The following is a 57,671-nucleotide window of genomic DNA, read 5'->3' as shown; positions in this document are numbered from 1 at the left end:
GAAGATTCTGCTACAGAGTTTTCTATTATGAATGCTGATGAATATCCAAAATTAGATTATTCTTATGATGGTGCTGAAAAATGGTTTACTATACAAGGTACAGAACTTTTAGAAACTTTTGAAAAAGTAAAATTCTCTGCTGCTACTGGTAGTGAAAATCTTGCTATAAATTGTATAAGACTAGAAGTAAGTGATAAAATTGCTAGATTTGTTACAACTGATACTTATCGTATGACTTATTTAGAAAAACCAATAGAAAATCAATGTGAATTAGAAATAAGTATTCCTCTTAATTCTGTTGAAGCTATAACAAAACTTTTAAGAGTAGAAAGTTTAGAGGATATAAAAGTTATGTATAAGAAAAATTATGTTTATTTCATAAGTGGAGAAACAGAAATTATTTCTAGAATAATAGAACTTTCTTATCCTAATTATAAAGGAATATTACAAGGAGCCATATACAATAAAAAATTTGTAATAAAAAATAGTGATTTTTGCAAAATTTTAAAAAGAGTGCAAATATTTGTAAAAAATAATACAGATACAAAAAATGGTGCTTTATTAGAATTTAAAAATGGAAGATTACTTATAAATGGTACAAGTAGTATTGCAAAAGTAGTAGAAGATTTCCCTATTAATTATGAGGGAGACAATTTAAAAATATCTCTAAATGTTAAATTCTTATTAGAATTTATGCAAAATTTAGATAATGAAAAAGATATAATCATAGAATTAAAAGAGGCTAATAGTTCTGTTAAAATAGTAGAAGAAGGAAAAGAAGATTATATCTATGTGGTTATGCCTCTTGCTCTAAAAAGTTAATGATTTATAATTTAAGCTACAATTTTATTGTAGCTTTTTTTCTTACATTTTAATATAAAATTAAAAAAAATCAAAGCAAAAATAGAAAATTTAACGTCTTATAGTTAGGGTTTATAAAAATTTCTTGAGTTTTAATAAAAATTTTAGGAGGTTTGAAAAATGTATAATTTCGTTTACAACATACCAACAAAAATTTATTTTGGAGGAAATCAAATTTCTAATCTTGGAAAAGAATTAAAAAAATTTGGAAACAGAGTACTTCTTTGTTATGGTGGAGGAAGTATTAAGAAAATAGGACTTTATGATGAAGTAGTAGAAGAGATAAAAAAAGCTGGATTAGAATTATTTGAATTAAATGGAATAGAACCAAACCCTCGTGTTACATCTGTAAAAGCTGGAGCTGAAATTTGTAAAAGAGAAAAAATAGATGTGCTTTTAGCCGTTGGTGGTGGAAGTGTTATTGACTGTACAAAAGCCATTGGAGCAGCAACTTTCTATGATGGTGACCCTTGGGATTTAGTAATAGGAAAAGCAAAAATTGAAAAAGCCTTACCTCTTGTATCTATTCTTACTCTTTCAGCAACAGGTTCTGAAATGGATATTTTCGGAGTAATTAGTAATATGGATAGTAATGACAAAGTTGGTTTTGCTTCAAAAGAAGTTTTACCAAAAGTTTCTTTCCTAGACCCAAAAAATACTTTTACAGTTTCACCTTATCAAACAGCTTGTGGTTCTGTTGATATCCTTTCTCATATAATTGAAACATATTTTAATCAAGAAGAAAGTATGTACATGTTAGATACTTTTATGGAAGGAATGATGAAAACAGTTATAAAATATGCACCTATTGCTATGAAAGACCCAAAAAATGAAGAAGCTAGAGCAAACTTAATGTGGACATCTTCTTGGGCAATCAATGGATTTGTAAGTGCTTGTCAAACTTGTACTTGGACTTGTCACCCAATAGAACATCAACTTTCAGCATATTATGACATAACTCATGGACTTGGTTTAGGAATTCTTACCCCTCGTTGGATGAAATATATTTTAGATGAAACTAATGTAGAACGTTTCTATAATTTCGGAGTAAATGTATTTGGAATTGATAAAAACTTAGAGTCTATGGAAGTTGCAAATAAAAGTATTGAAATGTTAGAAAAATTCCTATTTGAAGAGTTAGGACTTAAAAAACATCTTAGTGATTTAGGAATTGATGAAACTCATTTTGAAATAATGGCTAAAAAAGCTTGTAATGATGGAATATTAAAAGGATTTAAACCACTTAACCAAAAAGATATAGAAAATATCTATAAAATGTGTTTATAAAAAAATAATAATAAGTGACCAATAATTTTGAAAAAAGTTATTGGTCATTTTTTATTCTAACAAAATAAAAAATATTTTTATTCTTTAAATATATTAAAAATATAAAAAAACATTTATAAAGTTTGAAATAGATAAAAAAGTATGCTATAATTTATTGTATAAAAAAAATTCTGTACGGGGTAAATTTATGACCAAATTTTTAAAAAAAATTATAGATAAATTTGTTTATAATTATTACTTTATATGTTATTTTTTTGAAGAAAAGATGTTAAAAGACCAAAAAGCTTTTAATAAGTTCGCTAAGAAACTTTTAACTTATAACAACAAAAGAGTATTAAAAAATATAAAAGATACTATACCAAAAAAAATATCTATTTTACTGCCTCATTGTATTCAAGATTATAATTGTTGTTTTAAAATAACTTCTAATATAGAAAATTGTAAAAGATGTGGAAAATGTAAAATAGCAGATTTATTAAATCTTAAATCAAGATACAATATTGATATTAAAGTGGCTACTGGTGGAACTTTAGCAAGACTTTATTTAAAAAAAGAAAGACCAGACTTTATAATAGCTGTAGCTTGTAAAAGAGATTTAGTTACTGGAATATTTGATATGTATCCTATGAATGTTTATGGAATTTTTAATATAATAAAAACTTCTCCTTGTATAAATACTGATGTTGATATATCGGAGATAGAAAAAATACTAGACTTTGTTATAAATAGGGAGGAATGATACTTTTGAAAAAAGTAATTGAAAAAATGATGGTTTTTTCTGTAGTAATGAGTACTCTTGCCTATGGTGGAATGAAAGAAGATGTTGTATTTTTAAATGAATTATACAACCAAGGTAATTACCAAATGGCTGTACAAGAATCTAAAAAATTCTTAATTACTTATCCTGAATCAAAATATAATAAAAACCTTTGTAAAAGAATAGCTCTTGTAAGTTATTTAACCAATAATTTTCAAGATGCAAAATTATATTTTCAAAAATATTTAACAGAATATAAAGTAAAAAAAGATGAAAAAGCTGAAGCTTATTCTTATCTTTATAGAATGGCAATTCTTGAAAAAAATCAAGAAAAAGCTAATGAATATAGAAATTTAGTTAGTGAAAATAAAAAAATTTATGAAGAGATGAATTATGATAGTGGAATTATTTTGTTAAATGCAGGAAGAAATGAAGAAGCTATTGAACATTTTAATAGAGCTATGGCTCTTAAGGGAAATAACTCTTCTAAAGCTTTACTTTATAAATCTTTAGCACTTTTAAATTTAGGAGAATATCAAAATTCACTAAATACTATAAATGTTTATAATAATCTAGATGAAAAAGATAAAGATATGGCTTTAGTAACTTATCTTTATGGAATATTAAATTATAAATTAAATGATATAAATAAAGCTATTGCTTATTTAGAATCAGGATTAAAAAATTTTCCAAATGATTCTTATACTCAAAAAGGAAAGTTAGTTCTTATAGAAATTTATTTAAATAGAAGTGAAACCAATAAAGCTTTAAAACTTTATTCAGAATTAAAAGATAATGATGAAATCATAAAAGCTTCTAAAATTTTTGGTAACCATTTTGTAACTAGAGAAGAATATAGAAGAGCTATAGATTTTTTTGAAAAAATTCCAAATAGAGATGTAAATGCCCAATATGCTTATGCTTATTCATTTTTCAAGGAAAATAATTTCCAAAGAGCCTTAAAAGAATTTGAAAAAATAAAAATACCAAAATATATGGTTGATGTAAGATATTACGAAGCATTATCTTATTATAATCTAGGAAACTATAAAAAAGTTATAGAATTTCAAAAAGATTTAGATAACTATTTAACTGATAGTAAAAAATATAATGATATTAGAATAATTTTAGCTAATTCTATGTATGAACTTGAAGATTATAAAACTTCTTATGATTATTATATGGAAATATATAAAGATTATCCTACTTTAGAAAATCTTTATAGAGCTATGGTAATTGCTAGAAAAATAGAAGATGAAAAGATAACTGATAATCTATTAAAAGAGTACAGAGAAAAATTCTCAGAAGATACTAAATATAAAAAAGATATATATATAGTAACTGGAGATTTATATTACAAAAAAGGAAAATATCTAAAGGCTGAAAATCTATATAAAGATTATTTAAAAACTACTCAAGATACAGAGATTGCCAATAAATTAGTAGATTTATTGGTAAATGAAAAAAAATATTCTGATGTTATAAAAACTTTAAATACTATGGAAGTTACTGATGAAAATCAATATCTAAAAGGTATAGCTTATATGGGAATAGGTAATTATTCTAAAGCAGCTGGATTCTTTGGTGGACTTGAAAAAAGTGAAAATTTAGATAAAGAATTATTAAATAAAGTAAAATATTCTACTATAAAAAATCAATTTTTATGGGAAAAATATGATGAGGTTATTACTTTAGGAAAAACATATATAGAAAACTCAGCTGGTTACAAAGTAGATGATATAATAGATATTTTAGGAATCACTTATTATAGAAAAGAAGATTTCAAAACTGCTAGAAAATATTTTACAGATTTATTAAAATATAAAGAACGTTTCTCTTATGCAAAATATCAAATAGCTGATACTTATTATGCTGAAAAAGATTACAATAAAGCTTTAGAATTATTTAAAGAGATATCTAACAACAAACTTTATAAATTAGAGTATAGAGAAAGTTCTAACTATTGGGCACTTAGATGTTATATTAATTTAGATGACAAGAAAACTTTCCTAGATGAAAGTCAAAAATTTATGGATATTTATAAAAATTCTACTTATAATAAAAACCTTATGATAATAAGAGGAAAAATCCTAGTAGAAGAAGGAAATTTAAAAACAGCTCTAGAAGAATATCAAAGATTATATCTTAAACTTTCTTCTGAAAATGATAAAACTGAAAGAGATTTAACAGTAGAAAAAATTGTTGATATTTTATTCTTAGATAATAATAAAGTAGAAGCAAAAACTTGGATTGATAAATTAACTGATAAATATAAAAAAGCTTATTATAGTTCTATTTATTATAGAGATATGGATATGATAGAAGAAGCTAGAAAAGTTGAACCAATCTTATTAGAATCAAGTACTTATAAAGATTATGGATTAAAAGTTTTAGCTGATGATGAATTTTCAAATAATCAATATACAGAATCTTTAAAACATTATGAAGAAATTTATAATTTAGAAGTCAGTTCATATAAAGATTATGCTCTTTATATGATGGGAAATATTTATGCAATAGAGAAAAAAATAGAGGAAGCCACAGTTACTCTTACTAAAGTATTTGTAGTTTATCCACAAAGTAAATATGTAATACCTGCTCAAATAAAACTTGCTGAAGTTTATGAAATTTCTGGAGACATGGAGAAAGCTATAAAAGCTTATGAAGAACTTAGTGGAAATTCAAATGCTCAAGAATATTCAGAATTTATTTTAGAAAAACTATTATATCTAAATTTACAAAAAGAAAATATTGATGGAATATTAAAATATTATGAAGAATTAAAATCTGTAAATAAAGATAGTGCTTCTAAATATCAAGATATAGTTGAAAAAATAAAAGAAGCTATAAAAAATGAAAAATCTACAAATACTACTGAAACTGTTGTAGATGAGATTGTAGAAAATAAAATAACAGAAGATATACAAGAAGAAATAGTTACTAATGAAGTAATAAACCCAGAAGAAAATGAAAAATAATAAAAAATTGGAGGATAAAAAATGAAAAAATTAGCAATATTATTAATGTTATCAATGAGTTTAGGAGTATATTCAGCAGAGCAAAAAGCTCCTGTTAATAATGTATCTATTGATAAAGAAGTTACAGGTATAAATAAAGATACTTTAGAATTAAGAGATATAAAAGAAGAAAAATTGGAATTAGAGCAAGAAAAAGTTGATGCTACAAGATTAAATGTATCTAACAAAGAATTAAAAGAAGAAAGTGAAGATACATTACTTAGAGAAAATGAAAAATTAAAACAAGAAGTTAGTCAAGATGTTGAAAAAGAATCATCACCTTTAAAATATATACTAGGTGTTTTAGCAGTAATAGGAATAGCAATAGCTTTATAATTTAGGAGGAGAAGAATGTACTGGATTGAAAAAGGTGGAATTTTGATGTACTTTATAGCAGGTATGTCAATTCTTGGAACTACAGTTATAATTGAAAGATTTTTTTATTTTGTTTCATCAGAAAGAAGAAGATTTGATGATATAAGAGATGAATTTCAAAAATATTTAGAAAAAAATGATGTAAAAGGTGCTATAGAATTTTTAGGAAAATCAAAATCAGCATCTGGTAGAGTTGTCAAAGATATCTTAAGCCTTTGGTCTAAAACAAAAACAACTAATTTAACTACTCTTGAAGAAAAAGCAAGAGAAACAGCTTTAACTGAAATAGCCACATTAGAAAAAAATATGTGGATATTATCAATGGTAGCTCATGTTACACCACTTTTAGGACTTTTAGGAACTGTTACAGGAATGATTAAAGCTTTCCAAGCTGTAGCTATTCATGGAACAGGGGATGCTGCTGTACTAGCTGAAGGAATATCAGAAGCTTTATTCACTACTGCTGGAGGATTATTTGTAGCTATACCAGCTATGATAATTTATAACTACTATAATAAAAAAATAGATAATATTATAAGTGATATAGAAAAAGGAAGTACAGAGGTAATAAATTATTTTAGGAGATAGGTTATGAAGATAGAAAGATACAGAAGAAGAAATAATAAAAATATTATTCTTGAAATGACTCCTCTTATAGATGTTGTTTTCCTTTTACTAATATTTTTCTTAGTAGCTACAACTTTTGAAGATGTTGATACAGGAATAAAAATTGATTTACCTCAATCTACAATAAGAGAGATTAAAACTGTAAAAGAAGTACAACTTAGTCTTACAAATACAAAAGAAATATTTATAAAATATCAAGAGGGAAATGAATCTAAAAAAATTCTTGTTAATAAAGCAAACTTACAAAGAAAACTAGCTCAAATATTGAGTAATTCAGATAACAAAGCTGTAGTAATAAGTGGTGATAAAACCCTTGATTATGGATATATTGTAGAGATAATGACTCTTTCTAAAGAAGCAGGAGCAGAACAATTAGATATAGATACTATATTTGAAAAATAGGAGTTGAGATTATGGGAATTAAAAAAAATGATTTCTTTTCTTTTATAATAGCCTCAGCTCTTAATATAGGACTTATCTATTTAATTCCTACTTTTACAACAGAAGATGTTGGAGATAAAAAAATAAAAGTAGGATTAGTGGCATTAGAAAAAGAAAAAACTTTTTCTAAAGAAAATAATAAAGATTTGCCTAATAAAAAGAAATCTGAAAAAAAACAAACTCAAAATACAACTGTAGAAAATATTGTAGAAAATACTGAAGAAGTAAAAAAAGAAAAGAGTTTAAATTTAGTAGAACTATCTAAAGGGATTCAAGCTCCATCTTTTGAAATTATTTCTTCTAAAAAAGATAAAAGTATAAAAAGAAATAGTCAATTAGAAAATGTAGCTATGGCTTATAAAAAAGAAATGAAATATGAAAGAGAAGAAAGTGTGGGATTAGAAAAAGAAAAGTCTATTTTTAGTGATGCAAAAATTATTGATAAAATAATTTCTGATGTACAAGATGAAAATTTAACAATAAATTCTAATAAAGATATGACTTTTGAAAATATAAAAGTTGACAAAGGAAAAGTCGAGGGACTCCCTAGCGGATATAAATTAGGATTAGAAGATGGAGATGTTATTGCTAGATGGGATTCTTCTAATAGAGAACCTGAATATCCTGAAAAAGCTGAACTTCGTGGTTTACAAGGAACTGTAAAAGTTAGACTTGATGTAAATGAAAGAGGAGAAGTTTTAAATCTTACTATAATAAAAGGAAGTGGAGTTCCAGAAATTAATAAAGCTATTGAAAATATAGGTCGTACTTGGAAGATTTATTTAAGTAAGCACGGTTTAAGAATAAAAGGAAGAGTAATACTAGATTATACATTTAAATTAAAAGGTGTTTAAAATTCTATAATTATTAAGGAGATGTATATGAACATATTAGGATTTAGAATTGATATTGAGCTTAAGGAGAAATTAGAAAATAATATTGACAACGAAGTAAAAACAGTTGAAAATGTGGCAGAATTTATAGAAGCATTAAAAGAAAGAAGATATGAATGTGTTTTAGTAGAAGAAGCACAACTTCCAGCTGATACTCTTATAAATATCATTAAAAAAATAGAAGAATTTCAAAAGAAAGCTGTTATAATTGTGCTTGGACAAAGTTCTAACTTAAAAGTTGTGGCTGGAAGTATAAAAGCTGGTGCTTATGATTATATTTTAAAACCATTGGAAACAGATGAAATTATAAAAATTATTGAGAAATCTGTAAAAGACCACAAATTAATGGCAGAAAGAGTTGATAAAAATAAAAATACTGGTGAAAGATTAATAGGACAAACTAAAGAAATTGTTGAAGTTTATAAGAAAATAGGAAAAGTTGCTATAAGTAGAGTTCCTGTTCTAATTGTTGGAGAAAAAGGAACAGGAAAGAAAAGTGTTGCAACTTCTATTCATCAATTTAGTGATGCTGCTAAAAAACCATTTATTAGTATTAACTGTACTTCATTCCAAAATTCTCTACTAGAAAGAAGATTATTTGGATATGAAAAAGGAGCTTTTGAAGGAGCAATATTTTCTCAAGCTGGAGATTTAGAAAAAGCTAATGGTGGAACTCTTCATCTTGGAAATATAGAATTTTTAAACCTTGATATTCAATCAAAATTACTTTATTTACTACAAGAAAAAGAATTTTTTAGAATGGGTGGAGCAGACCCTATAAAAACTGATATTAGAGTTATTGCCACTACAAGTGCAAATTTAGAAGAAGCTATCCTAAATGGAACTTTTATTGAAGAACTTTATCACAAATTAAAAGTTTTAGAAATAAATATTCCTCCTTTAAGAGAAAGAAAAGATGATATACCTTTTATTATCGATAAATATTTGGTAGAATGTAATGCTGAATTAAATAAAGCTGTAAAAGGTGTTAGTAAACCAGCTATCAAAAAAATAATGAGATATGATTGGCCAGGAAATGTAACAGAATTAAAAAATGCTATAAAATCTGCCATAGCTTTATGTAGAGGAAATTCTATATTAGTAGAAGATTTACCAAGTAATGTTTTAGGAAACAGACCTGTTAAAAGAAAAGGAGATATTCAAGATTGGATATTAGCTGATTGGATAGAAGGAGAAATTTCAGCTTTTCAAGCTACTGGAAAAGGAGCATATTATTCAAATATAATTTCTAAAGTAGAAAAAGAATTAATAAGACAAGTATTAGAAATTACTAGTGGAAAAAGAGTTGAAACTGCTGAAATTTTAGGAATAACAAGAAATACTTTAAGAACAAAAATGAGTAATTATGAATTAGAATAGATTAGCATTAGGAGAAAATCATGCATGTAACACTATATAGAAAATATAGACCAAAAACTTTTGAAGAGGTTGCTGGTGAGTCTGATATAATAAAAACTCTTAAAAATTCTTTAGATAATAATAAATTGTCTCATGCCTATCTATTTAGTGGACCAAGGGGAGTAGGAAAAACTACTTCAGCCAGACTTATAGCAAAAGGAGTTAATTGTTTAAATAATGGAATAAGTAGTACTCCTTGTAATCATTGTGAAAACTGTCAAGAGATAGACAAAGGAAGTTTTATAGATTTAATTGAAATTGATGCTGCTTCTAATAGAGGTATTGATGAAATCAGAGAATTAAAAGATAAAATAAATTATAGACCTTCAAAAGGTAGAAAAAAAATATATATAATTGACGAAGTTCATATGCTTACAAAAGAAGCATTTAATGCTTTGTTAAAAACTTTAGAAGAACCACCTGAACATGTTATTTTTATACTTGCTACAACAGAACCAGATAAAATATTACCAACTATTATTTCAAGATGTCAAAGATATGATTTTAAAACTCTTAGTTATAAAGAAGTTAGTGAAAAATTATCTGATATTTGTGAAAAAGAAAATATAAAAATTGATAATGGTAGCTTGGAATTAATTTATGAAGCTTCTGGTGGAAGTATGAGAGATAGTATCTCTATTTTGGAAAGAGTTATAATTGCAAACTTAAATCAAGATATTATAGAAAGTAAAACAAGTGAAATATTAGGTGTAACTTCTAAAGAGACATTAAGAGAATTTTATGATATAATAAAGAGTAAGTCTTTAAAAAATGGTGTAGAATTTTTAGAAAAATTATGGATAGATTCTATAGATATTGAAAAATATTTTAAGGATTTTGCAAAATATATTAAAGATGAAGTTATAAGTCAAAGGATTTCTGTAGAAGAGGGATTAAAAATTATAGGTGGAGTTTATGATAGTCTTAATAAGTTTAAGTATGAAGAAGATAAAAGACTTTTAGGGCATGTTGTACTTAACAATATAATAAAGCTTTCTGAAAAATCTAAAGAAACTGAAATAGTTTATAAAGAAGTTGTAGTTTCACCTAAAGAAAATATTGATGAAAATTCTAAAACTGAAAAAGAAATTTTAATCTCTATTGATGAGGTAAAAAATAAGTGGAATGATATATTAAAAGCTGCTAAAGATGAAAAACCAACTTATAAGGCTTTTTTATCTGATGCTTTTCCTCTTAAAATAGAAGATAATACTCTTTATATAGCTTTTAGAGAAAATGAATTCTCTAAAGAATCAATGGAAAGTGATTATTATAATTTACCATTCCAAGAAATTGTACAACAGATTACAAAATCAAAATTAAAAACTGCTTATATATTTAAAAAAGAAATAAAAGAAAAATCAAAAGATAATATGACTAAAAATCTTGTATCATATTTAGAGGGGTTAAATTAATGGAATTAAAAAATAACAGACTAAACTTAAATTTTATGAGTATATTAAAAACAACAATAGTATCTTTTTTAGTATACAATATCGCTTCTATTTTTCCCTTAATAAGTTTTATATTTCCAGTCTATAAAATAAAATCAAATAAAACTATGAATTCTAAAGAAATATTTATTACTAACATTGCTACACTATTTTTTATAAGTATTTTAAGTAAATTTAGTATGATGTTATATGTGTCTGTTTTTTTAGTCATAGAGGCTTTTTATTATGGATTTGAAATTTCTAAAATAAAAATTAAAATATATGATAGAATAATTTTAACATCATTAGTTTCAACAGGACTTATATTATTCTTTTTAGGATATGCTGGAGAAGCTATTGAAGTTTTAAAGAAAACAGCAAGTGATATATATGTAAATCAATATGGATTTAGTCAAAGAGATTTAAGTATAATTTTAAAATATTTAAGTGAATACAGAATTTTCTTAATTTTTATGTATTCAGGTTTAGTAACATATTTGACGTATCTATCTGTTATGAAAGATACATATAACCAATGGAAAATTTCTTATGAATGGCTTATTCTTTATATAGTAGCATTTTTTATAGAAAGATATTCATCTTATGGAAAAATATTAGCTATGAATGTGTTAGAAATTGTAAAAATTTCTTATACACTTTATGGAATAAAACTCATATATACTTTAGTAAATAGTAAAACAAAAATGAATCTTATTAGTCAAGGAATATCCTTTATAGTAGGTTTTTATTTTTCAGGAATTACTTTTGTATTAGGAGCATTAGAATGCTTTGATTTTTTGAAAATACAGGTTATAAAAATTAACAACGGAGGGAAAAAATAATGGCAAAAATACAAGTTATTTTAACACAAGATGTAGCAGGACAAGGAAGAAAAGGAGATTTAATATCTGTTTCTGATGGGTATGCAAAAAACTTTATATTAAAAAATAATAAAGGAATCATAGCTACCCCAGAAGAATTAAAAAGAATAGAAAATCAAAAGAAAAAAGATGAAAAAAGAAATGAAGAAGAAAAGAAAAAATCAATAGCTTTAAAAGAAAGATTAGAAAAAGAAAAATTAGTTATTAAAGTAAAAGTTGGAGAAAACGGAAAATTATTTGGAGCTATTACTAATAAAGAAGTTGCTTCTGAATTAGAAAAAGTTTTTGGAATAAAAATCGATAGAAAAAAAATTGAATGTAGTATAAAAGCTTTAGGAGAACACAAAGTTACAATTAAATTACATCCAGAGGTAAAAGCTGAAATCACAGTAGTAACAAAAGGATAATTATGGAAGAAAAATTAGAAAAATTTAAGACAGTACCAAGTAGTATGGAAGCTGAAAAAGCTGTACTTGGTGGAATATTTTTAAAACCAGAATCTTTTGGAGAAGTTATTGGAATAATAGGTAGAGATGATTTTTATAAAGTAGCTCATAAATATATATTTGAAGCAATGTCATCTTGTTATAGCAATCAAGAAAATATTGACCCTGTCTTAGTATCTGAAAAATTAAAAAAAATGAGTAAATTTGAAGAAGCTGGTGGAGAAGAAACTCTTATGGATATCATAAGAGATGTTCCTACAGCAGCTAATCTTTTATCCTATGCTAAAATTGTAAAAGAAAAGGCTTTACTTAGAAGTCTTGGAGCAGCAGGAACAAAAATTGTAGAAATGGCTTATGATGGTTATGAAGATGCTGATGTAATACTTGATAAAGCAGAGGGACTTATATTTAAAATTGCGGAGAATAAAGATTCAAAAGAGATTGTAAATATAAGAGAAGCTATAACAGAAGAATTAAAGAGATTAGAAGTTATAGTTAAAAATAAAGGAGCTACTACAGGAATTTCTTCAGGATTTTCTATGTTTGATGACAAAACAAGTGGGTTTCATCCTTCAGATTTAGTTGTACTAGCAGCTAGACCAGCCATGGGAAAGACAGCCTTTGCCTTAAATATTGCACTTAATATGGCTACTCGTTCAGAAAAAGGAGTTTTATTATTCAGTCTTGAGATGTCTAGTGCTCAACTTTTACAAAGACTTTTATCTATCCAATCAGGAATTGGATTACAAAAAATTAGAAATGGTTTTCTAACAGATGATGAATGGGGAAAAATCGGTATTGCTTGTGGACAACTTTCAGAAGCAAAAATTCATATTGCTGATACTCCAAGTGTAAATGTTTTGGAAATAAGGTCAATAGCTAGAAAATTAAAAGCTATGGGAAGACTTGATGCTATAATAATCGACTATCTACAACTTATAAAAGGTTCTGGAAAAGGAGATAATAGACAACAAGAAATTTCTGATATTTCAAGGTCTCTTAAAGGTATTGCTAGAGAATTAGATGTACCAATTATAGCTTTATCACAACTTTCCAGAGCTCCTGAACAAAGAGCTGATAGAAGACCTATGCTTTCTGACTTAAGAGAATCAGGAGCAATAGAACAAGATGCCGACATGGTTATTTTCCTTTATAGAGATGATTATTATAATGAAAATACTGATGAAAAGGGAATAACTGAAGTAATCATTGGTAAACAGAGAAATGGACCTGTAGGAACTGTTAAACTTAGATTCTTCCACGAAATCACTAAGTTTGGAGATTATACTACAAAAATAGATTAATTTAAAAATTAATTGATATATAAAGAAAGAGGAGATGTAATGAAAAAAGTTGAATTATTAGCTCCAGCAGGAAATATTGAAAAAATGGAAATGGCTTTCCATTATGGAGCTGACGCAGTATTTTTAGGAGGAAAGGCTTTTAACTTAAGAGCTGGAAGTAATAACTTTTCTGATGAAGAGCTTACAAAAACTGTTGAGTATGCTCATTCTTTAGGAAAAAAAGTTTATGTTACTTTAAATGTAATTCCACATAATGAAGAATTAGAAGATTTACCAGAATATGTAAAATTCTTAGAAAGTATTCATGTTGATGGAGTTATAGTTGCTGACTTAGGAGTTTTCCAAATAGTAAAAGAAAATTCAAACTTATCAATTAGTGTAAGTACACAAGCAAGTAATACAAACTGGGTGTCTGTAAAAGCTTGGAGAGATATGGGAGCTAGAAGAGTTGTTCTTGCTAGAGAAATATCTTTAGAAAATATAAAAGAAATCAGAGCTAAAGTTCCTGATATTGAAATTGAAGTATTTATTCATGGAGCTATGTGTATGTCTATTTCTGGAAGATGTTTATTAAGTAACTATATGACAGGAAGAGATGCTAACCGTGGAGATTGTGCTCAATCTTGTAGATGGAGATATTCTGTAGTTGAAGAAAAAAGACCTGGAGAATATATGCCAGTATTTGAAGATGACCATGGAACATTCATCTTTAGTTCAAAAGATTTATGTACAATAAGAATGATTGATGACATATTAGAAGCTGGTGTAGATTCTTTAAAAATTGAGGGAAGAATGAAAGGGATTTATTATGTAGCTAATGTTGTTAAAACATATAGAGAAGCTATTGATAAATACTATGCTGGAAATTATTCTTTTGAAGAAAAATGGATAAAAGAATTAGAATCAACTTCTCATAGATTATATACAGAAGGATTCTATCATGGAAGACCTGGAGCAGAAGCTCAAAACTATAATGATAGAAATTCTTATAGTCAAACTCACCAACTAGTTGCAAAAGTAATTGATAAAATTGGAGATAATCAATATGTACTTGCTATAAGAAATAGATTAGAAACTGGGGAAGAATTAGAAGTTGTTACTCCTAAATACGACCCTAGAAAAATTAAACTTCCTGTAATGACTTTAATCGGTAAAAATGGACATGAAGAGGAAACTACAGTGGCTAATCCAAATTCTACTGTAAGAATTACTCTTGATGAAAATATGGAAGTTTTAGATATGATTAGAAGATATAAAGAGGAAAGTTAAAAGTTTTTATCTTAAATATATATCCATATTAATAAAAATAAATAATTACATTAAAAGAGGATTTTATATCCTCTTTTTTTATATCATATTTTTATAATATTACATTTTTTGCTAAAATAAATTCTCAAAAAATAAAAATATTTACTTTTAATATAAAAAATGATATAATACTTAAGTTAAATAGAAATTTATAAATAAGGAGAAAATTATGGATACTTATCCCCAATGTAAAATAACAATTAAAAATTTAATATGAATTACAGAGGGATAATGTTTTTTCCTCTGTAAAAGGAGGAAAAATGTTTGAAAAAATAGTAAGAGAACTTCTTGAAAAAAAAGACTTAAAAAGATTACAAGGAGTTTTAAACTCTGAAACTCCTGTAAAAATTATTGAATTTTTTGAAAACAACGAAGAAAATGAAAAAGATTTAATAATTTTATTTAGACTTCTTAATAAAGAAAGGGCAGCTGAAGTATTTGCTGAATTAGACCCTGATATGCAAATGAAATTAATAAGCTCTATCAATGACGAAAAGTTACAAGGACTTTTAGAAGAACTTTACTTTGATGATATGATAGATTTTATTGAAGAGATGCCTTCAAATGTTGTAAAAAGAGTTTTAGAAAACTATAAAAATGAAAATCGTTCTTTGATAAATCAATTTTTATCTTATGAGGAAGATTCTGCTGGAAGTTTAATGACAATAGAATATCTTTCTCTAAAAAGTAACTGGACTGTAAAAGATAGTCTTTTATTTATAAGAAAAAAAGTTGAAGAATTAGAGACTATAGATGTTGCTTATGTAACAGAAAACAAAAAACTTATTGGTGAAATTTCTTTAAAAAATTTATTAATTTCAAATGATAATGATTTAATAGAAAATGTCATGAATAAAAATATTTTATATGTTACAACTTCTACAAATCAAGAAGAAGCAATAGATTTATTTAAAAAATATGATTTAACAGTATTACCTGTTATTGACAAAGAAAATATATTAGTTGGAATTATCACAATAGATGATGTTGTGGATGCCATTGAAGAAGAAAATACAGAAGACTTCCAAAAAATGGCTGCTATGGCTCCAAGTAAAGAGGAATATTTAGATTCATCTGTATTTCAACTAGCTAAAAATCGTCTAACTTGGCTTTTGGTTTTAATGGTTTCAGCTACTTTTACAGGAACAATTATTAGTAAATATGAAAATATTATTGAACAAATGGTAGTCCTTGCTGCAGCTATCCCAATGCTTATGGATACAGGGGGAAATGCTGGTTCTCAATCTTCTACACTTGTTATTAGAGGAATGGCTTTAGGAGAAATAAAAGATAGTGATTGCTTAAAAGTTTTATGGAAAGAATTAAGAGTTAGTATGATTGTTGGTATAGGTTTAGGACTTGTTAATTTTTTACGTATGAAACTTATTTTAAAAAATGATTTAAAAATCTCCCTTTTAGTTTCTTTAACATTGGGAGTTGTAGTTGTAATAGCAAAACTTGTTGGTGGATTACTTCCAATTGGAGCTAAAAAATTAAAACTTGACCCAGCTATAATGGCTGGACCATTAGTTACAACAATAGTAGATGCTTTAGCTCTAGTAATATATTTCTATATGGCTATGCTGCTTTATAAAGACGTTTTAAACATATAACATTGAATAATTATACTAGATATGCTATAATTCCTTTAAGATTTATAAAATATTTTAGGTGATGATAATGAAAGCTTTGTTATTAATAGACTTACAAAATGATTTTTGTAAAAATGGTGCTTTAGAAGTTAAAGATGGAGATAAAGTTATCTCTGTTGGAAATCTTCTTATGGAAAAATTTAAAAATTCTAATAATATGATACTAGCAACTAAAGATTGGCATCCAATAACTCATAAAAGTTTTGCTAGTAATTCTGATGGAAAAATCGGAGAGCTTGGAATATTAAACGGTTTACCTCAAGTTTGGTGGCCAAACCATTGTGTTGAAAATACAAAGGGAAGTGAATTTCATCCTAATTTAAATTCTAAATATATAGATAAAATTATTTTTAAAGGAACAAATAAAGAAATTGATTCTTATAGTGGATTTTTCGATAATGGAAAATTAAATAAAACTGAATTAGACTCTATTTTAAAGAAAAATAATATAGACACTCTATATATTATGGGATTAGCTACAGATTTCTGTGTAAAATTTACAGTATTAGATGCCCTTCAGTTAGGTTATAAAGTATATCTAGTTGAAGATGGTTGTAGAGGAGTAAATTTAACTCCTAATTCTTCATTAGATGCTATCAATGAAATGAAAGAAAAAGGTGCTATTATTATTAATAGCTCTGAGATTTTATAAAAAATATAAATTTTTATAGGAACTATTACAAATAATTTGTAATAGTTCTTTTTTTATGTCAATTCTATTAAAAATTTAATACAATATTATTAAATTTTAAAGACAATTTATTATTTTTTCTTTTATTTTATAAATAATAATTTACTAATTATAAATTTTATTGTATAATATACATTGTGTGTATTAAAAATATAAATAGGAGGAGGAAACAAAAATGATAAAATTAATAGGTGTTTTATTAATTTTAGTAGGATTTACATTAAAATTAGATACTATTGCAGTAGTTCTAATAGCTGGTCTTACTACTGGACTTGTATCTTCTATGAATCTTACAGAAATTTTAGGCGTACTGGGAAGTGCCTTTGTTGCTACTAGATATATGACATTATTGTTATTAACTCTAGCTACCGTAGGGATATTAGAAAGAAATGGTTTAAGAGAAAGAGCAGCTAAATGCATATCTTCTCTTCAAGGAGCTACTTGTGGAAAAGTATTAACTCTTTATGTAATCATTAGGACAATAGCAAGTGCAATGTCTTTAAGATTAGGAGGACATGTACAATTTATTAGACCACTTGTATATCCTATGGCTAAGGGAGCAGCTGAGAAAGAGAAAAAAATAACAAAAGAATTAGATGAAGAATTAAAAGGACTAGCTAATAGTATGGAAAACTATGGAAATTTTTATGGACAAAATGTTTTCGTAGCTTCTTCTGGAGTTTTATTAATTCTTGGAACTTTACAAGAGGCAGGAATACAAGGAGTAGAAGCTTATGATATAGCCAAAGCAAGTATTCCTATGGCTATTATAGCCATTATTTTGGCCGGAATAAAAAATTATATGTTTGATAAAAAAATAAAAAGAGGTGATATTTAATGATTAACACACTTCTTGAGATAATGTATATAATCTGTGGAATAATTTTAATAGTTTGTGGAGTATATGCTTTATTTGATAAGGAAAATTCTAAAAAATTAGGAACAGCTTGTTTCTGGATAATATTTGGATTTATTTTTATGGCTGGTCCATATATAAATCCTGTGATTGTTGGAGTTTTACTTTTAATAATGGGAATTTTAACAGCTACTAAAAATGTAAAACTTGGAAGTTTAAAAAATAGTGATGACAAATATAGAGAAGCACAAGAGGAAAAAATAGGAAATAAAATATTTATTCCAGCACTTTCTATTGGAGTTGTTGCCTTTTCAATAGCCCAATTTACAAAATTAGGTGGACTTATTGGGTTGGGAATAGGAGCTTTAGTTTCTTTACTTTTAACTATGTTGGTAACAAAAGAAAATATAAAAAATATTCCTTATGATTCTTCAAGAATGTTACAACAAATGGGTCCAAGTGTAATTTTACCACAACTTTTAGGAGCCTTAGGAGCTTTATTTGCTAAAGCTGGAGTTGGAGAAGTTGTAGCTGGAATAATGGGAGGAATTATTCCAGATGGAAGCAAAATTTTTGGAGTAATAGGATATTGTGTAGCTATGGCAGTATTTACAATGATAATGGGAAATGCTTTCGCTGCCTTTGCTGTAATTACAGCTGGAATCGGAGTTCCATTTGTAATAAATATTGGAGGAAATCCAGCAATAGTAGGAGCTTTAGGTCTAACAGCTGGATATTGTGGTACACTTCTTACTCCAATGGCGGCAAACTTCAATATAGTTCCAGCTTCTATTTTGGAAATGGAAAATAAAAATGGTATAATATTATCACAAGCTCCTATAGCAATAGCTTTACTTATTATCCATATAATTTTAATGTATTTATTAGCTTTTTAACACAATATAAGGAGGAATTAAAATGAAATTATTAATAACAGGGTTTGACCCTTTTGGAGGAGAAAAAATAAATCCAGCTTGGGAAGCTGTAAAAGGATTACCAGATAATATTGATGGAGTAGAAATAGTAAAATTACAAATTCCTACAGTATTTAAAAAGTCAGCTAAAAAATTATTTGAAAATATCGATTCTGTAAAACCAGATGTAGTTATTTGTGTAGGACAAGCTGGTGGAAGATATGAACTTAGTGTTGAGAGAGTTGCTATCAATTTAGATGATGGAAGAATTCCTGACAATGAAGGGTATCAACCTGTTGATGTAAAAGTTTTTGAAGATGGAGAAAATGCTTATTTCTCAAGTTTACCAATTAAAGCTATGGTTGAAGAGATAAAAAAATATGGAGTCCCTGCTGCTGTATCAAATACTGCTGGAACTTATGTATGTAATCATATTATGTATTCTTTACTTTACTATATTAATAAAAATAATCTTAATATAAGAGGTGGATTTATCCATGTACCTTATATTACAGAACAAGTTTTAGATAAGAAAAATACTCCATATATGGATTTAAAAACTATTACAAAAGGTTTAGAGGCTTCTATAAAAGCAATAAAAAATAATGAAACAGATATAAAAGTTTCTGGTGGAAAAGAATTCTAATTAAAATAAAAGAGCTATTATATTTTATAAAATTGTTACTATAAAAAATTTATAATAGCTCTTTTTTTATTTTTTGAAAAAATATGATATAATGCTAAAAAAGGAGGGGAAGTTACATGGAAATTAAATATGGAAAATTAGAAGATATTAATAATTGGATGGATTTGGTAAAAAAAGTAAAAAATAACTTTCCTGGACTAGAAACTGAAGCAGATTTAGAAGAACATAAAAAAATAGTTGAAAAATTTATAAAAAATAAAGGAGCTATCTGTGTAAAAGAAAATAATACTATAGTTGGAGTTTTATTATTTTCTAAGAAGGAAAAAATATTGTGCTTTTTAGCTGTTGATAAAAATTATCGTAGACAACATCTAGGTGAAGTAATGTTAAATAAGATGTTAGAAAATTTTAATTTAGATGATGAGATAAAGGTTTCAACTTATAGAGAGGGAGTTTCTGAGGGAATCGCTGCAAGATTATTTTATAAAAAATTAGGATTTATTGAGGGAGAATTAACAGAAGAATTTAACTATCCTGTACAAATTTTTACCTTAAAAAATAAAATAAATTACAAAATAAGAAATATAAGAGAGAATGAATATTTTTTACTTGATGATTTTTTATATAAAGCTATTTACATTCCTAAAAATATAACTCCTCCTCCAAAAGAAATAACTAAATTACCTGAACTACAAATATATATTAAAGATTTTGGAAAGTTTAAAGATGATATAGCTTTAGTAGCTGAATTAAATAATAAAATAGTTGGTATTATTTGGACAAGAATAATGAATGATTATGGACATATAGATGATAAAACTCCATCTCTTGCTATGTCTGTTGACAAAGAATATCAAAAAAGAGGAATTGGTACATCTCTTCTAAAAAATATGATAGAATTTTTGAAAGAAAATAATTATAAAAAAGTTTCTCTTTCTGTTCAAAAAGAAAATTATGCAGTAAGATTATACAAAAAAGTAGGATTTAAAGTTATAACTGAAACTGATGAAGAATATATAATGATATTAGAATTTTAAGTTATTTTTATTCTTTTATACAAAAATCCAAATCAAATATAAATCTATAAAAAGGAGCATAAGTTTTATGCTCCTTAATTTTTTAGAAAATGGCGCTCCTAGAAGGGTTCGAACCCTCAACCCTCTGATCCGAAGTCAGATGCTCTATCCAATTGAGCTATAGAAGCTAACCTTATAAATTTTAACATATTTTAAATATTAATACAATAGTTAAAAATAACTCTTAACCATTTTTTCTTAAAACGTTAATAATTTTATTATAATCTAGTTTTTCATTTTTAAATAAAGATTTGCTAATATATCTATTTATCTCTAAAATTTCTTCGTTAGCTCCATTCTTTAAAAGTATATCTTCAAAATGAGCTTTAGGACTAAAATTATATTTTTCTTTCATATAAGCACAATAATTTTCATAAAATTCTTTATCATCTTTAGAATTTTTCATATTTTTAAAGAAACTTTTATAGTTTTTATCTTTTCTTTTTTTATCATATAAAAGTTTTATAATTATTCCACTTTCAATAATAACTATAACTCCTAAAACTCCAATGATAACTAATAGATTATTATTAGCTTTTGTATCATTTGTAGGAACTGTTGTAATTTCTATTATATTTTTTTCTACTGGTGTAGGTGTAAAATTAGTATTATCAACTACTGGAGTTTTTGGAGAGGAAACAGTAGAAACAGGTTCTCCTAAAACTTCTATATTTTTTCCCTCTATAACTAAATCTTTATATTTTTTTTCATTTACGTCAAAATATGAGATTTTTATATCTGGTATTTTAAGTTTTCCATTTTTTCTAGGAATAAATGCTATTTCAAAATCTTTACTAGCTTCATACTTTCCATTTATAATTTTTTCACTATAATTTGTAATAGATTGATAAATATTAAAATCTTGATTATCAAATGAAATAGTATTTAAAGATTCTAAGTTTACATCTCCATAAAGTCTTAATCTTAATACAAATGATTGTCCCACATCAATAGAAGTTTTATTATCCCAATTAGCTTCACCTTTTAAACTGCTTCCAACAATATTTTGAAAATTATTAGGTTTTCCCTCTTCTGGTAAAGAGTTTATCTTTATAGATATATCTTTTCCTCCAACATATTTTGGTTCAGATGTAGAAATATTAAAGAAATCACTCTCTTTTGCTTCTGTATAAGAGATAAGTCCTGAAACAATATTTTTTTCTCCTGAAAAGTTTGCTTCTAAAACTCCCTCTTTAATAAGGACTTCTAAAGCTTCCCCAGAAGGAGTATTTATTCTCTTTACTATTGGACTTCCTTGATTGTTTCGAGGTGTTAAATCTTTAAAATTAAAATCTGTAAATACAGGTTGTCCTGTATACCCATAATTATTTAATGAAGTTCTAACAATTAATTTTTCAAAATAAGGAATTTTTTCTCCCATATAATATTCTCTTTTATATTGAGAATTATCTGTAGTAACATAACTATTTTCTGTATTTATTTTATTATTTTTAGAAACATTGACAGTTACTTTATCAGATACTTTTTTTCCATTAATATTAAGAGCTAAATCAAAAACTCCCTCATTTAAAGGTAATACAGTATAAATTTCTGAATAAGATTTACTAGATTTTCCATTTATCCAACTAGATTGACTACGACTGCTTTTTCCCATACTTTGGAAGTTTTCAATTCCCTCTATTTTATAATCATCTCTTTTTTCATCTGTAAATTCTACTGTTATTTTTATAGGAACTCCAACTCTAGCATTTGGATTGTCCACTGTAAGTGTAGCTCCAAAAGTTATAATATTTATAATTGTCAATAAGAAAAAAAATGAAAACATTTTAAAAAATTTACCATCTATTTTTAGTATCATTTTTACCAACTCCTATTAGTCTTTCATTATTTTTAAAAGATTGTTTTTCATTTCCCTCTAATTTCTTTAATACCATTTCTAATTCTTTTTTATCTCTTGCTTTTTCTATATCTGTAAAAGATTGTGTCTGTGAATTAGTTGTATTTTGCTGTTGTTTATTATTTTGATTATCATTTTGTTTATCTTGATTTTGAGAATTTTGACTATCTTGATTATTTTGTTGATTATCATTATTTTGATTTTTATCTTGTTGCTGATTATTCTCTTGATTTTGTTGATTATTATTTTGATCTTGCTCTTGTTTATCTTGGTTATTATTCTGATTTTGTTTGTCATTATTATTAGATTGATTTTGCTGACTATTATTTTGATTGTTTTTATCCTGATTATTTTGTTGTTGATTATCTTTTTTATTCTTATCATCTTGTTTATTATTTTGTTTATCTTGTTTATCCTGATTTTTATCTTGGTTATTTTGATTTTGTTGATTATTTTCTAATTTTTTTAAAACTATTTCATAATTCTTTTTAATATTCATATCACTATTTTCAATCATAGCTGACTTATAATATTCTAAAGATTTTTCTAAATTATTTTCTTTTGAAGTTTCATTAGAATTATTTTTTTCTTTATTTTCAGAAAGCTTTACTATTGAATTTCCTTTTAGAAATCCAGCGTTTACAGGATTTTTCAAAACTTTTTCATACTCTTTAGCTTCATAATCATTGATTATAAGGTTTATTCTTATCCCATAATCATCTTTTATATTAAGAGCTTTTTCGTAATACTCTCTAGCCTTATCATAATTTTTAGAATAGTAATTTTTATTTCCCATTTTTACATAATAATAAATCATCATATCTTTATATGAAAATATTATAAAAAGAAGAGAGGTTATAAAAATTGCTATAAATAAATATTTTTTATTTTTCATAACTTACCCTCCCCTTTAAAAAATAACCTAACAAAATAAAAATCAATCCAAATCCCAAGAAAATTTGATAATATTTTTTATAAATTGCTAATTTTTCATTTTTTATATTATTCTTTTCTAAAGAATTTATCTCTGTTAAAAACTCTAAAGTATTATTTTGAAGATTGTTTACCTCATAATATTTTCCTTTAGAACTATTAGACATCTCTTTTAAAAAATCAGAATTTAATTGACTTACAACCACATTTCCTTTTTCATCTTTTATAAAACCAGTAGTTTGATTATCAGGAATAACAGCTCCTTTAGAAGTTCCAATCCCAACAGTATAGACTACAATTTTATTATCTTTTATAAAATCTAAAACTTTTTTATCATAATCTCCACCATCAGAAATTACAAGAACAATTTTATTATCGCTTTCTATCTCATTAAAAGAATTATTAGCTATAACAAGTCCCTCATAAATATTTGTTCCACCACCTGTAATAAGATTTGTATCAATAACATTTATATAATTTTCTGCTATTGTATAGTCATCAGTTAGAGGCATTTGAATATAAGCACTATCAGAAAAAGGAATAATTCCTATCTTATCTCCTTTAAGATTTTTTATAATCTCCTTAGTAACTCTTTTAGCTCCCTCAATTCTATTTGGATAAACATCTTTTGTAAGCATAGAACGCGAAGTATCAATAAGTACATAGATACTATTTCCCTTTCTCTCTACATTTTGCTCTTCTAAAAATTTTTCAGGAGAAAGTAGAGAGATACAAACAAGAACAGTCCCAATACTTATAAAAAATATTTTTAAATAAGAAATTTTTTTATTATTTGAGAGATTTAAAAGTTTTAAACCTCTATTTTTCTTTTTCAATCCCATTATTAAGATAACCATCATAAAAATGGGAAAAATAAAATAAATTAAGTTTTCTAAATTTCCAAATTTCATTGTATCCTTCCCCTATGGTAATCTTATAAATAATAGAAATTCAAAGAAAATTCCAATAATTAAAAATAGTAAGCTTGCTTTTACAAATCCCATATATAATTCTTCTTTTTGGAAAAACTCATCTTTTTCAAGCTCTGTTTTTTCCAAAGAATTTATTTTTTCAAAAATCTCATTAAAAGATTTTTCATCACTGGCTCTAAAATATTCTCCACCAGTTTCTTTAGCTATAGTTTTCAAAAGATTTTCATCAAGCTCTCTATTTCTAACTTTTGTCATTCCACCAAACCAAGGAACTTCCCTTTCGTAAGCTCCTATACCAATAGTATATATTTTGATTCCAAGTTTTTTTGCAAGTTTTGTAGCCTCAATAGGAGATAATTCTCCAGAGTTATTTTCTCCATCAGTCATAAGAATTACAACTTTTGATTTTGAAGTAGAATCTTTAAGTCTATTTAAAGATACACCAATTCCCATTCCAATGGCTGTTTGACTATTACTTGTAATATCACTAACTTTTATTTTTTCAACAGTTTCTCTTACCATTGAATTATCAAAAGTAAGAGGAATTTTTGTGTAAGCATCTCCACCAAAAATAATAAGTCCTATCCTATCATTTGTTCTTTTTCCAATAAATTTTGATAAAAGTTCCTTTGACTTTTCAAGTCTGTTAGGAGAAAAATCCTCTTGTAACATTGACCTAGATAAATCAAGAGCAACTACAATATCTATTCCATCTTTTTTTATTTTATGGTCAGTTACTCTTTGAGGTCTTGCAAGTCCTATTGTCATAAGGATAGCTGAAATTAAAATAAAATATTTTCCTATAAAGTATCTTTTATTTTTTAATGAATATTTTTTTATTTTTGAAATACTAGGAACAGTTATAGATTTTTTTCTCTCTTTTTTAAAAAATAAAAATAATATTATAGGAATAAGGAGAAAGAAATAAGGGTCTTGAAACTTAAACATTATTTTCCCCTCCTTTTAACTTATTAAAAATTTTAAAAGCTTTTATTTTATAATTATTTTTATCATTTATTTTATTTTGAGAAAATTTATAATAGTCAAGATTTTTTAAAAAATCAATATCATCTTTTGTAATTATAGAATTTTCTTTATAAACTCCTGCTAAAAAATTACTTTTACATACATAATCTATATATTCTCTCAAGGCCATACTGATTTCAAAATGAAAATTTTCATCAGAAAGATTTTCTAAAATATTTTTACATTTTTCATCAATAGGAATAATCTTTTCAATTTTTTTCTTTTTACTAAAATTTATAATAAAATAACTTATACTTGTAAGAAACATTATAACTCCCAAAAGAGTTATAAAAGGAAATTCTCCAGAATTTACAATTTTATTACTTTCATCTGTTAAATTCATATAGATATTTTTATCTTCTTTTGTAATTGATGAAGCAACTTTCAAATTTATTTGATTATTTCCAATATCAATTACATTATCTCCAACTTTAAAACTTCTGAAAGTTATCGTATTATTTTTATCAATTCCATCAATATGATAATCTTTAAATGAGGAAAGAATATTTTCTTTAGAAGTACCTTGTATATTTAGGTTAACTTTATCACCTATATAAATATCACTCATAAACTCCTCCTTCTAAAAAATTTCATAAGAGATTTTACATAATCTTCATCAGTATAAATATCTAATACATTTGAAATTTTTTCCTCTTGAAAATTTATATCCTCTTTTAAATTTCCTACAACAACAGTTTCTCCACTTTCAGAATCTAGTAAATTAAATAAAAATCCCTTTGGAAGAGATTGGAATTTTCTATCAATTATCCTTATAGGAATAACTGTATGTTTTTGTTGTATAAGCTTTAAAGTTTCTTCATAACCACTATCTAAAAAGTCTGATATTAAAAATACAACAGAATGTCTTTTCTGGATTTTATTAAAAAAGTTTAAAACATTTTTTATATCTGTTCCCCTTCCTAAAGGTTTTGTATCTAGCAGAGCTTCTATAATTTTAAGAGAGTGATTTTTTCCCTTTTGTGGAGAAATAAATTTTTCTATTTTATCAGTAAATAATATTAAACTTACATTATCACTATTTTTAGTGGCACTATAACTTATACTTCCAGCAATCTGTGTTATTAAATCCTCTTTCATTTTAAAATTATTTGAAAGAGATACATCTACCAAAAGAAATATGGAAAGTTCTCTCTCTTCCTCATATTCTTTTATATATGTTTTTCTCTGTCTAGCACTTGTTTTCCAGTCAATTCTTTTGACGTCATCACCGATTTCATATTTTCTTATATCAGAAAATTCCATTCCATTTCCTTTAAATATAGAACGATAATTTCCTACAAAAAATTCATCAGCCTTTGAAGATATATTCAAATCTATTTTTTTAATTTTTTTTAATAACTCTTCTTTTGTCATAATTACCTCTTTCTATGGTAATTCTACAGATTCTATAATTTCCATAATTATTTCATCAACATTTTTTTCAGAAGCAAGAGCTTCATAAGATAAAATTATTCTATGACGTAGCACATCATATATAACTTTTTTAATATCTTCTGGCATTACAAAATCTCTTCCCTCTAAGAAAGCATTAGCTTTTGAAGCTTTTACTAAAGCTATACTTGCTCTTGGAGAAGCTCCACAAGATATAAATTGAGATTTTTCTCTTGTTTTAAATACAATGTTTAAAATATACTCTTTTAATTTATCATCAATATAAACTTTTTTAACTTGATTTTTTAAAGAAGTTAAACCATCTTTATCAAGAATTTTTTTAATTTCAATCTCATCAAAATCATTTTCACCAGTGATAAGATTTAAAAATTCCATTTCTTCAGCTTTTGTAGGATATTCAACTTTTACTTTCATTAAAAATCTGTCTTGTTGAGCCTCTGGCAATGGATAAGTTCCATTTTGTTCTATCGGGTTTTGAGTAGCTAGAACTATAAAAGGTTTTTCAAGTAAAAAAGTTTCATTGGCTATAGTTACTTGTTTTTCTTGCATAGCCTCTAAAAGGGCAGCTTGTACTTTAGCTGGAGCTCTATTTATTTCATCAGCTAACACAATATTTGCAAAAAGTGGACCTTTTTTAGTATAAAATTCTCCAGTTTTCTCATTATAAATTTCAGTACCAATTATATCACTTGGTAATAAATCTGGTGTAAATTGTATTCTAGAAAATTTTAATCCTAAAGTTTCTGCAATAGTATTTACTGTTAAAGATTTTGCAAGTCCAGGAAATCCCTCTAATAAAATATGACTTTCTGTTAAAATTCCAATAAGAATTTTATCTATCATATTTTCTTGACCAATAACTTTTTTTCTAATTTCTGATTTTAAAATTGAAATAATAGCATTAGTTTCCAAGTTAATTCACCTCTCATTTTTAAAAAAATTCTATACCTCTCATATGGCATTATAAAGTCACTGATTTTTTATAATTATCTAGTGCTTCTACAAATTCTTTTGGCATTCTTCCAGGTTTTTGTTTATTATAATCAAAAGCCATATTTTTAGTAGAACCTTTTAAAACAATTTCATTTTTTTCATTTACAACTTCATAAAAAGTATCAAAAGAAGCTCTGGTACATTCTATATCTTTTATAAAACATTTTAAATTTTCTCCAAGTTTTACCTCTTTTAAATAATATACATGAGATTCTAATTGAATAATTCCTTTATCTTCTCCAATATTTACTTCATCATATCCTAGAGAATTTAAAAATTCCATTCTAGCCTGTTGGAAAATAATTAAAGCTCTTTCATTTCCCATATGACCTCCGTAATTTATATCTGATACAATAACTTTGTAATCTATTGAAAACATAATATACCTCCATAAAATTTTAATTCGATTTTTTAGACTGATAAAAAAGTAAAAATTGTTAAATAAAATTATAAAAAATTTAGAAATATGAAAATAATTAATCCAATTGTGATATAATATCTTTGTAAAGTATGAAAGGAGATATAAAAATGAGTTATCAAAATTCTAAAAATATATATGATGAAGCAATAAAATTTATTCCTGGAGGAGTTAACAGTCCTGTTAGAGCTTTTAAATCTGTAAATAGAGAGGCTCCTATCTTTGTAAAAAAAGCTAAAGGTTCAAAACTTTGGGATGAAGATGGAAATAAATATATAGACTATATTTGTTCTTGGGGTCCAATGATACTTGGACATAATTTTGAAAGAGTTATTGCTGGTGTGAGAGATGAGATTGAAAATGGAAGTTCTTATGGATTACCTACAAAATTAGAAGTAGAACTTGCAAAATTAATAACAAAATCTTGTCCATCAATAGAAAAAGTTAGACTTACAACTTCTGGAACAGAGGCTACAATGTCAGCTGTTAGACTTGCTAGAGCCTATACAATGAGAAACAAAATTTTAAAATTTGAAGGTTGTTATCATGGACATTCTGATGCTCTTTTAGTAAAATCTGGGTCTGGACTTTTAACAGATGGTTATCAGGATAGTAATGGAATTACTGCTGGAGTTTTACAAGATACTTTAACAGTTCCTTTTGGTAATAGAGAAAAAATTCAAGAGATATTAGAAAAAGAAGATGTAGCTTGTTTAATAATGGAACCTGTTCCAGCTAATATGGGCGTAATAACTCCTGATGTAGAATTTTTAAAATTTGTAAGAGAGATTTGTACAAAGACTAAAACAGTTTTAATTTTTGATGAAGTTATTTCTGGTTTTAGATTATCTCTTGGAGGAGCCCAAGAATATTTTGGAATAACTCCTGATATGACAACTCTTGGAAAAATAATTGGTGGTGGATATCCTGTGGGAGCTTTTGGTGGAAAAAAAAAGATAATGGATTTAGTTGCTCCTATTGGTAGAGTTTATCATGCTGGAACTTTATCAGGAAATCCTATATCTGTAAGGGCTGGACTTGAAACAATAGGATATTTATATGAAAATAGAGAAACTATTTATAAAACTTTAGAAGAAAAAACAAAATATATTACAACTGAATTAGAAAAAATTGCTATGGAATATAATGTGCCTGTTTGTATTAATAGATTAGGTTCTCTTTATACAATATTCTTCACAGATAGGAAAGAAGTTAATAATTTAGAAGATGCTCTTTCATCAAATACAGAAAATTTTGCTATATACTTTAATGAGATGTTAGACAATGGAATTGTTATTCCTCCATCTCAATTTGAAGCACATTTTATTTCTTTAGCTTTAACTGAGGAAGATATAGAAAAAACTTTAAAAGTTGCAAGAAAGGCTTTTGAAAAAATCAGTAAAAAATAATTAATTTTAGAGGAAAAATTATGGAGAATTTAAGAGAATGTTTTATAAAAATTTCTAATGAATATCTTAATGAAAAAGAAAAAAATTTTGCTAAAAATTCTTTAGGATATTTTATAAGAAAAGATATTCCTGAATTAATAAAAAATAAAATTAATTTAGATATAAAAAAATATAAAGTAGATGGTTCTTGTGGTCAAGGTGGTTGGGCAGCAGTTCCTTGGATAGCCATTTTTGATAAAGATATAACTCAATCAGCTCAAGAAGGATATTATTTAGTTTATCTTTTTGATGAAAAAATAAATAAGGTCTATCTTTCTCTTAATCAAGGTTGGACTTTTTATAAAAAAGAATTTGGTAAGAAAAAAGGTAGTGAAAATATAAAAAAAGTTTCAGATAAATTAAAAAGAAAATTATTAATATTAAAAGATAGAAGTTATAAAGATTTAGAAGAAATATCTTTAGGAGAAGGAAATCTAGCTAAAGGATATGAACTTGGACATATTTGTGGTGTAGAATATGATTTAAAAACTCTACCCAATGAAAATGTTTTAATAAATGATTTAATAAATATGCTAAATATCTATTTAGAATTAAAACATTTGCTATATATAAATGATTTTTCAAAGATAATAGAAAGTTATATTTTAGATGATAAACTTTTTATAACCAATGAAGATGAGTTAAATTTTCAAGTACAAGAATCAAGTTCAGAAGAAATGGAAATATCCCCAAAGAAAAAATTAACTCCTAGAATTTCCGAAAATGAAAAAATTTGGCCTAGAGACCCAAGCATTTCTAAAGGAGCAATAGAAAAGGCTAATTTTCTTTGTGAATTTGATAATAATCATCAATCTTTTATTTCAGATACTACTAAAAAACAATATATGGAAGCTCACCATTTAATTCCTTTAAATTATCAAGATGAATTTGAAAATAGTTTAGATGTAATAGGAAATATTGTAAGTCTTTGTCCTACTTGTCATAAAAAAATTCATTATGGTATTTTTAGAGAAAAAGAAAAGATGTTAGAAAAATTATATTTCGAAAGAAAAAAATTATTAGAAAAATTTGGAATAGAAATTACTTTAGAAGAATTAAAAGAAAAATATAAAAAATAATACTAAAAGTAGGGTACAGGAAGGAAGAAAAATGATAGAAAAAAAATATGATATAAGTTTTTTAAATGAGGAAAATATTAATAAAATTTTAGAAAATGCTAAATTAAAATCTAACAATGAAGAAGAAATAAATAGAATTTTAGAAAAAGCTAGATTATGTGAAGGGATTACTCCAGAAGAAGCAGCTATTCTACTATCTGTAAATGATGAAGAAATTTTAAATAAAATGTTTAAAATAGCCAAAGAGGTTAAAGAAAGAATTTATGGAAAAAGAATAGTTATGTTTGCTCCTCTTTATGTAAGTAACTACTGTGTAAATAATTGTAAATATTGTGGATACCAACATTGTAATGAAGATTTAACAAGAAAAAAACTTACTAGAGAAGAATTAGTTGAAGAGGTAAAAGCTTTAGAAAAATTAGGACACAAAAGAATAGTTTTAGAAGCTGGAGAAGACCCAATTAATTGTTCTATAGATTATATTTTAGATTGTATAAAAGATATTTATTCTATAAAATTTGAAAATGGAAATATAAGAAGAATAAATATAAATATTGCAGCAACAACTATAGAAAATTATAAAAAATTAAAAGAAGCTGAAATTGGAACTTATACTCTTTTCCAAGAATCTTTCCATGAAAAAACTTATGATAGAATGCATTTAAGTGGACCAAAGAAAAATTATTATTACCACACTACAGCTATGTTTAGAGCTAGAAAAGCTGGAATAGATGATGTAGGAATTGGAGTTCTTTATGGACTTTATGACCATAAATATGAAACTGTAGCTATGATTATGTATGCTAATGAATTAGAAAAAGTTACAGGAGTTGGTCCTCATACAATTTCAGTTCCAAGACTTAGAGAAGCAAGTAATGTAACTTTAGAAGAATATCCATATCTTGTAAATGACTATGAATTTAAAAAGATTGTGGCTGTTTTAAGATTAGCCGTTCCTTACACAGGAATGATATTATCTACAAGAGAAGAAAGTAAATTTAGAGATAGTGTTATAGAATTAGGAATTTCACAAGTAAGTGCTGGTTCTTGTACAGGAGTTGGAGGATATTTAGAAAATAATGAAAACACAGCACAATTTGAAGTTGGTGACCATAGGTCTCCAATGGAAATGTTAGAAAGTTTAATGAAAAGTGGATATATCCCAAGTTATTGTACAGCTTGTTATCGTTCTGGAAGAACAGGGGATAGATTTATGGAAATTGCAAAAAGTGGAAAAATTAATGTTATGTGTGAAGCCAATGCAATGATGACTTTAAAAGAATTTTTATTAGATTATGCTGATGAAAATTTAAGAAAGATAGGAGATGAAACTATTTTAAAAGAACTTGAAAAAGTTAAAGATGAAAAATTTAAAGAAAAAATAAAAGGTTACTTAAAAGATATAGAAAATGGTGCTAGAGATATATCAGTTTAATTAAAGAGGTATGTATGAAAACTATAGATATAAATTTAGGAATAAAATCATATAAAATAGAAATAGATAAAAATCTTTTAGAAAAAATTGGAGAAAAAATAAAAGAGAATTTTTCATATAACAAGATTTTTATAATAACAGATGAAAATGTAGCCTCTTTTTATCTTGAAAGATTAGTAAAAGTTTTGGAAAAAGAAAATTTTTTAGTTAGTTATTTTATTATTCCTCCAGGAGAAAAAAGTAAAAATCTCAATATGGCTAGTGAGATTTATAAAAAACTTGTAGAAGAAAAAATCACTAGAGGAGATTTAATAATAACTTTAGGTGGTGGAGTTGTAGGAGATTTAGGAGGTTTTGTAGCTGCTACATTTTTAAGAGGAATTGATTTTATACAAGTTCCAACCTCTCTGCTTGCTCAAATAGATAGTAGTATTGGTGGAAAAGTAGCTGTAGACTTAGAAGAGGGAAAAAATCTAGTTGGAAGTTTTTATCAACCTAAAGCTGTATTTATAGATACAGAACTTTTAAAAACATTACCACTTAGATATTTTCGTGATGGATTAGGAGAAGCCATAAAATGTAGCTGTATAAGAGATAAAAATTTATTCTCACTTTTTAAAAATATGAAAGATGAAAAAGAGGCTTTAGAAAAATCTCAAAATATAATTGAAGCTTGTTGTATGGTTAAGAAAAAAGTCGTGGAAAATGATGAATTTGACAAAGGAGAAAGAATGATTCTTAACTTTGGACATACAATAGGTCATGCAATAGAAAAAAACTATAATTTTGAAACTTTTACTCATGGAGAAGCTGTGTCTATTGGTATGTGTAAAATTACTGAAATTATGGAAAATTTAGGGATTAGTGAAAAAGGAACTTTTGAAAAAATAAAAAGAGTTTTAGAAAAATTTTCATTACCTACAGATTGTGAAATTAATAGAGAAAAAACTTTAAATACAATTGGTAGAGATAAAAAGAATTTTGGAAAATCTATAAATCTTATAGTCCTTTCTGAAATAGGAAATGGAAAAATAATGAAAATAGATTTTAATGATATAGAAAAATATATTTAATGGAGAGTTTATGAAAGATATAATTATAACTCCTAACTCTTTAAGTGGAGAGGTTATTATCCCTTCTTCTAAAAGTATAGGACATAGAGAAATTATTTGTGCTTCTTTAGGAGATGGAGAAAGTATAGTTGATAATATAAGTATGTCAAAAGATATTGAAGCTACTTGTAATGGACTTAAAAATTTAGGAGCTACTATAAAAGAGATTCCCTCAAAAATAAAAGATAGAAGAGCTTTTCTTATAGAGGGTGTAAATGGAAAAATTAAACTTCAAAATAAAAATATTTATTGTAATGAATCAGGTTCAACTTTAAGATTTCTAATTCCTTTAGGAGCTTTATCTAGTGAAGAAATTATTTTTAATGGAGAAGGAAAATTAAAAGAAAGACCATTAGACCCTTATTTTGAAATTTTTAAACAAGACAATATAAATTTTGAAACTTGTAATGATAAAATAAATCTTCCTTTAAAAATAAACGGAAAATTAAAAGGTGGAAAATATTTTTTACCTGGAAATGTAAGTTCTCAATTTGTTTCAGGACTTTTATTTGCTCTGCCCCTAATAGAAAATGATTCTGTTATAGAGATTACTTCTTCTTTAGAATCAGCAAGTTATGTAGATTTAACTTTAGATTCATTAAAAAAATATGGAATTTCTATAGAAAATCAAAATCATAAAAGATATATTATAAAAGGAAATCAAAAATATAAAAATATAGATTCTGATGTTGAGGGAGATTTTTCTCAAGGAGCTTTTTGGTTAGTTGCTGGAGCTTTGACAGATAGAGAAGTCATTTCTAAAGGTTTAAATATAGATTCTCTTCAAGGTGATAAAAAGATTTTAGAAATTTTAAAAAGAATGGGAGTAAATTTAAAAATAGAAAAAAATAAAATTATTTCAAGTTCTTCTAATACAAAAGGGACTATTATTGATGCCAATGACTGTCCTGATATTATTCCTATTCTTACAGTTTTAGCAGCTCTTAGTGAAGGAGAAACAAAAATAATAAATGCTGGTAGGCTTCGTATAAAAGAGTGTGATAGATTAAATGCTATTGCTACAGAATTAAATAAAATCGGTGGGGAAGTTATAGAACTTTCTGATGGTCTTATTATAAGAGGAAAAAAATCTTTAAATGGTGGAAAAGTAGAATGTTGGAATGACCATAGAATAGCTATGAGCTTGGGAATCGCCTCTATAAAATGTAAAGAAAAACTTATTTTATCTGGAGCTAACTGTGTAGATAAATCTTATCCAAACTTTTGGAATGATTTTATAAATCTTGAGGGAAAAATAGAAGAAATAAAATAAAAATATAAAAATGAACCATTTTTTGGATAAATTCCAATAAAAAGGTTCATTTTTTATATATTTTTAGTAAAAAAATATTAGGACAGTTATAGGACTATATTTGCTTAAGATTATCATAAAATATTATAATAACTTATTTTAAAAAATATTGTTGACAAAATTTATGACAGTAATTTAACATTATAACTAATAAAAACAGGAGATAAAATATGAATGAAGTTTTTAAGGATATTCCATATTATAAGATAATAAAAAAGATTAGAGAAGAACAAAAACTTACTCAGACTGAATTAGCTAAGAAATCAGGGGTCAGTTTTAAGACTGTAAATCGTTATGAAAATGGGACAAAAATAAGTTTTGACTCAGAGAAAAAAATATTTGATGCTTTAGGTGTAAATATTGAAAAAGTTGAAACTTCATTAGAAAAAAATAAATCATCATTTAATAAACAAGCCGAAGATTACAATAAGTTTGAATTTATAAATAATAAAACAGAAATTCGAAAAATTGTTAATATTGGTTATCCATATAATCATAAAAGAGTTTTAGATTTAGCTTGCGGTGTAGGGGTAATAGCTTTAGAATTATCTAAGTATGCTGAAATAGTTGATGCTTTAGATATAAGCCCTTTTATGATTGAAAAAATAAAAAAAACATGTAATAAGAAAGAAATAAATAATATAAATTATTTGGTAGGAGATGCTCATAATCTAAAATATGAAGATAATACTTTTGATACTATTGTAACAAGACTTTCAATGCACCATTTTAATAATCCAAATGTAGTTCTAAAGGAAATAAAGAGAGTTTTAAAAAATTTTGGTGAATTAATAATAATAGATATTATAACAAGTGATAATAAAGAAGAAGCAGAATTACAAGATAGTCTTAATAAAATAAGAGATTTTTCTCATAATAAATTTTTTACTTTAAATTCATTAAAAAAATTATTAAAAGATAGTAATTTTATCAATCCTGAAATACAACTTTGGAAACAGAAACGTAATTTTAAAGATTGGATATCTTTATCTAATTATTCTGATGATGAAAACATTCTTTATAACATAATGAAAGGTTTTGCAATTAATAATATAAAATTAGGAATGAATTTAAAATTTGAAAATGATAATTTATTCTTTGAACAAAAAATGATACTAATTAAAATAATTAATATAAAATAAAAAACTTAGGAGGGGTATTTTATGAAATACGATGTAAAAAAGGCTTTTGATTTTATTGATGAAAAAGAAAGTGAAATGAAACAATTATGGATTGATTTATGTAAAAAAGAAAGTCAATCGGCAGATATTGAAGGAGTAAATAATGCCATAGCTTTCTTAGATGAAAATTTAAAGAAATTTGGAATGACTACTAAAATTCATAAATTTTCAGTAGGAGCAAATAGTATAACCGCTTGGTATCCAACAGAATCAACTGAATTAGAAATGGCTCTTTTAGGGCACCTTGATACTGTTCATAAGAAAGGATTATTTGGAGAAGAAATTGTTAAAATTGATGAAAAAGAAGGAATAATTTATGGACCAGGAGTTTTAGATTGTAAAGGTGGAGTAGTAGTAGCTAGTCTTGTAGCTAGAGCTTTACATCATATAGGTTATGATAAAGTTGTAAAGCTTGCTTTTTCTGGAGATGAAGAAGTAGGACATAGTTTAAGTAATGGAGAAGGAAAAAAATTCTTCCTAGATGAATTAAAAGGATTTAAAGCTGCTATGGACTGTGAAACAGGATTTGTTGATGGAAGAATAGTAGTAGGAAGAAAAGGAACAACAAACTACAAAATTACAATAAAAGGAAGAGCTGCTCACTCTGGAAATGAACCACAAAAAGGAATAAGTGCTATAAGAGAAGGAGCATATAAAACTATTAATATTGAAAAAGAAAATGATTATAATGGAATTCACTATAATGTAGGAGTTGTAGAAGGTGGAACTAGTAGAAATACTATTCCAGAAATGTGTACATTAACAGTTAATGTTAGATTTAGAAAATTAAAAGATTTAGAAAAAATAGAAGCTTTCTTAAAAGAAATGACAGAAACATCTTTTGTACCAGGAACAACAGCTACTATTGAACAACTTTCTCTTTCTGACCCAATGGAAGAAAATGAAAAAAATCATAAATTATTTGAACATGTAAAAAATATCTCTGAAGAATTAGGATTTGGAACTCCTTATTCTTGCTACTTAGGTGGAGGTTCTGATGCAGCTTATAGTGTTGCTCTAGGAATTCCTACAATTTGTGGAATGGGTGTTAAAGGATATGAAAATCATAGTTTAAGAGAAAGAGCTGTAATAAATTCTTTAGTTGAAAGAGCAAAATTAATTGTAAAAAGTATTTTAACTTTACCTGAAAGTTTCTAATTAGGAGGTTTTAAAAATGACTGCAGAAAGAAAAAGAGCAATAACTGGTTGGGTATCTTTATTTATATTGATGGCTATGTTTTCTGGTTTATTAAAAAATCATGAAACTTTAAAAGCTTTAGATTTTAGTTTTCTTTTAGGAAAATTTGGAAAAATTTATGAAAATGTTGATTTTACAGGAAAAGGTGGTGGAGGAACTAGACAAGGATTTCTAGTAGCCCTTACTTTAGTTCCTTCATTAATGTTATCTTCTGGATTAATTGCTGTAGCTCAAGAATTAGGAGCTCTTGAAGCTGCTGCAAAATTCTTTAAACCTATATTAAAACCATTAATGGGAATTCCTGGAGTAACTGGATTAGCATTTGTTAGTTCATTTACATCTTCTGATATAGGTGCTGTTATGACAAAAGAACTTTATGACCAAAATTATATTAATGATGAAGAAAGAGCCATATTTGTTGCTTATCAATATGCTGCTTCTGGAGTTGTAACAAATAGTATATCAGCTGGAGGTCCACTTTTATCAATTTCTTTACTTCCTTTAGGAGGTATTATATTAATTCAATTTATAATGAAAATAATAGGTGCAAATATAGTTAGATTTATTATATATAAAAATAGAAATAAAGAGGTGAAATAATTATGGATAATATAAAAAATTCTCCTAGTTCAGTAGAAATATTTATGAAAGGAGCTAAAAAGGGATTAAATATAGCTTTAGAACAAATAGCTCCCGCTATGGTTTTGGCTTATGCTTTAATAGTATTTTTACAAACAACTGGATTAATGGATATTATAGCTATAGGTTTAAATCCAATTATGAAAGTTTTTGGTCTTCCTGGAGAAGCAGCCTTAGTTATTATTGCCGCTTTCTTTGCTAAAGCAGCTGGGGCAGCTACAGGATTAATGTTATTTCAAAATGGAGTTATTACTCAAGAACAAGCTACTATTTTATATCCTGCTGTAATTTTAATGGGAACTTTAGTAGGGCACTATGCAAGAATAGTTCTTGTATCAGGAGTTGCTAAAAAATATTATAAAATTTTATTAGTAGTTCCTTTAATAGATGCTGCTATATCTATGTTTATAACAAAAATTATTTTAGAATTCTTTAAATAAAAATTATTGAAAGGGGAAAATTTATGAAAAAAGACAATAAAAGTTTTTTAATTAATTTTTTAAAATTAGTTGAAACTTTAGGGAATAAATTACCTCATCCCTTTATTCTTTTTACGATTTTCTCAATAATAACATTATTTTTATCTTTTATATTATCTAAATTTGGTGTAAGTATTAGTTATTTTGATATAAAAACTCAAACAGAAAATATTATTAATATTAATAATCTTTTAACATATAAAAATTTAAGAGATTTGATAAGTGGTATACCAACTATATTTATTAATTTCCCATCATTAAAAATTGTTGTTTTAATGATGATGGCAATTGGTGTAGTAGATAATATAGGTTTTTTCAATGTTTTAATGAGAAAATATTTATTAAAAACTCCTAAAAATATAATAACTGCTGTTTTTATTTTTATGGCAGTAAATGCAAATATTATGTCTGATGCTGGAACTATATTTGCTATAACTATGGGTGGAATTTTATTTAGTGCTTTAGGTAGAAATCCAAAAATAGGAATTATGGCTGGATTTGCAGCTTGTTCTGGAGGATTTACAGCAAATTTCTTTGTTGCTGGAACAGATGCTCTGTTAGCTGGTATCACAGAACAAGCAGCTCATTCTGTAGGTTATAACATTACAGTAAATCCTTTATGTAATTATTATTTTATGGCTGCTGCTACTTTACTATTAACTTTTGTAATAACTTTTGTTACAGAAAAAGTTATAGTGAAAGTTGAGGGAGATTATGAAGGACTTTCTACTTCTCAATTAAATGAATATAAATTAACTGAAGATGAAGAAAGGGGGTTAAAATATTCTTTTTATAGTTTTATAATATTTGTTATAATTATGGGAATTTTAACAATACCTCAAAATGCATTTTTTAGAAATTCTAATGGAGGATTTTTACCAAAATCACCTCTATTATCCTCAATAGTAATGATTATATTTTTTCTTTTCTTATTTGTAGGAATTGGATATGGAATAGGTACTAAAAAAATAAAATCTTCTAGAGATATTCCAAAATATCTACAAAAAGGATTATCTCAAGCTATTCCTTTAATGGTAACTTTATTACCTGCATCAATTTTTATACATTTATTAAATAAATCAAATTCTTTAAAAATTTTAGCTTTTGCTTGTTCTAATGTTATTAAAGAATTAAATGTTTCTCCTTTAATATTACTTTTAATAGTTACATTAATGACTTCATTCTTAAATTTATTTTTAACTTCTGGTTCTACAAAATGGTTAGTATTATCTCAAATAGTAGTTCCAACATTTGCCTTATTAAATATATCTCCTGCTTATGCTCAGTTAGCTTTTAGAATAGGAGATTCAGCTACTAATATTGTTTCTCCTGTACAAAATCTTATTCCTGTAGTTTTAGGGTTATTAGCTGACTATGAGGCTGAAGGAAAGTTAAAATTAAAAGAGGGAGAAAAATTAGGTTTTGGAACTGTTTTCTCTTTAACAATTCCATATTCTGTAGCTATATTAATAACTTTGGTAATAGCAATGATAATTTGGTATCTATTAGATTTACCAATTGGTCCAGGTGTTTATTTACGTTTTTAGTCAAAATATACCCTTAAAAGCTTTTAAGAGCTAAAAAAGGAGTTACAAATTAAAAATTAATTTGTAACTCCTTTTATTTTATTTTTCTTCCTTAGTTTTTATATAACCTCTTTTATAAGCATTTAATAACTCATATAAATCATTAATTTGTTTTTGTATATTTTCTCCAATATCTGTATCTTTAACTTTTTTTCTTTCTAATACTCTCTTAATAATTCTAGTAGATGAATGAATATCTATACAGTTTGCAATGGCAGTATTAACATCTTCAAAAGGTTGATGAGATACAAGTTTTAAACCATAAGAGTTATATATTAAAGTATAACCAGCAAGTCCTGTTTCCTTTTGATAAGCCTTTGAGAATCCACCATCTATTACAATTAATTTTTTATCAGCTTTTATTGGACTTTCTCCTCTTTTTTCTTTTACAGGCATATGTCCATTTATTATATGAGATTTTTCTGGGTCAAGTCCAAATTCTAAAAAGATTTTATTAATAAACTCTTTATCTTCATATAATGAATAGTAATAATTTTTATTCTCTTTATGTAGTTCTTTATCTGTTGTAAAATATCTTTCAAAAGTTTTCATAGCATCTTTTCCAAATAATGGAGAATTTTCACCACACCATAGATACCACATCATATCCATACAAGCTTCTTTCATTTGACTGTCAGTTTTATTAAAATATCCTTCCCTACAAATTCTATCTAGCTCCTCAAGATAAGCTTTTCCTGAAAAAATTTTTCCAAATAACTCCATTTTGGTAAATTCTTTATTTTTATCAACAGGAATACAACCATGAAATAATAAATTTGAATTATATTTTAAAAACATACTTCCTTTAGAAAAAAGAAACTTTGTATGCTTTTGTAATTTTTCACTATGGACAAAACTTTGTTTTAACTTTTCAAGAATTTCATTTTCCTCTTCTGTTAAAGTATATGGGTCTTTCGGATTTATTGTAGGAAAATTAGTATCTGTTAATTGATATTCTTTTCCATCTACTGTTAAAATACCACGTTTATAATCAATTTTATCTAAAAGAAGTCTTGAATTCATATTAAAATTAGGATTTTTTAATATAGTTTGTCCTTCTATTTTAAATTGAATTATAGAAATAGCCTTATGGATTTTTGCCATTAAAGAAATATCTGAATCTTTTGATTCTTTTGGTAAAAAGTTTGTACATGGGTCATCAGCATAAGTTGACATAGCAAATCTTGCTAGTGGTAACATATTGATACCATAAACATCTTCTAAAATATCTGTATTTGAATATCTACTACTAATTCTTACAACATTGGCTATAGCACATTTATGTCCCGCTGCTGCTGTCATCCAAAGCATATCATGATTACCCCATTGAATATCAACATTGTGATGTTGCATAAGTTTATCAACTATAAGATGAGGTTTAGGTCCTCTGTCATAAATATCCCCAACAATATGTAAAACATCTATAGTAAGTCTTTGAATAAGTCCAGACAATGACACAATAAATTCCTTGGCAATATCAAGTTCTATAATTGTATCAATAATATTTCTTACATAATCTTTTTTGTCATCAGAATATTTTTCATGAATCAATTCTTGAATAATATAAGCAAAATCTTTTGGTAATGCTTTTCTAACTTTAGAGTCAGTATATTTTGAGCTTACTATTCTACAAACTTCAATTAATCTAAGAATAGTAATTTTATACCACCCTTTCATATCAGCAGTTTGTTTTTGAATAAGATTTATTTTTTCTTCTGGATAATAAATAACTGTTGCAAGTTGTTTTTTTAAATTTTCCTCTAAAGTATCTCCATAAATATCATCTATTTTATCTTTTATAACTCCTGAACCATTTCTAAGTACATGATTAAAAGCTCTGTATTCTCCATGAATATCTGTTAAAAAATGTTCTGTCCCTTTAGGAAGATTTAAAATAGCTTTTAAATTTATTATCTCACTTGTAGTAGCTGCAATTGTTGGAAAAGATTTAGATAATAATTGTAAAAATTTTAATTTATCTCCGTCCATAAAACCAACCTTTCTAAAAAATATAATTTTTTTACATTTTTTTGATTAATTTATGATATATTATAACATAAAAACAATTTTCTAGTAATATTTTTTTAAATTAATTTTATTCTACTACCTCTTTCAGAAGTTGCTTTTTCAACCTCTAATCTTTTTATAATTCTTACTTTCAAATCTTCTAAATGACTAATAACCCCTATTGTAAGCTTTTCTTCATTTTTTATATTTTCAATAGAATCTATAACTTTATCTAAAAGTTTAGAGTCAAGACTTCCAAATCCTTCATCAAGAAAGAAAAATTCCAATGGAACTCTGCCTTTAAGTTGTAATTGTTTTGAAAGAGCAAGTGCAAGACAAAGAGAAACTATGAAAGTTTCACCACCTGATAAAGTTCCTGTCCTTCTTCTGTCCCCATTATTAAATATATCTACAACAAAAAAATCACACTCTTTATCAGACTCTAATTGATATCTTCCATTACTTATTCTATTTAATCTTTCAGAAGCATTGGCTACTATTGTTTTCAATCTCTTTGTAGTTAAAAATTTTATAAAATCTCCAGATTTTAATTTTTTATATAAATCTTCAGCTATATCAAAATTTTTCTGAGCTTTAAAAATCTCTTTCCCTATTTTTTCTAATTGTTCTAACAATAATTTTTTTTCTTTTATATCTCTTTCTAGTGATGATATAGATACTATTAAATTATTTAAAGTAGCCTCAATTTCACTTCCTTTTAATTTTAATTTTTCCCATTCTTCTTCACTTAAATCTCTTCCTTTTATAAGAGTTTCATTTTCTAATAAAAGAGTTATAATTCTTTGATAGTTATTAGAATACTCCTCAATCTCCTCTTTTAAACTTTCTTCTTTAGCTTTTCCTAAAAAACTTTCTTTAACTTCCTCGTTATTTTTAAAGTTATATTTATCAGAGAGGGAATTTATTATATTTCCTTTCTCTATTTTATCTTTATTAAATATAGAATTTTCTGTAGTTATAGCCTTTTCATCTAACAAAACTTCATCAAACTCTTTTTTTAATTTTTCAAGATTACTTTTTAAAAAAGTTATATTTTTTTCAAAAGTTTTTTCTATTTTTAATAAATCGTCTATTTTCTTTCCATTTTCTTCTAATATTTTTTTTCTAATCTCAAGATTTTCTATAGAATTATCTATATATACCTCTCCCTCTAAAAAGATAGAATTTTTAATATCCTCTATTTTCTTCTCTAAACTATCGATTTCATTTTTTATTTTTTTTAGATTTTTCTCTTTTTCTAAATTTTTATCTTCTAAATTTTTAACAGTATTATTGATTAAAATTTCCTCTTTTTCAATAGATAATTTTTTATTATTTATTTCATCAATTTTTTGTTTTTCTTTTAAATAGATGTTATCTAATTCTTGAATCTTATTTTCTAATTCTAATACAAGATTTTCATCAACTAATTTCTCTTTAAAATAAATAGTTAATTCCTCTATATTTCTTGTAATAGTGTCAATTTTTCCTTTTATTTTTCCCTCTTCATTTATATACTCTTCTCTTTCTTTATTAAAATTTTTTAAGTCTTTATTTATATCTCCATTATAATTATCAGTTTCAAAAATTAAATGTGGGTGAGAAGTAGAACCACATACAGGGCAAGGTTCTCCCTCTTTTAAATTAATAGCAAGTTGTAGAGCTATATTTTCTATTTTTATTTTTTCTAACTTCTCTATTTTTTCAATTATTTGATTTTTCTTAGTAGAAATTAAATACTCTTTTTCTAAAAGCTCATCTTTTTCTTTAATGTAATTTTCTTTCTTTTTAGAGTTTTCTCTATATTTATCAATTATATTCTTAAATTCTTTTTTCTCATCTAAAATTTTTTCTAAAATACTCTCATCTATTTTAGGAATTTCTAATTTTTCTTTCTCTATCTCTAAAGCTTTATTTTTGTTATTTTCTAACTCTAAATTAATACTTTTAATCTCTTTTTCAATAATTTCTAAATCTTTTAACTTATTAAGTTTATCATTTTCTTTTTCAACAAGATTTTGTTTAGAAAATATTATTCTACCTAGTTTTATTTCTTCATCTTTATTATAATCAATACTTTCTTTCTCTTTTATAATATTATCTAATTTTATAGAATCATTTTCTATATCTGTATTTATACTCTTTATTCTATCTTCAAAATGAGCTTTTTCATCTAAAATTTTTTCTAATTTTTTATTATTTATTTCTATTTTATTTTTTATATTTTCAAAAATTTCAATATGTTCTAGTATTTCATAAGCCTCTTGACTTCTTTTTAAAGATTTTTTATCTAATTCTATTTCATCTTTTTTTAAATCAAGAAATGCCTTTTCATTTTTTAAATTTTTACTTTTCTCTAAAAGATTTTTTAACTCCTCTTTTTCTTTATAATCTTTTAGAAAATTTTCTTTTTCATTTTCTTTATCTTTTAACAGTTCTTTTTCTTGATTTTGTTTAGTTTCTAGGTTTTCAATCTCCTCTTTTGAAGTTTCTCCAAACCCAAGTTTTTGATTTTCATATTTTTCTATTTCTTTAGCCCAAAACTTCTTTTCTTCATTAGCTTTTTCTTGCAGAGCTTTTCCATACTTTTCCATATTAAAAATTCTTTCAAGAAGTTTTCTTTTTCCTTCACCTTTTAATTTTAAAAACTCACTAAATTGTCCTTGAGGTAAAACTACAGTTCTTGTGAAATCTTCTAATCCTAAACCAAATTCTTCTCCTATTTTTTCTTTAAAGGCATTAGCTTTTTCTGCAATAATCTCTCCATTCTTTTTTAAGATTATCTCTTTAGTTTTTAAATCTAACTCCCCTTTAGTTTTTCCAAGATAGTATTTTCTAGAAATTTCAAATATATCTTCTCCTAAAGCAAATTTAAAATAAATTTCCATTTTATCAGAAGAAGTATTTAAAAGATTTCTAATTCCTCCTTGATTATTAGCAAAAGTTGAAGATTTAGGAACTTCTCCATAAAGAGCTAAAATAATTCCATCAAGAATAGTTGACTTTCCACTTCCTGTTTCTCCAAATATTCCAAATATTCCAGCTTCTCCAAGTTTCTCAAAATTTATCTCTTGTTTTTCTCTAAAACTTTGTAATCCTTCTATTTCTAATAATATTGGTTTCATTATCTATCTTCCTCCAAAAGTTTTAAGAATAAATCTACTACCTCATTACTTGGTTCAATTCCATCTTCTGATTTATAGAATTCAACAAAAGCATCTTTTATATTAAGTTCACTATAATCTACACTTAGATTTTCTGAATTTTCATTTTCTTTTCCTTTAAGTATAGGAATAATCTCCACTACATTTTTATTTTTATTAATCTCCCTAATATCTTTACTTGAAAGATATCTATCAGTATGAATTTTTAAATATATCCATTGATTTTTTTCTATAAGTTTCTGAGAAATATTTATCCCCTCTTCAATATTAGAAACTTCATAAATTTTTATAGGCTTATAATTTTCTAATTGAATTTCTTGAATATCAGTTTGTAATTTTCCTTTTACATCAACCATAAATACTTTCTTTAAATATTTATTTTCTGTTACCCTATATTCTATTGGAGAACCTGAATAACAAGCTCTCTTTGTAGTATATTTCATAGGTTTATGAATATGTCCTAAAGCAATATAATCAACCTCTGGTAAATCTCCTAAATTTACAGCCTTACTTCCTCCTAATTCAATAGGTTTTTCATCTCCATCACCACTACTTCCAGCTATAAATAAATGTGACATTATTATTTTAGGAATATTTAGATTTTCTACAAAATCCACTCCTTTTTTTAAAATAGCTCCAACTTTTTTAGAATACTCTACATTTTCTAAAGATATTTCATCAGGATTTTTTTTATATTTAAAAGTTTCTATATTCAAATACTCTTCATCAATTACACTTTCATTAGTATAAGGAAGAGAATAAATATATATTTCTTCATTGTCAATATTTAATAAAATTCCTCCCTCAAAAGATTTAACTACTTGAAATTCTCCATACTTTCCAACCTCTTTAATTTCAAAAGGCTTTTCATATATTATAATTCCAAATTCTCTAGCTAAATTTTTAGAAGCAGCCAACCTTTCAGCTCCATCATGATTTCCAGGAATTATTATTATAGCTCTTTTCCCAAAATTTGATATTTTTTTCATTGCATCAAAAAATAATCCCTCTGCTTCTGATGATGGATTAGGATTATCAAATATATCTCCAGCCACTAAAATAATTTGTGGATTTTCATTTTCAACTATATTTTCTAATGTATCTATAAATTTTTTTTGTTCTTCTATTCTTTTGACACTCTCTAATTTTTTTCCAAGATGCCAATCTGAAGTATGAAGTATTTTCATTTTATCACCTCTTTCACCTTTATTATACTATATTTATGTAATAAAAAAAACACCTATATCTTAGGTGTCAGATATAAGTGTTTATAAGTTTTATAATTTTGATATTTCCTTTAAAATATCTACAGCCAATTGAATTTTTGTTTTTTCAGGAATATCTATTGAAGTTCCGTCTTTTTTTATAAAAGTTGCTGAGTTATTAGAACTTCTCATATTATGAGCATTGTTAGCTACTATCATATCAAGATTTTTCTTAATAAGTTTTTTATTAGCATTTTCTATTATATTTTCAGTTTCTGCAGCAAATCCTACTAAGATTTGATGACTTTTCTTTTGTCCCATATTAAATAATATATCAGGATTTCTATCTAAAACAATAACTAAGTCATCATCAGCTTTTTTTATTTTTTGCTCTGAATAAAATTTAGGTTTATAATCAGCTACTGCAGCACAAGCTATTCCTATATCTTGACTATCAAATCTTTCCATTACAGCATTGTACATATCCATAGCTGTTCTTGTTTGTACAAATTCACAAAGTCCCTTTGGAATTGGAAGATTTGTAGGACCAGAAACTAAAGTTACAGAAGCCCCCATTTTTACAGCTTGATTTGCTAAGGCATATCCCATTTGACCACTAGAATTATTACTTAAATATCTAACAGGGTCAATAGGTTCTTCTGTACGACCAGCTGTAATAAGAATTTTTTTACCTTTTAATAAATCTTTATTTTCGTCATTTAAAGCATTTTCTATAATTTCAACAATTTCATCTTCATCTTTTAATCTTCCTTTAGCATTTGCATTACAAGCTAAAAATCCTTCATCAGCATCAATGAAATTATAATTATATTTTTTTAATTTTTGTATATTTTCATGGAGAATAGGATTATTATACATATTTACATTCATAGCAAGAGCTATATATTTTGGTTTTGTACAAGCTGATACAACTGTTGAAAGCATATCATCAGCTATACCACCAGCTATTTTTCCTATAATATTATAAGTAGCTGGAGCTATTAAAACAATATCAGCCCATTCAGCCAAAGATATATGTTCAACTTCATATCCTCTATTTTTATCCCACATATCAATAACTACTTTATTTCTTGAAAGAGTTTCAAGAGTAAGAGGTGTTATAATTTCTGTGGCATTTTTTGTCATTATAACTTTTACATTATAACCTTTTTTCTTAAATTTAGAAATTATGTTGGCAGACTTATAGGCTGCAATACCTCCACAAACACCAACTAATATATTTTTCAAAAGAATCTCCCCCTATTCTTTTATCTTATAAGTATTAAAATATTCTTCAGCAGTATTCATAATATCTCTTACAGATTTACTCATAATACTAGCTTTTACAGAAAGAGCTTTAAAATCAGCTCCATCAAGATTATCCATATATTCTAAATTATTTTCAACAAGATAATTAGTAAACTTTCTAAATGACTTAAATATTTTTTGAACCTTTGCTCCCTTACAAAGTAAAACTCTATCTTCTAAAGGAACAATACCTTTTTCAAAGTTTTGAACTTTTAAACAAGCAGCTTTGAAATTTTTCTTTTTATCAAGCCCTTCAATTTCTTTAAAATTTTTAATATCATTTAAAAATACATAATCTTTTTTTAGAAGAAACTCACGTATTTCTTTAAATTTTGTTCCTTCAAAGAAATCTTCAATTAAAATTTTATATTTAAACTTATCTAGGAAAATAGCATTTTCAGAAAATTCCATAGGTCTTTGCTCAACTTGAATTTTAACAACCTCTTTAGCTGTTTCTTGATAATAAGAAAGTTTTTCTTGTAATTCTAAATTTTCTGCTCTAGCTTTTTTTAGATTTTTTTCCATAATTTCCATTTGTTTAGGAGAAACAGAAGAATTTTCTACTTCTTTAACTTTCATCTCTAAAATATTTACTTTTTCACTAAGAATTTTATTTTCTTCTTTAGTCTTTTTTAGATTTTTTTCCATAATTTCAAGTTGACCCATAGAAAGAATAGAATTTTTAGAATCACCTAAACTTTTTTCAAGGACTTGAATTTTATTAGTAAGAGTTTGTTTTTCTGAAGTTAAAACTCTTATTTGTTCTTGTAAGTATTCAAAAGACTCTACAGAAAGTGAACTTTCTTCACTATGTTTTAACTTTAATTTTAATATATCTACCTCTTGATCTTTTTCTGCAATAATATTATTTAAGGTTCTTATCTTATTATTTAACTCTTCTATTTTATTACTTAATTCCTCTATTTTAACTTCAAGATTCTTGTTAAAGAATAATCCCATATTTCCTCCATAAATAATTATTTATATATATTTTCAAATTCTTCAAAAAAGTTAGGGAAAACTTTAGACACACAATGACTATTAGCAAGTGATATTCCACTTACTTTAAGCCCTATTAATGAAAAACTCATTGCTAATCTGTGGTCATTATATGTTTCCATAACTCCACCTTTATAAGTTCCTGCTTTTTTAGGAATAATTTTTATTCCATCTGGAAGGTCTGTAACACTTCCATATATTTTCTTAAGTTCTGTACGAATAGAATTTAATCTATCATTTCCTTTTGTTCTTAAATTTGCAACATTATGTATCTCTGAAGGAGAATTTGCAAATAATGCCACTATTGAAAGAGTAGGAACAAGGTCTGGAGTTCTATTAAGGTCAAGAGAGAATCCCTCATAAGATTCAACACCTTGAACTGTAATAGAAGTTTTAGTTCTTTCAATAATTTTAAGTCCTAGTTCTTCCATAATTTCAAGGAATTTATAATCTCCTTGAATACTATTATATGAAAAATTATTTATTTTTATTGTACTATTAGTTATAAGGGCTGCTGCTAAAAAATACGAAGCAGAAGCCATATCACCTTCTATAAGGTAGCCTTTTACTGTGTCAAAATTAGTTTTTTTAACTAAATATCCATTTTCTGTTTTTTCTATTTTTGCTCCAAAATCATGTAACATTTTTAGAGTTATATCTATATATGATTTTGAACTAATTTTATGAGATGTTAATACCTCTATATCACTATTAAAATGTGAAGCAGAAAGTAACACAGAAGATAGATACTGACTACTATTTTTTCCTGGAACTTTTATAATATTAGATTTTGTTCCTTGAGAATATATTTTTATAGGTAAAAAGCCTGATTTTTTTAAATACTCTATTTCAAGTCCTAATTCTCTCATACTGTCTACAAATTCACGAATAGGTCTACTTGTAACTCTAGATGAAGCATCTATAGTTATTTCTCCTTTTCCTGTTGCAATATAGGAAATTAAGAATTTCATAACAGAACCTGAATTACCTACATGTAAAGTTTTTTTTCCAAATTCTCTTTTTTTATTTCCAGATATTTTAATATATTTTTTGTCATCAGAAACTAAAATTTTATTTCCTAATTTAGTAAGACACTCTATCATTTGAACTATATCTTCACTAAAAAGTGGATTTTTAAGTATAACAGGATTTTCTGATAAAGAAGCAAGAATCAAAGCTCTTGTAGTCATAGATTTAGATCCCGGTATACTAATTTCTGTACAAAAATTCTCTCTAGTTTTAATCGAATATTCTTCTTTCATTACATCTCACCTCTCCTAAATAAACCACACCTAATTTTATTATATCATTTAAAAGGTAGAAATATCAAGGTAATAAAAGAAAAATTCGTTTATTTTTCTAATTTTTTTCTTAGAAATATTAAATTTTTTAAATAAATTCTCCCTATTTTGATTATTTAAAGAAAAAAATAGAATTATAAAAAGAAAATTTTCAAAATAATCAATAAAAAACTTTTCTTTTATCTTTTCATTAAGTGAGTTATAAAAGTCTATATATTCTTTAATTTTTTTTATATCTATATTAATATTTAAAAAATTTAAAATATTATAATCTTTTAAAAAATATAAAATTGATTCTATATTTTTTTCTTTAAATAAAAGTAAAAGTTCATTTCTAAGTCTATCACTTGAAATATTTTCTAAATAATTTTCATCTACTGCTTTTTTTATTAATAAATCTGTTCCTTTATCAAAAGAAAAATTATATCTACTAGCAAATTTAATTCCTCGTAAAATACGGGTAGGGTCATCATAAAAACTTTTATTATGTAAAATCTTTACTTTTTTATTTTTTATATCTTCAATTCCATTAAATTTATCAAAAATTTTAAAATCTTGTAAATTTAAATAAATAGAATTTATAGAAAAATCTCTCCTAGCAACATCATCTTCTATATCACAAAATGAAACTATTGGTAAACTTCCAGAAAAAGGATAAACTTCATTTCTAGGAGAAGCTATATCTATATTAATTCCATTTGTAAGTTTTATATTAAAAGTTAAGAAGTTTTCATTTATTCTATATTTTTCCACAGAAAAATTATTTATTATATAATTTCCAATTTCTAAAAAATTTGGAGATACTATATCTATGTCTAAAGTATTTTTTGAAAGAAAAATATCTCTTATAATTCCTCCAACTAAATATCCTTGAAAATTCTTCTCTTTAAAAATAAGATGTATTTTTTCTAATATAGACTTTGTATCTTCACAAAGAAAATCATCAATCTTATTATTGAGAGATTTTAATTTTTTGATTATCATAAAAATATCACCTCAATAATAATATATCATAAAATTATAGAAAGATAAGTATGTTTTTCTATAATTTTTTTATATACAATAAAAAAGAGGTATTGTATCCACAAAACCTCTTTTATTAATAATTATTTTTCTATTTTATTATTTTTGTAAACGCAATCTTTTACTAAAGCTCCACTTTCATCATATTCTTTATATTCACCATTTAATTCACCATTTTCATAGAAAGCACATATATATAACTGTCCATTAGAATAGTATTCTTTATAAGCTCCTGAAAGTTTTCCATCTTTTATATTACAATCTTTTTGAACTTTTCCGTCCATATAGAAAGATAAATTTGTTTTTGTATTTTTAGAATCTACATATTCTACAAGCTTTTTAGTTTGTCCATTTGGATAGAAAGATTCGTATCTTCCAACCATTTCTCCATTAACTAAATGATAAACAGTATCTCTAGCTCCATTAGATAGGAAAGTTTCATAAACTCCATCTAAATTTCCATTTTTGTAATGTTTTCTAGTCTCTACTTGTCCATTAGAATAGTAGCATTTATATTCACCTTCTCTAACTCCATTTACATAGTTTTTTTCCTCTTTTACTTTACCATTTTCAAAGTATTTTACCCATAAACCTTCTTTTTTTCCTTCACCATTGTATTGATTAACCATCATAACCGCCTCCTTGAAAAAAAGTGAATTAGAAATGTATTTTATTTTAACATTTTGATATTAATAGTATACCTTGCATTCATAAAAAAGTCAACATATAAAAACATTTATTTTTAATAAAATAAAATTTTTAGATAGTTTGACATTCATTTAAAATTACGGTATCATATATAAAGAATATTTTAAGTAGGGGAAAAAATGCAAATAAATGATTTAATTATATATATTATGATATTATTTATGATAGTTGGAGCTATTGATAGAATTTTTGGAAATAAACTAGGTTATGGAAAAAAATTTGAAGAGGGAATAATGGCAATGGGTTCTTTAGGACTTTCTATGATAGGAATAATTTGTCTTTCTCCTGTAATTGCCAATTTTTTAAATCCAATTATCTCTCCTTTATATAACTTTTTTGGTATCGACCCTGGACTTTTTCCTGGAACAATTCTTGCCAATGATATGGGAGGTTATTCTTTAGGAATGGAATTAGCTCATACTAAAGAGGGTGGATATTTAGGAGGTTTAATATTAAGTGCTACTTTAGGGGCAACTCTTTCTTTTTCTATTCCTGTATCAATGGGAATGATAAAAAAAGAAGATGAAAAATATCTTTCAAAAGGAATTTTAGCTGGAATAATTACAGTTCCTTTCGGTTGTTTCTTAGGTGGATTAGTAGCAGGATTTAATATAAAATTTTTAATTTTAAACTTAATCCCTACTTTCATATTAACTATAATTTTAGGACTTTTACTTTTTAAATATCCTAAAAAAATAGCTAGTGGTTTCTTAATTTTTGGAAAAATTATTACAATATTAATAACAATAGGATTTGCTTTAGAAAGCATTAGAATCTTGACAGGTGTAGTTATAGTAAAAAATATGATTTCAGCTTTAGAAGCTGGTGAAACAGTTTGTAAAATTGCTATGGTTTTATCAGGAGCTTTTCCTCTTGTATATTTTATAACAAATATATTCAAAAAATTTTTAATAAAAATTGGAAAAATTTTAGATGTAAATGAAAATTCTGTAGCTGGATTTATAGCTTGTCTTGCTCACAATATTCCAATGCTTGCTTTAGTAAAAGATATGGACCCTAAAGGAAAAATAATGAATATTGCTTTTTCTGTAAGTGGCGCTTTTGTATTCGGAAGTCATTTGGGATTTACAGCTGGAATTGAAAAGTCTATGGTTGTTCCTGTAATTGTTGCAAAACTTTCAGGAGGAATCTTAGCAATGTTTGTAGGAAATTTATTATATAAATTAGAAAAAAATAATTAATCAGGAGGGTATCTTGAATATAAAACAAAGGATAATAGTTTTATTGTCAGAAGTAGAACAAGGAAAGTTTTCTAATATAGCTTTAAATGAATATTTTAAAGAAAATACTTTAAGTCCAAAAGAAAGAGGTTTTATAACTGAAGTTTTTTATGGGGTTATTAGAAATAAAATATTTTTAGATTATGTTATAAATCAAAAGGTAAAAGAGATAAAAAAAGAGTGGCAAAGACAACTTTTTAGAATTTCTATATATCAAATGACTTTTATGAATAGTGATACAAAAGGTGTTATTTGGGAAGCTACAGAGCTTACAAAGAAAAAATTTAGTGTTCCTGTAGGAAGATTTATAAATGGCGTTTTAAGAAATTATGACAGAGAAAAAGATGAAATTTTAGAAAAATTAAAAAATGAAAAAGCTTATGATATTCTTTATTCATATCCTAAATGGTTCTGTGAAAAAATTTTTGAAGAATATGGAAAAAATACAGAAAAAGTTTTAATCTCTTTGAAAAAAATACCTTATATGGCTGTTAGAGTTAATACTCTTAAATATTCTTGTGAAGAATTTGAAAATCTTTTAAAAGAAAAAGATATAAATATTATAAAAAAAGTTGATACAGTTTATTATTTAGATTCTGGAATTGTAATATATTTTGATGAATTTAAAAATGGAAAAATAATTGCCCAAGATGCTGCTTCATATCTATCTGTAAAAAATTTAAATCCAAAAGAAAATGATATAGTTTTAGATTCTTGTGCAGCTCCTGGAAGTAAAAGTGTTTTAATAGCTGAATTTATGAAAAATAAAGGAGAAATTCTTTCTCTTGATATTTATCCTCATAAAATTAAACTTATAGAAGAAAATAGTAAAAAAATGGGTATAGATATTATAAGGGCTGTAAAACTTGATGCTAGAAAAATAAAAGAACAAGGAAAAAAATTTCATAAAATTTTAGTTGATGCTCCTTGTAGTGGATATGGAGTTATTAGAAAAAAACCAGAAGCTCTATACAATAAAAATTTTGAAAATGTAGAAGAACTTTCTAATTTACAATATGAAATTTTAGAAAGTGTAAGTAATAATTTAATTGTTGGTGGAGAACTAGTTTATAGTACTTGTACTATTACAAAAGAAGAAAATACTTTAAATGTAAAAAAATTCTTAGAAAATCATAAAAATTTCCAAAGTATAAAAGTTGAAATTCCAGAAAATGTTTTAGGAGAATATGACGAAGTTGGAGGATTTTTAATAGATTATAGAGAGGAAATTGTAGATAATTTCTATATAGCAAGACTTGTAAAAATTAGTTAAAATAAGGAGAAAAAATTGTTAGAAGAATTAAAAGAAGCTAATGAATATATAATTAATAAAATAAAAGAAAAAGATGAACTTATATTAGAACTTGAAGAATATGCTAAAGAAAATAATATCCCTATAGTAACAAAAGAAGTTGCAAAATATTTAGAATTTATGATAAAAATTACTAACCCTAAAAATATTTTAGAAGTAGGAACTGCTATTGGATATTCAGGAATCTTAATGGGAAGACTTATTGAAAAAAATGGTGGAATTCTTACAACTATTGAAATTGATGAAGAAAGATTTAATGAAGCCAAGAAAAACTTTGAAAAAGCTTCTTTGAAAAATGTAAAAATGATATTAGGTGATGCAACAGCTGAAATAGAAAAATTAAATGATAAGTTTGATTTTATATTTATAGATGCTTCTAAAGGACAATATAAAAAATTCTTTGAAGATTCTTATAAAATGCTTAATGATGGTGGAATAGTTTTTATTGATAATATTATGTTCAGAGGATATTTATACAAAGAATATCCAAAAAGATTTAAAACTATTGTTAGAAAATTAGATGAATTTATAAATTATCTTTATGAAAATTATGATTTTACATTATTACCTTTTGGTGATGGAATTGGTCTTATCCGTTGTAAAAAGGATACAAAATAGTAATAATTATAAAAAATATCCTCTATTAAATTATTAAAATAAAAATTAATCTCAAGAAAAAGAAACTGTTATATTAAAAATAAAAAATTTATAATAGTTTCTTTTTTACTTTTAATATATTTTATAAAAAACTTTTTAAAATCTAAAAATTATGATATAATTTTCAAGTCATTGATATTTTTTGGGAAATTATAAAAAAATTGAAATGTGAAGGAGAGAAAAATGAAGGAAAAAAAACTTAATTGGCGTACTTTAGCAATGATGGGATTTACAGTAGTTTGGGGCTTCGGAAACGTTGTCAATAACTATGCCAATCAAGGACTCACAGTTGTAATATCATGGCTACTAATCTTATCTTTTTACTTTTTACCATATGCTTTAATGGTAGGGGAAATGGGTTCTGTTTTTGAAAAGCAATCTGGAGGAGTTTCAAGTTGGGTTGGCTCAACTTATGGACCAATGATAGCATATTTAGCTGGTTGGACTTATTGGATAGTACATATTCCATACCTTGCTCAAAAACCACAAAATGCTTTAGTTGCTTTAAGCTGGGTATTTTACCAAAATGGAGATATGATAAAAGGAATAAATTCACTAGTATTACAAAGTATAGTATTGGTAATTTTCTTATTTTTTTTATGGTTATCATCAAAAGGAATTAATTCATTAAAAAGAATAGGAGCTCTTGCTGGAACTTCCATGTTTTTTATGGGAATTTTATATATTCTTTTAACAGTAGCTGCACCATCAATAGTAGGAGCAAGTTCAGCAACAGTAGATTGGAGTTTGTCAACATTTTTACCAAAATTTGATTTTACATATTTTACAACTTTATCAATGTTGGTTTTTGCTGTTGGAGGTTGCGAAAAAATTTCTCCATATGTTAAAGAAGTAGAAAATCCTAATAAAAACTTTCCAAAAGGAATGTTAATATTAGCTTTATCTGTGGCTATGTCAGCTCTTTTAGGTTCCCTTGCTATGGGAATAATGTTTAACAGTGGAGATATTCCAGCAGACTTAAAAATGAATGGACAATACTATGCTTTTAAATTATTAGGAGAATACTATGGTGTAGGAAATTTTTTAATGATATTATATGCTATTGCTAATGCCCTAGGTCAAATTTCAGCTCTAATGTTTTCAATAGACGCTCCATTAAAAATATTAATTGGAGAGGGAAATAAAGATTTTATACCAAAATCATTTACAAAAACTAATGAATATGGTGCTCCAATTACAGGATATAAATTAACTGCTATCCTTGTAGGAATATTAATTATAATTCCAGCTTTCGGAATCAGGGATATGAATAATCTTTATAACTGGTTATTAGATTTAAATTCAATAGTTATGCCATTAAGATATTTATGGGTTTTCGTTGCCTATATTGGACTTAGAGGATTTATAAAAAATAAAACTCTTGTAGAAAATGCTACTTATAAATTTATAAATAATGATAAAATAGCAACTTTAATTGGAATTTGGTGTTTTTCATTTACAGCCTTTGCTTGTTTAATGGGAATCTTCCCTAAAAATATAGAATTATTCTCTACTGAATGGATGTTTCAAATTTCATTAAATATTATTACACCAATAGTTTTAATTGGACTTGGATTTATTTTGCCAAAGATAGCTAAAAATCAAAAAAATAAATAGGAGGATAAATTTGAAAAAAACTTTTATTATTTTATTAATGGTAATTTTATCAATTTCAATATATGCTGATAAAGTAAGTTGGTATGGAAAGGGATTTGAGGGAAAATTAACAGCTAGTGGATATATTTTTGATTCTAAACAATATACATGTGCTTCTAACAAATATCCTTTTGGAACAGTTTTAAAAATAACTAATAAAGAAAATAATAAATCTGTTAAAGTAGTAGTTACAGATAGAGGTGGATTTGAAAAATATGGTAGAACACTAGATTTAAGTAAAAAAGCATTTTCTGAAATTTCTTCTTTAGATAAAGGAATAATAAATGCAAATATAAAAGTAGTAAATCAAAAAAATACTTTTAAATATAAAAAAGGAAATCCTAAGTTTACTTCAAAAGAATATAAAAACTTTTTAAAATAAATGAAAAAAATAAGACTATTACAAAATTTTGTAATAGTCTTTTAATTTTATTTCTTTATAAATTAGAATGAAAGCCCTCCAGAAATTGGTAAAACTGCTCCTGTAATATAAGAAGATTCATCACTTGCCAAGAATAATACAGCATTAGCTACATCTTCTTTAGTTCCCATTCTTTGTAATGGTACTCCACTTAAGATTCCTTCAACAGCTTTTTCTGATAATTTATCAGTCATTGGACTTTGAATAAATCCAGGAGCAACACAGTTAACTCTAATTTGAGCTCCTTTTCTAGCTAACTCTTTTTTCCAAGTTTGAGTCATTCCAATAACTCCAGCTTTAGTAGCAGAGTAGTTAGTTTGCCCAATATTTCCATATAAACCAACAACTGAAGATAAAGTTATAATAGAACCCTTTTTAGCCTTAGTCATTACAGGTGCTACAGCTTGAGTTACATTGAATACACCTTTTAAGTTTATATTAATAACAGCATCCCATTGCTCTTCACTCATTCTTAAAAAAGGACCATCTTTTGTTATTCCAGCATTATTTACTAAAATATCAATAGTTCCATATGTATCAACTATTTCTTTAACTAAAGCTTTAATTCCTTCTCTATCTGTAACATTTAATATTTTTCCAACAACATTTTCTTGTTCATATTCACATGGATTTACATCACAAGCAATAACCATTTTTGCTCCTTCAGCAGCAAATCTTTCAACTATTGCTCTTCCTATTCCAGCAGCTCCTCCTGTAACTAAAGCTACTTTTCCTTCAATTCT

The 57,671-nt window shown here is 25.6% G+C and carries 52 protein-coding genes and 1 tRNA gene (2 of these 53 cut by a window edge); 35 read left to right on the top strand and 18 right to left on the bottom strand.

Annotation, left to right across the window (positions count from 1 at the left end; translation table 11 throughout):
- The 20 genes from dnaN to T364_RS11380 form a co-directional block, all read left to right on the top strand.
- Positions 1–822, top strand: the 3' portion of a protein-coding gene (gene dnaN / locus T364_RS0107435) for a DNA polymerase III subunit beta (protein ID WP_027129014.1). The gene continues 297 nt to the left of window position 1, outside the view; 822 of the gene's 1,119 nt are visible here — the last part of the coding sequence; its start codon lies off the left edge, out of view; its stop codon occupies positions 820–822.
- Positions 823–981: 159 nt separating this feature from the next.
- A complete protein-coding gene (locus T364_RS0107430) occupies positions 982–2,148 on the top strand; it encodes an iron-containing alcohol dehydrogenase (RefSeq protein ID WP_027129013.1) in 1,167 nt (388 codons plus the stop codon).
- 187 nt (positions 2,149–2,335) lie between these two features.
- Positions 2,336–2,887, top strand: coding sequence for a DUF116 domain-containing protein (locus tag T364_RS0107425; RefSeq protein WP_027129012.1), 552 nt, complete (start codon positions 2,336–2,338; stop codon positions 2,885–2,887).
- Positions 2,888–2,892: 5 nt separating this feature from the next.
- Positions 2,893–5,883, top strand: coding sequence for a tetratricopeptide repeat protein (locus tag T364_RS0107420; RefSeq protein ID WP_158413629.1), 2,991 nt, complete (start codon positions 2,893–2,895; stop codon positions 5,881–5,883).
- A 21-nt stretch (positions 5,884–5,904) separates the two neighbouring features.
- Positions 5,905–6,258: a hypothetical protein gene (locus T364_RS0107415; RefSeq protein ID WP_027129010.1), complete on the top strand. Its 354-nt coding sequence runs from the start codon at positions 5,905–5,907 to the stop codon at positions 6,256–6,258.
- A 15-nt stretch (positions 6,259–6,273) separates the two neighbouring features.
- Positions 6,274–6,885, top strand: a complete 612-nt coding sequence (locus T364_RS0107410; protein WP_027129009.1) for a MotA/TolQ/ExbB proton channel family protein — start codon at positions 6,274–6,276, stop codon at positions 6,883–6,885.
- Positions 6,886–6,888: 3 nt separating this feature from the next.
- A complete protein-coding gene (locus T364_RS0107405) occupies positions 6,889–7,326 on the top strand; it encodes an ExbD/TolR family protein (RefSeq protein ID WP_027129008.1) in 438 nt (145 codons plus the stop codon).
- Between the two features lie 11 nt (positions 7,327–7,337).
- Positions 7,338–8,219, top strand: a complete 882-nt coding sequence (locus T364_RS0107400; RefSeq protein ID WP_051532691.1) for an energy transducer TonB — start codon at positions 7,338–7,340, stop codon at positions 8,217–8,219.
- A gap of 27 nt (positions 8,220–8,246) precedes the next feature.
- Positions 8,247–9,638 (top strand): sigma-54-dependent transcriptional regulator, encoded by a 1,392-nt coding sequence (locus tag T364_RS0107395; RefSeq protein ID WP_027129006.1) that lies wholly within the window; start codon positions 8,247–8,249, stop codon positions 9,636–9,638.
- A gap of 20 nt (positions 9,639–9,658) precedes the next feature.
- A complete protein-coding gene (gene dnaX, locus T364_RS0107390) occupies positions 9,659–11,092 on the top strand; it encodes a DNA polymerase III subunit gamma/tau (RefSeq protein ID WP_027129005.1) in 1,434 nt (477 codons plus the stop codon).
- A complete protein-coding gene (locus tag T364_RS0107385; RefSeq protein ID WP_027129004.1) occupies positions 11,092–11,952 on the top strand; it encodes a hypothetical protein in 861 nt (286 codons plus the stop codon). Before dnaX ends, T364_RS0107385 begins: the two co-directional genes overlap by 1 nt.
- On the top strand, positions 11,952–12,398 hold the full coding sequence (rplI, locus tag T364_RS0107380; protein WP_027129003.1) for a 50S ribosomal protein L9: 447 nt from the start codon (positions 11,952–11,954) through the stop codon (positions 12,396–12,398). The genes T364_RS0107385 and rplI overlap by 1 nt, the downstream gene beginning before the upstream one ends.
- 2 nt (positions 12,399–12,400) lie before the next feature.
- Positions 12,401–13,741 carry a replicative DNA helicase gene (gene dnaB, locus T364_RS0107375; RefSeq protein WP_035945557.1) on the top strand — a complete coding sequence of 447 codons (1,341 nt, stop codon included), beginning with the start codon at positions 12,401–12,403 and terminating at the stop codon, positions 13,739–13,741.
- Positions 13,742–13,780: 39 nt separating this feature from the next.
- Entirely contained in the window at positions 13,781–15,010 is a 1,230-nt protein-coding gene (locus T364_RS0107370; protein ID WP_027129001.1) for a peptidase U32 family protein, read from the top strand.
- A 299-nt stretch (positions 15,011–15,309) separates the two neighbouring features.
- Positions 15,310–16,662: a magnesium transporter gene (mgtE, locus tag T364_RS0107365; protein ID WP_027129000.1), complete on the top strand. Its 1,353-nt coding sequence runs from the start codon at positions 15,310–15,312 to the stop codon at positions 16,660–16,662.
- 67 nt (positions 16,663–16,729) lie between these two features.
- Positions 16,730–17,353 (top strand): bifunctional nicotinamidase/pyrazinamidase, encoded by a 624-nt coding sequence (pncA, locus tag T364_RS0107360; protein WP_147386034.1) that lies wholly within the window; start codon positions 16,730–16,732, stop codon positions 17,351–17,353.
- Between the two features lie 214 nt (positions 17,354–17,567).
- On the top strand, positions 17,568–18,230 hold the full coding sequence (locus tag T364_RS0107355) for a DUF969 domain-containing protein (protein ID WP_027128998.1): 663 nt from the start codon (positions 17,568–17,570) through the stop codon (positions 18,228–18,230).
- Positions 18,230–19,144, top strand: coding sequence for a DUF979 domain-containing protein (locus T364_RS0107350; RefSeq protein WP_027128997.1), 915 nt, complete (start codon positions 18,230–18,232; stop codon positions 19,142–19,144). Before T364_RS0107355 ends, T364_RS0107350 begins: the two co-directional genes overlap by 1 nt.
- Before the next feature lie 22 nt (positions 19,145–19,166).
- On the top strand, positions 19,167–19,808 hold the full coding sequence (gene pcp / locus T364_RS0107345; protein WP_027128996.1) for a pyroglutamyl-peptidase I: 642 nt from the start codon (positions 19,167–19,169) through the stop codon (positions 19,806–19,808).
- Positions 19,809–19,924: 116 nt separating this feature from the next.
- Positions 19,925–20,845, top strand: a complete 921-nt coding sequence (locus T364_RS11380; RefSeq protein ID WP_081775687.1) for a GNAT family N-acetyltransferase — start codon at positions 19,925–19,927, stop codon at positions 20,843–20,845.
- Positions 20,846–20,935: 90 nt separating this feature from the next.
- On the opposite strand, the gene T364_RS0107335 is transcribed toward T364_RS11380, so the two are convergent.
- From T364_RS0107335 to T364_RS0107295, 9 genes are all read right to left on the bottom strand, one after another.
- Positions 20,936–21,012: transfer RNA gene (locus tag T364_RS0107335), tRNA-Arg, on the bottom strand.
- Between the two features lie 56 nt (positions 21,013–21,068).
- The gene (locus T364_RS10705) at positions 21,069–22,703 is read right to left on the bottom strand and encodes a BatD family protein (protein ID WP_051532690.1); all 1,635 of its coding nucleotides are present in this window, start codon (positions 22,701–22,703) and stop codon (positions 21,069–21,071) included.
- Positions 22,681–23,637, bottom strand: coding sequence for a hypothetical protein (locus T364_RS0107325; RefSeq protein WP_027128994.1), 957 nt, complete (start codon positions 23,635–23,637; stop codon positions 22,681–22,683). The genes T364_RS10705 and T364_RS0107325 overlap by 23 nt, the downstream gene beginning before the upstream one ends.
- Positions 23,627–24,586 (bottom strand): vWA domain-containing protein, encoded by a 960-nt coding sequence (locus T364_RS0107320; protein ID WP_027128993.1) that lies wholly within the window; start codon positions 24,584–24,586, stop codon positions 23,627–23,629. Before T364_RS0107320 ends, T364_RS0107325 begins: the two co-directional genes overlap by 11 nt.
- A 12-nt stretch (positions 24,587–24,598) precedes the next feature.
- A complete protein-coding gene (locus T364_RS0107315) occupies positions 24,599–25,555 on the bottom strand; it encodes a vWA domain-containing protein (RefSeq protein ID WP_027128992.1) in 957 nt (318 codons plus the stop codon).
- Complete coding sequence (locus tag T364_RS10700) at positions 25,548–26,201, bottom strand: hypothetical protein (RefSeq protein WP_051532689.1); 654 nt, start codon at positions 26,199–26,201, stop codon at positions 25,548–25,550. Before T364_RS10700 ends, T364_RS0107315 begins: the two co-directional genes overlap by 8 nt.
- Positions 26,198–27,007, bottom strand: coding sequence for a DUF58 domain-containing protein (locus tag T364_RS0107305; protein WP_027128991.1), 810 nt, complete (start codon positions 27,005–27,007; stop codon positions 26,198–26,200). The genes T364_RS10700 and T364_RS0107305 overlap by 4 nt, the downstream gene beginning before the upstream one ends.
- 12 nt (positions 27,008–27,019) lie before the next feature.
- Entirely contained in the window at positions 27,020–27,958 is a 939-nt protein-coding gene (locus T364_RS0107300) for an AAA family ATPase (RefSeq protein WP_245596659.1), read from the bottom strand.
- A 49-nt stretch (positions 27,959–28,007) separates the two neighbouring features.
- On the bottom strand, positions 28,008–28,418 hold the full coding sequence (locus T364_RS0107295) for an acyl-CoA thioesterase (RefSeq protein WP_027128989.1): 411 nt from the start codon (positions 28,416–28,418) through the stop codon (positions 28,008–28,010).
- Between the two features lie 149 nt (positions 28,419–28,567).
- On the opposite strand from T364_RS0107295, the gene hemL reads away from it, so the two are divergent.
- The 10 genes from hemL (at position 28,568) to T364_RS0107245 (ending at position 39,887) form a co-directional block, all read left to right on the top strand.
- Entirely contained in the window at positions 28,568–29,866 is a 1,299-nt protein-coding gene (hemL, locus tag T364_RS0107290; RefSeq protein WP_027128988.1) for a glutamate-1-semialdehyde 2,1-aminomutase, read from the top strand.
- Between the two features lie 20 nt (positions 29,867–29,886).
- Positions 29,887–30,984, top strand: coding sequence for an MrcB family domain-containing protein (locus T364_RS0107285; protein WP_051532688.1), 1,098 nt, complete (start codon positions 29,887–29,889; stop codon positions 30,982–30,984).
- 31 nt (positions 30,985–31,015) lie between these two features.
- Positions 31,016–32,419, top strand: a complete 1,404-nt coding sequence (gene hydG, locus T364_RS0107280) for a [FeFe] hydrogenase H-cluster radical SAM maturase HydG (RefSeq protein ID WP_027128986.1) — start codon at positions 31,016–31,018, stop codon at positions 32,417–32,419.
- A gap of 14 nt (positions 32,420–32,433) precedes the next feature.
- On the top strand, positions 32,434–33,492 hold the full coding sequence (gene aroB / locus T364_RS0107275; protein WP_027128985.1) for a 3-dehydroquinate synthase: 1,059 nt from the start codon (positions 32,434–32,436) through the stop codon (positions 33,490–33,492).
- Between the two features lie 10 nt (positions 33,493–33,502).
- Entirely contained in the window at positions 33,503–34,804 is a 1,302-nt protein-coding gene (gene aroA / locus T364_RS0107270; RefSeq protein ID WP_027128984.1) for a 3-phosphoshikimate 1-carboxyvinyltransferase, read from the top strand.
- A gap of 209 nt (positions 34,805–35,013) precedes the next feature.
- Entirely contained in the window at positions 35,014–35,985 is a 972-nt protein-coding gene (locus T364_RS10695) for a type II toxin-antitoxin system RelB family anti-toxin (RefSeq protein ID WP_035945553.1), read from the top strand.
- Between the two features lie 21 nt (positions 35,986–36,006).
- Positions 36,007–37,182: a M20/M25/M40 family metallo-hydrolase gene (locus T364_RS0107260; RefSeq protein WP_027128983.1), complete on the top strand. Its 1,176-nt coding sequence runs from the start codon at positions 36,007–36,009 to the stop codon at positions 37,180–37,182.
- A gap of 16 nt (positions 37,183–37,198) precedes the next feature.
- On the top strand, positions 37,199–37,822 hold the full coding sequence (locus T364_RS0107255; protein ID WP_027128982.1) for a nucleoside recognition domain-containing protein: 624 nt from the start codon (positions 37,199–37,201) through the stop codon (positions 37,820–37,822).
- A gap of 2 nt (positions 37,823–37,824) precedes the next feature.
- Positions 37,825–38,301 (top strand): nucleoside recognition domain-containing protein, encoded by a 477-nt coding sequence (locus T364_RS0107250; RefSeq protein WP_027128981.1) that lies wholly within the window; start codon positions 37,825–37,827, stop codon positions 38,299–38,301.
- A 23-nt stretch (positions 38,302–38,324) separates the two neighbouring features.
- Positions 38,325–39,887: an AbgT family transporter gene (locus T364_RS0107245; RefSeq protein WP_051532687.1), complete on the top strand. Its 1,563-nt coding sequence runs from the start codon at positions 38,325–38,327 to the stop codon at positions 39,885–39,887.
- Between the two features lie 78 nt (positions 39,888–39,965).
- On the opposite strand, the gene T364_RS0107240 is transcribed toward T364_RS0107245, so the two are convergent.
- The 8 genes from T364_RS0107240 to T364_RS0107205 form a co-directional block, all read right to left on the bottom strand.
- Positions 39,966–41,915: a fructose-bisphosphatase class III gene (locus tag T364_RS0107240; protein ID WP_027128979.1), complete on the bottom strand. Its 1,950-nt coding sequence runs from the start codon at positions 41,913–41,915 to the stop codon at positions 39,966–39,968.
- Positions 41,916–42,010: 95 nt separating this feature from the next.
- Positions 42,011–45,058, bottom strand: a complete 3,048-nt coding sequence (locus T364_RS0107235) for an AAA family ATPase (RefSeq protein WP_027128978.1) — start codon at positions 45,056–45,058, stop codon at positions 42,011–42,013.
- Complete coding sequence (locus tag T364_RS0107230; RefSeq protein WP_027128977.1) at positions 45,058–46,284, bottom strand: metallophosphoesterase family protein; 1,227 nt, start codon at positions 46,282–46,284, stop codon at positions 45,058–45,060. The genes T364_RS0107235 and T364_RS0107230 overlap by 1 nt, the downstream gene beginning before the upstream one ends.
- 90 nt (positions 46,285–46,374) lie before the next feature.
- Positions 46,375–47,550, bottom strand: coding sequence for a bifunctional phosphopantothenoylcysteine decarboxylase/phosphopantothenate--cysteine ligase CoaBC (gene coaBC / locus T364_RS0107225; protein ID WP_027128976.1), 1,176 nt, complete (start codon positions 47,548–47,550; stop codon positions 46,375–46,377).
- Between the two features lie 12 nt (positions 47,551–47,562).
- The gene (locus tag T364_RS0107220; protein WP_027128975.1) at positions 47,563–48,570 is read right to left on the bottom strand and encodes a coiled-coil domain-containing protein; all 1,008 of its coding nucleotides are present in this window, start codon (positions 48,568–48,570) and stop codon (positions 47,563–47,565) included.
- 17 nt (positions 48,571–48,587) lie between these two features.
- Complete coding sequence (gene aroA / locus T364_RS0107215; RefSeq protein ID WP_027128974.1) at positions 48,588–49,871, bottom strand: 3-phosphoshikimate 1-carboxyvinyltransferase; 1,284 nt, start codon at positions 49,869–49,871, stop codon at positions 48,588–48,590.
- A 48-nt stretch (positions 49,872–49,919) separates the two neighbouring features.
- Positions 49,920–50,894 (bottom strand): tRNA nucleotidyltransferase/poly(A) polymerase-related protein, encoded by a 975-nt coding sequence (locus T364_RS0107210; RefSeq protein ID WP_027128973.1) that lies wholly within the window; start codon positions 50,892–50,894, stop codon positions 49,920–49,922.
- Positions 50,895–51,016: 122 nt separating this feature from the next.
- On the bottom strand, positions 51,017–51,562 hold the full coding sequence (locus T364_RS0107205; RefSeq protein ID WP_027128972.1) for a toxin-antitoxin system YwqK family antitoxin: 546 nt from the start codon (positions 51,560–51,562) through the stop codon (positions 51,017–51,019).
- Positions 51,563–51,760: 198 nt separating this feature from the next.
- On the opposite strand from T364_RS0107205, the gene eutH reads away from it, so the two are divergent.
- The 5 genes from eutH (at position 51,761) to T364_RS0107180 (ending at position 56,889) form a co-directional block, all read left to right on the top strand.
- Positions 51,761–52,843: an ethanolamine utilization protein EutH gene (eutH, locus tag T364_RS0107200; RefSeq protein WP_027128971.1), complete on the top strand. Its 1,083-nt coding sequence runs from the start codon at positions 51,761–51,763 to the stop codon at positions 52,841–52,843.
- A gap of 13 nt (positions 52,844–52,856) precedes the next feature.
- Complete coding sequence (gene rsmB / locus T364_RS0107195) at positions 52,857–54,155, top strand: 16S rRNA (cytosine(967)-C(5))-methyltransferase RsmB (protein ID WP_027128970.1); 1,299 nt, start codon at positions 52,857–52,859, stop codon at positions 54,153–54,155.
- Between the two features lie 15 nt (positions 54,156–54,170).
- Positions 54,171–54,812 (top strand): O-methyltransferase, encoded by a 642-nt coding sequence (locus tag T364_RS0107190; protein WP_027128969.1) that lies wholly within the window; start codon positions 54,171–54,173, stop codon positions 54,810–54,812.
- 222 nt (positions 54,813–55,034) lie between these two features.
- Entirely contained in the window at positions 55,035–56,468 is a 1,434-nt protein-coding gene (locus tag T364_RS0107185) for an amino acid permease (protein ID WP_027128968.1), read from the top strand.
- 10 nt (positions 56,469–56,478) lie between these two features.
- The gene (locus T364_RS0107180; RefSeq protein WP_245596657.1) at positions 56,479–56,889 is read left to right on the top strand and encodes a septal ring lytic transglycosylase RlpA family protein; all 411 of its coding nucleotides are present in this window, start codon (positions 56,479–56,481) and stop codon (positions 56,887–56,889) included.
- A 62-nt stretch (positions 56,890–56,951) separates the two neighbouring features.
- Here T364_RS0107180 and fabG read toward each other — a convergent pair whose 3' ends face one another.
- A protein-coding gene (gene fabG, locus T364_RS0107175) for a 3-oxoacyl-[acyl-carrier-protein] reductase (RefSeq protein ID WP_027128966.1) crosses the window boundary here: on the bottom strand, positions 56,952–57,671 show its 3' portion. It continues 6 nt past the right edge of the window; the window shows 720 of its 726 coding nt (coding positions 7–726); its start codon lies off the right edge, out of view — the gene reads right to left on this strand; the stop codon is at positions 56,952–56,954.

Origin of the sequence: Fusobacterium perfoetens ATCC 29250, assembly GCF_000622245.1 — a bacterium.
Lineage (GTDB): Bacteria > Fusobacteriota > Fusobacteriia > Fusobacteriales > Fusobacteriaceae > Fusobacterium_B > Fusobacterium_B perfoetens.
Note: the sequence above shows the minus strand (reverse complement) of the source record. Positions and strands in the feature narration are given on the sequence as shown.

Excerpts from the sequence above, each read along its gene's own strand:
- T364_RS0107305 (WP_027128991.1), bottom strand. The coding sequence starts at position 27,007 with ATGACAAAAGAAGAGTTATTAAAAAAAATTAAAAAAATAGATTTGAAT.
- T364_RS0107205 (WP_027128972.1), bottom strand. The coding sequence starts at position 51,562 with ATGGTTAATCAATACAATGGTGAAGGAAAAAAAGAAGGTTTATGGGTA.
- T364_RS10700 (WP_051532689.1), bottom strand. The coding sequence starts at position 26,201 with ATGAGTGATATTTATATAGGTGATAAAGTTAACCTAAATATACAAGGT.
- T364_RS0107210 (WP_027128973.1), bottom strand. The coding sequence starts at position 50,894 with ATGATAATCAAAAAATTAAAATCTCTCAATAATAAGATTGATGATTTT.
- T364_RS0107400 (WP_051532691.1), top strand. The coding sequence starts at position 7,338 with ATGGGAATTAAAAAAAATGATTTCTTTTCTTTTATAATAGCCTCAGCT.
- T364_RS0107415 (WP_027129010.1), top strand. The coding sequence starts at position 5,905 with ATGAAAAAATTAGCAATATTATTAATGTTATCAATGAGTTTAGGAGTA.
- T364_RS0107370 (WP_027129001.1), top strand. The coding sequence starts at position 13,781 with ATGAAAAAAGTTGAATTATTAGCTCCAGCAGGAAATATTGAAAAAATG.
- T364_RS0107295 (WP_027128989.1), bottom strand. The coding sequence starts at position 28,418 with ATGTTTTCAATAGATTACAAAGTTATTGTATCAGATATAAATTACGGA.
- T364_RS0107185 (WP_027128968.1), top strand. The coding sequence starts at position 55,035 with ATGAAGGAAAAAAAACTTAATTGGCGTACTTTAGCAATGATGGGATTT.
- T364_RS10705 (WP_051532690.1), bottom strand. The coding sequence starts at position 22,703 with ATGATACTAAAAATAGATGGTAAATTTTTTAAAATGTTTTCATTTTTT.
- T364_RS10695 (WP_035945553.1), top strand. The coding sequence starts at position 35,014 with ATGAATGAAGTTTTTAAGGATATTCCATATTATAAGATAATAAAAAAG.
- mgtE (WP_027129000.1), top strand. The coding sequence starts at position 15,310 with ATGTTTGAAAAAATAGTAAGAGAACTTCTTGAAAAAAAAGACTTAAAA.
- T364_RS0107285 (WP_051532688.1), top strand. The coding sequence starts at position 29,887 with ATGGAGAATTTAAGAGAATGTTTTATAAAAATTTCTAATGAATATCTT.
- T364_RS11380 (WP_081775687.1), top strand. The coding sequence starts at position 19,925 with ATGGAAATTAAATATGGAAAATTAGAAGATATTAATAATTGGATGGAT.
- aroB (WP_027128985.1), top strand. The coding sequence starts at position 32,434 with ATGAAAACTATAGATATAAATTTAGGAATAAAATCATATAAAATAGAA.
- T364_RS0107245 (WP_051532687.1), top strand. The coding sequence starts at position 38,325 with ATGAAAAAAGACAATAAAAGTTTTTTAATTAATTTTTTAAAATTAGTT.
- T364_RS0107405 (WP_027129008.1), top strand. The coding sequence starts at position 6,889 with ATGAAGATAGAAAGATACAGAAGAAGAAATAATAAAAATATTATTCTT.
- aroA (WP_027128984.1), top strand. The coding sequence starts at position 33,503 with ATGAAAGATATAATTATAACTCCTAACTCTTTAAGTGGAGAGGTTATT.
- T364_RS0107230 (WP_027128977.1), bottom strand. The coding sequence starts at position 46,284 with ATGAAAATACTTCATACTTCAGATTGGCATCTTGGAAAAAAATTAGAG.
- T364_RS0107350 (WP_027128997.1), top strand. The coding sequence starts at position 18,230 with ATGATTAACACACTTCTTGAGATAATGTATATAATCTGTGGAATAATT.
- aroA (WP_027128974.1), bottom strand. The coding sequence starts at position 49,871 with ATGAAAGAAGAATATTCGATTAAAACTAGAGAGAATTTTTGTACAGAA.
- pncA (WP_147386034.1), top strand. The coding sequence starts at position 16,730 with ATGAAAGCTTTGTTATTAATAGACTTACAAAATGATTTTTGTAAAAAT.
- rplI (WP_027129003.1), top strand. The coding sequence starts at position 11,952 with ATGGCAAAAATACAAGTTATTTTAACACAAGATGTAGCAGGACAAGGA.
- hemL (WP_027128988.1), top strand. The coding sequence starts at position 28,568 with ATGAGTTATCAAAATTCTAAAAATATATATGATGAAGCAATAAAATTT.
- T364_RS0107315 (WP_027128992.1), bottom strand. The coding sequence starts at position 25,555 with ATGTTTAAGTTTCAAGACCCTTATTTCTTTCTCCTTATTCCTATAATA.
- T364_RS0107235 (WP_027128978.1), bottom strand. The coding sequence starts at position 45,058 with ATGAAACCAATATTATTAGAAATAGAAGGATTACAAAGTTTTAGAGAA.
- T364_RS0107430 (WP_027129013.1), top strand. The coding sequence starts at position 982 with ATGTATAATTTCGTTTACAACATACCAACAAAAATTTATTTTGGAGGA.
- T364_RS0107425 (WP_027129012.1), top strand. The coding sequence starts at position 2,336 with ATGACCAAATTTTTAAAAAAAATTATAGATAAATTTGTTTATAATTAT.
- dnaX (WP_027129005.1), top strand. The coding sequence starts at position 9,659 with ATGCATGTAACACTATATAGAAAATATAGACCAAAAACTTTTGAAGAG.
- T364_RS0107220 (WP_027128975.1), bottom strand. The coding sequence starts at position 48,570 with ATGGGATTATTCTTTAACAAGAATCTTGAAGTTAAAATAGAGGAATTA.
- T364_RS0107355 (WP_027128998.1), top strand. The coding sequence starts at position 17,568 with ATGATAAAATTAATAGGTGTTTTATTAATTTTAGTAGGATTTACATTA.
- T364_RS0107240 (WP_027128979.1), bottom strand. The coding sequence starts at position 41,915 with ATGGACGGAGATAAATTAAAATTTTTACAATTATTATCTAAATCTTTT.
- T364_RS0107255 (WP_027128982.1), top strand. The coding sequence starts at position 37,199 with ATGACTGCAGAAAGAAAAAGAGCAATAACTGGTTGGGTATCTTTATTT.
- T364_RS0107395 (WP_027129006.1), top strand. The coding sequence starts at position 8,247 with ATGAACATATTAGGATTTAGAATTGATATTGAGCTTAAGGAGAAATTA.
- dnaB (WP_035945557.1), top strand. The coding sequence starts at position 12,401 with ATGGAAGAAAAATTAGAAAAATTTAAGACAGTACCAAGTAGTATGGAA.
- eutH (WP_027128971.1), top strand. The coding sequence starts at position 51,761 with ATGCAAATAAATGATTTAATTATATATATTATGATATTATTTATGATA.
- hydG (WP_027128986.1), top strand. The coding sequence starts at position 31,016 with ATGATAGAAAAAAAATATGATATAAGTTTTTTAAATGAGGAAAATATT.
- T364_RS0107410 (WP_027129009.1), top strand. The coding sequence starts at position 6,274 with ATGTACTGGATTGAAAAAGGTGGAATTTTGATGTACTTTATAGCAGGT.
- T364_RS0107250 (WP_027128981.1), top strand. The coding sequence starts at position 37,825 with ATGGATAATATAAAAAATTCTCCTAGTTCAGTAGAAATATTTATGAAA.
- T364_RS0107320 (WP_027128993.1), bottom strand. The coding sequence starts at position 24,586 with ATGAAATTTGGAAATTTAGAAAACTTAATTTATTTTATTTTTCCCATT.
- pcp (WP_027128996.1), top strand. The coding sequence starts at position 19,167 with ATGAAATTATTAATAACAGGGTTTGACCCTTTTGGAGGAGAAAAAATA.
- T364_RS0107260 (WP_027128983.1), top strand. The coding sequence starts at position 36,007 with ATGAAATACGATGTAAAAAAGGCTTTTGATTTTATTGATGAAAAAGAA.
- T364_RS0107325 (WP_027128994.1), bottom strand. The coding sequence starts at position 23,637 with ATGAAAAATAAAAAATATTTATTTATAGCAATTTTTATAACCTCTCTT.
- T364_RS0107385 (WP_027129004.1), top strand. The coding sequence starts at position 11,092 with ATGGAATTAAAAAATAACAGACTAAACTTAAATTTTATGAGTATATTA.